This is a genomic window from Persicitalea jodogahamensis (assembly GCF_014651615.1).
Lineage (GTDB): Bacteria > Bacteroidota > Bacteroidia > Cytophagales > Spirosomataceae > Persicitalea > Persicitalea jodogahamensis.
Genome location: NZ_BMXF01000002.1, coordinates 1 through 57,671, shown reverse-complemented (window position 1 = coordinate 57,671; position 57,671 = coordinate 1). Strand labels below are relative to the sequence as shown.

Annotated in this window: 44 protein-coding genes (1 of these 44 running past the window's edge); 26 read left to right on the top strand and 18 right to left on the bottom strand. The window is 51.8% G+C overall.

Annotated elements, in window-relative coordinates:
• A protein-coding gene (locus IE117_RS10365; protein WP_189564358.1) for a hypothetical protein crosses the window boundary here: on the bottom strand, positions 1-116 show its 5' portion. 94 nt of this gene lie to the left of the window's left edge; the window shows 116 of its 210 coding nt (coding positions 1-116); the start codon lies at positions 114-116; the stop codon falls past the left edge of the window.
• Between the two features lie 196 nt (positions 117-312).
• On the opposite strand from IE117_RS10365, the gene IE117_RS10360 reads away from it, so the two are divergent.
• Together IE117_RS10360 and IE117_RS10355 are read left to right on the top strand one after the other, a co-directional pair.
• On the top strand, positions 313-1,677 hold the full coding sequence (locus IE117_RS10360) for a dihydroorotase (protein ID WP_189564357.1): 1,365 nt from the start codon (positions 313-315) through the stop codon (positions 1,675-1,677).
• Between the two features lie 304 nt (positions 1,678-1,981).
• Entirely contained in the window at positions 1,982-2,428 is a 447-nt protein-coding gene (locus IE117_RS10355; protein WP_189564356.1) for a hypothetical protein, read from the top strand.
• A gap of 48 nt (positions 2,429-2,476) precedes the next feature.
• Here the strand turns inward: IE117_RS10355 and IE117_RS10350 are convergent, their stop codons facing one another.
• Positions 2,477-3,061, bottom strand: a complete 585-nt coding sequence (locus IE117_RS10350) for a methyltransferase domain-containing protein (RefSeq protein ID WP_308439282.1) — start codon at positions 3,059-3,061, stop codon at positions 2,477-2,479.
• A 155-nt stretch (positions 3,062-3,216) separates the two neighbouring features.
• Here IE117_RS10350 and IE117_RS10345 point away from each other — a divergent pair, with 155 nt between their 5' ends.
• Both IE117_RS10345 and IE117_RS10340 read left to right on the top strand, forming a co-directional pair.
• Positions 3,217-4,152, top strand: coding sequence for an alpha/beta fold hydrolase (locus tag IE117_RS10345; RefSeq protein ID WP_189564354.1), 936 nt, complete (start codon positions 3,217-3,219; stop codon positions 4,150-4,152).
• A gap of 115 nt (positions 4,153-4,267) precedes the next feature.
• A complete protein-coding gene (locus tag IE117_RS10340) occupies positions 4,268-4,798 on the top strand; it encodes a hypothetical protein (RefSeq protein WP_189564353.1) in 531 nt (176 codons plus the stop codon).
• A 100-nt stretch (positions 4,799-4,898) separates the two neighbouring features.
• On the opposite strand, the gene IE117_RS10335 is transcribed toward IE117_RS10340, so the two are convergent.
• From IE117_RS10335 to IE117_RS10325, 3 genes are all read right to left on the bottom strand, one after another.
• Entirely contained in the window at positions 4,899-6,014 is a 1,116-nt protein-coding gene (locus IE117_RS10335) for an alkene reductase (protein WP_189564352.1), read from the bottom strand.
• A gap of 124 nt (positions 6,015-6,138) precedes the next feature.
• Positions 6,139-8,757 (bottom strand): valine--tRNA ligase, encoded by a 2,619-nt coding sequence (locus IE117_RS10330; protein WP_189564351.1) that lies wholly within the window; start codon positions 8,755-8,757, stop codon positions 6,139-6,141.
• 72 nt (positions 8,758-8,829) lie between these two features.
• Positions 8,830-10,134: a serine hydrolase gene (locus tag IE117_RS10325; RefSeq protein ID WP_189564350.1), complete on the bottom strand. Its 1,305-nt coding sequence runs from the start codon at positions 10,132-10,134 to the stop codon at positions 8,830-8,832.
• Between the two features lie 365 nt (positions 10,135-10,499).
• Here IE117_RS10325 and IE117_RS10320 point away from each other — a divergent pair, with 365 nt between their 5' ends.
• From IE117_RS10320 to IE117_RS10300, 5 genes are all read left to right on the top strand, one after another.
• Positions 10,500-13,817, top strand: a complete 3,318-nt coding sequence (locus IE117_RS10320) for a SusC/RagA family TonB-linked outer membrane protein (protein WP_229580705.1) — start codon at positions 10,500-10,502, stop codon at positions 13,815-13,817.
• A 91-nt stretch (positions 13,818-13,908) separates the two neighbouring features.
• A complete protein-coding gene (locus IE117_RS10315; RefSeq protein WP_189564349.1) occupies positions 13,909-15,366 on the top strand; it encodes a SusD/RagB family nutrient-binding outer membrane lipoprotein in 1,458 nt (485 codons plus the stop codon).
• Positions 15,367-15,415: 49 nt separating this feature from the next.
• The gene (locus IE117_RS10310) at positions 15,416-18,430 is read left to right on the top strand and encodes an amidohydrolase family protein (protein WP_189564348.1); all 3,015 of its coding nucleotides are present in this window, start codon (positions 15,416-15,418) and stop codon (positions 18,428-18,430) included.
• 146 nt (positions 18,431-18,576) lie between these two features.
• Positions 18,577-21,555 (top strand): amidohydrolase family protein, encoded by a 2,979-nt coding sequence (locus IE117_RS10305; RefSeq protein ID WP_189564347.1) that lies wholly within the window; start codon positions 18,577-18,579, stop codon positions 21,553-21,555.
• Positions 21,556-21,775: 220 nt separating this feature from the next.
• Complete coding sequence (locus IE117_RS10300) at positions 21,776-22,321, top strand: RNA polymerase sigma factor (protein WP_189564346.1); 546 nt, start codon at positions 21,776-21,778, stop codon at positions 22,319-22,321.
• A gap of 10 nt (positions 22,322-22,331) precedes the next feature.
• Here the strand turns inward: IE117_RS10300 and IE117_RS10295 are convergent, their stop codons facing one another.
• From IE117_RS10295 to IE117_RS10270, 6 genes are all read right to left on the bottom strand, one after another.
• Positions 22,332-25,775, bottom strand: a complete 3,444-nt coding sequence (locus tag IE117_RS10295; RefSeq protein ID WP_189564345.1) for a PVC-type heme-binding CxxCH protein — start codon at positions 25,773-25,775, stop codon at positions 22,332-22,334.
• A 23-nt stretch (positions 25,776-25,798) separates the two neighbouring features.
• Positions 25,799-27,028, bottom strand: coding sequence for a GDSL-type esterase/lipase family protein (locus IE117_RS10290; protein WP_189564344.1), 1,230 nt, complete (start codon positions 27,026-27,028; stop codon positions 25,799-25,801).
• Positions 27,029-27,424: 396 nt separating this feature from the next.
• Positions 27,425-29,044, bottom strand: a complete 1,620-nt coding sequence (locus tag IE117_RS10285) for a right-handed parallel beta-helix repeat-containing protein (protein ID WP_189564343.1) — start codon at positions 29,042-29,044, stop codon at positions 27,425-27,427.
• 30 nt (positions 29,045-29,074) lie between these two features.
• Complete coding sequence (locus IE117_RS10280) at positions 29,075-29,446, bottom strand: LytR/AlgR family response regulator transcription factor (protein ID WP_189564342.1); 372 nt, start codon at positions 29,444-29,446, stop codon at positions 29,075-29,077.
• 42 nt (positions 29,447-29,488) lie between these two features.
• The gene (locus IE117_RS10275; RefSeq protein ID WP_189564341.1) at positions 29,489-31,162 is read right to left on the bottom strand and encodes a pre-peptidase C-terminal domain-containing protein; all 1,674 of its coding nucleotides are present in this window, start codon (positions 31,160-31,162) and stop codon (positions 29,489-29,491) included.
• Between the two features lie 224 nt (positions 31,163-31,386).
• On the bottom strand, positions 31,387-31,677 hold the full coding sequence (locus tag IE117_RS10270; protein WP_189564340.1) for a hypothetical protein: 291 nt from the start codon (positions 31,675-31,677) through the stop codon (positions 31,387-31,389).
• Between the two features lie 387 nt (positions 31,678-32,064).
• On the opposite strand from IE117_RS10270, the gene IE117_RS10265 reads away from it, so the two are divergent.
• From IE117_RS10265 to IE117_RS10230, 8 genes are all read left to right on the top strand, one after another.
• Positions 32,065-33,144, top strand: a complete 1,080-nt coding sequence (locus tag IE117_RS10265) for a sensor histidine kinase (protein ID WP_189564339.1) — start codon at positions 32,065-32,067, stop codon at positions 33,142-33,144.
• Positions 33,145-33,187: 43 nt separating this feature from the next.
• Positions 33,188-33,928 (top strand): response regulator transcription factor, encoded by a 741-nt coding sequence (locus tag IE117_RS10260; protein WP_189564338.1) that lies wholly within the window; start codon positions 33,188-33,190, stop codon positions 33,926-33,928.
• 154 nt (positions 33,929-34,082) lie between these two features.
• Complete coding sequence (locus IE117_RS10255) at positions 34,083-35,087, top strand: alpha/beta hydrolase (protein WP_189564337.1); 1,005 nt, start codon at positions 34,083-34,085, stop codon at positions 35,085-35,087.
• A 164-nt stretch (positions 35,088-35,251) separates the two neighbouring features.
• Positions 35,252-36,058, top strand: coding sequence for an endonuclease/exonuclease/phosphatase family protein (locus IE117_RS10250; RefSeq protein WP_189564336.1), 807 nt, complete (start codon positions 35,252-35,254; stop codon positions 36,056-36,058).
• A gap of 61 nt (positions 36,059-36,119) precedes the next feature.
• The gene (locus tag IE117_RS10245; RefSeq protein WP_189564335.1) at positions 36,120-36,440 is read left to right on the top strand and encodes a cupin domain-containing protein; all 321 of its coding nucleotides are present in this window, start codon (positions 36,120-36,122) and stop codon (positions 36,438-36,440) included.
• 102 nt (positions 36,441-36,542) lie between these two features.
• Positions 36,543-38,672, top strand: coding sequence for a protein-disulfide reductase DsbD family protein (locus IE117_RS10240; protein WP_189564334.1), 2,130 nt, complete (start codon positions 36,543-36,545; stop codon positions 38,670-38,672).
• Between the two features lie 107 nt (positions 38,673-38,779).
• Complete coding sequence (locus tag IE117_RS10235) at positions 38,780-40,960, top strand: S9 family peptidase (RefSeq protein WP_189564333.1); 2,181 nt, start codon at positions 38,780-38,782, stop codon at positions 40,958-40,960.
• Positions 40,961-41,151: 191 nt separating this feature from the next.
• On the top strand, positions 41,152-41,595 hold the full coding sequence (locus tag IE117_RS10230; protein WP_189564332.1) for a hypothetical protein: 444 nt from the start codon (positions 41,152-41,154) through the stop codon (positions 41,593-41,595).
• Between the two features lie 3 nt (positions 41,596-41,598).
• On the opposite strand, the gene IE117_RS10225 is transcribed toward IE117_RS10230, so the two are convergent.
• Positions 41,599-42,198 (bottom strand): thymidine kinase, encoded by a 600-nt coding sequence (locus tag IE117_RS10225; RefSeq protein ID WP_189564331.1) that lies wholly within the window; start codon positions 42,196-42,198, stop codon positions 41,599-41,601.
• 105 nt (positions 42,199-42,303) lie between these two features.
• On the opposite strand from IE117_RS10225, the gene IE117_RS10220 reads away from it, so the two are divergent.
• From IE117_RS10220 to IE117_RS10210, 3 genes are all read left to right on the top strand, one after another.
• Positions 42,304-43,467 carry a DUF8457 domain-containing protein gene (locus IE117_RS10220; RefSeq protein ID WP_189564330.1) on the top strand — a complete coding sequence of 388 codons (1,164 nt, stop codon included), beginning with the start codon at positions 42,304-42,306 and terminating at the stop codon, positions 43,465-43,467.
• A gap of 7 nt (positions 43,468-43,474) precedes the next feature.
• The gene (locus IE117_RS10215) at positions 43,475-44,332 is read left to right on the top strand and encodes a PorV/PorQ family protein (RefSeq protein WP_189564329.1); all 858 of its coding nucleotides are present in this window, start codon (positions 43,475-43,477) and stop codon (positions 44,330-44,332) included.
• An 81-nt stretch (positions 44,333-44,413) separates the two neighbouring features.
• Positions 44,414-44,923 (top strand): GNAT family N-acetyltransferase, encoded by a 510-nt coding sequence (locus IE117_RS10210; RefSeq protein ID WP_189564328.1) that lies wholly within the window; start codon positions 44,414-44,416, stop codon positions 44,921-44,923.
• Positions 44,924-44,933: 10 nt separating this feature from the next.
• Here IE117_RS10210 and IE117_RS10205 read toward each other — a convergent pair whose 3' ends face one another.
• The 4 genes from IE117_RS10205 to aat form a co-directional block, all read right to left on the bottom strand.
• Entirely contained in the window at positions 44,934-46,016 is a 1,083-nt protein-coding gene (locus IE117_RS10205; protein ID WP_189564327.1) for a M20 family metallo-hydrolase, read from the bottom strand.
• 51 nt (positions 46,017-46,067) lie between these two features.
• Positions 46,068-47,300 carry a glutamate-5-semialdehyde dehydrogenase gene (locus IE117_RS10200; RefSeq protein ID WP_189565326.1) on the bottom strand — a complete coding sequence of 411 codons (1,233 nt, stop codon included), beginning with the start codon at positions 47,298-47,300 and terminating at the stop codon, positions 46,068-46,070.
• A 155-nt stretch (positions 47,301-47,455) separates the two neighbouring features.
• Positions 47,456-48,493 carry a glutamate 5-kinase gene (proB, locus tag IE117_RS10195; RefSeq protein ID WP_189564326.1) on the bottom strand — a complete coding sequence of 346 codons (1,038 nt, stop codon included), beginning with the start codon at positions 48,491-48,493 and terminating at the stop codon, positions 47,456-47,458.
• Between the two features lie 6 nt (positions 48,494-48,499).
• Positions 48,500-49,123: a leucyl/phenylalanyl-tRNA--protein transferase gene (gene aat, locus IE117_RS10190; RefSeq protein WP_189564325.1), complete on the bottom strand. Its 624-nt coding sequence runs from the start codon at positions 49,121-49,123 to the stop codon at positions 48,500-48,502.
• A 497-nt stretch (positions 49,124-49,620) separates the two neighbouring features.
• Here aat and IE117_RS10185 point away from each other — a divergent pair, with 497 nt between their 5' ends.
• The 5 genes from IE117_RS10185 (at position 49,621) to IE117_RS10165 (ending at position 54,896) form a co-directional block, all read left to right on the top strand.
• Positions 49,621-50,319, top strand: a complete 699-nt coding sequence (locus IE117_RS10185) for a GNAT family N-acetyltransferase (RefSeq protein WP_189564324.1) — start codon at positions 49,621-49,623, stop codon at positions 50,317-50,319.
• A 237-nt stretch (positions 50,320-50,556) separates the two neighbouring features.
• A complete protein-coding gene (gene argG / locus IE117_RS10180; protein ID WP_189564323.1) occupies positions 50,557-51,756 on the top strand; it encodes an argininosuccinate synthase in 1,200 nt (399 codons plus the stop codon).
• Positions 51,753-52,739 (top strand): N-acetyl-gamma-glutamyl-phosphate reductase, encoded by a 987-nt coding sequence (gene argC, locus IE117_RS10175; RefSeq protein WP_189564322.1) that lies wholly within the window; start codon positions 51,753-51,755, stop codon positions 52,737-52,739. The genes argG and argC overlap by 4 nt, the downstream gene beginning before the upstream one ends.
• A 37-nt stretch (positions 52,740-52,776) precedes the next feature.
• Positions 52,777-53,928: an aspartate aminotransferase family protein gene (locus IE117_RS10170; RefSeq protein ID WP_189564321.1), complete on the top strand. Its 1,152-nt coding sequence runs from the start codon at positions 52,777-52,779 to the stop codon at positions 53,926-53,928.
• A gap of 2 nt (positions 53,929-53,930) precedes the next feature.
• A complete protein-coding gene (locus tag IE117_RS10165; RefSeq protein WP_189564320.1) occupies positions 53,931-54,896 on the top strand; it encodes a Rossmann-fold NAD(P)-binding domain-containing protein in 966 nt (321 codons plus the stop codon).
• Between the two features lie 82 nt (positions 54,897-54,978).
• On the opposite strand, the gene arsS is transcribed toward IE117_RS10165, so the two are convergent.
• Positions 54,979-56,028, bottom strand: coding sequence for an arsenosugar biosynthesis radical SAM (seleno)protein ArsS (gene arsS, locus IE117_RS10160; RefSeq protein WP_189564319.1), 1,050 nt, complete (start codon positions 56,026-56,028; stop codon positions 54,979-54,981).
• Positions 56,029-56,092: 64 nt separating this feature from the next.
• On the bottom strand, positions 56,093-56,425 hold the full coding sequence (locus tag IE117_RS10155; RefSeq protein ID WP_189564318.1) for an arsenosugar biosynthesis-associated peroxidase-like protein: 333 nt from the start codon (positions 56,423-56,425) through the stop codon (positions 56,093-56,095).
• Positions 56,426-56,544: 119 nt separating this feature from the next.
• Between IE117_RS10155 and IE117_RS10150 the strand changes: the two genes are divergently transcribed.
• Complete coding sequence (locus IE117_RS10150) at positions 56,545-57,537, top strand: 1-acyl-sn-glycerol-3-phosphate acyltransferase (RefSeq protein ID WP_189564317.1); 993 nt, start codon at positions 56,545-56,547, stop codon at positions 57,535-57,537.
• The last annotated feature ends 134 nt before the right edge of the window (positions 57,538-57,671 follow it).

The following is a 57,671-nucleotide window of genomic DNA, read 5'->3' as shown; positions in this document are numbered from 1 at the left end:
GCATTGATCTCAACAGGACCAATATCTACCACTTTTTCTTTTTTGGTATAGTTGAATCCGTTGAAAATCAACATACCAATGCCGATAATAGCGAGGACGATTCCGAGCGCTTTCATACTAAATAGTTAGGTTAAGTGAAACAAAATTTGGTTCCAAAAGTAGTCTTATTTTTAAAATAACTTGATTGTAAAACAATCGAGCCACTTCCTGACACCCTACTAGTAAGCAAAAAAGAAACCAATATCAAAATATGGTTTCAAAAAAATTGGCTAAATCGTACTTTTACACAATCACCTTCACTTATCCGTTTCGATGAACTCAACGCTCCTGCTCAACACTCTTCTCGTTAACGAAGGCACTTGCCTTGAAGCCGATGTGCTGATTGAAAATGGGCGCATTTCCCGCATTGGCAGCGATTTGCAGCATCTATCAGCAGACCGCGTGATTGATGCAGCAGGTCAACATCTGCTGCCTGGCCTGATTGACGACCAAGTACATTTCCGGGAGCCTGGCCTGACGCACAAGGCCACGATCGCCACCGAGGCCCGCGCCGCGGTGGCGGGCGGTACAACGACGTTCATGGAGATGCCCAACACGGTACCTAACGCCCTTACGCAAGAGCTTTTGGAGGACAAATACCAGATCGCGGCGGATACCTCACTAGCCAACTACTCCTTTTACATGGGAGCGTCCAACGATAACTACGACGAAGTGATGCGCACCGATCCACAGCGTGTATGTGGCATCAAGGTGTTCATGGGGTCGTCCACGGGCAATATGTTGGTGGATGCACCGCAGGTTCTGGAAAAACTCTTCGCCGATGCGCCCTGCCTGATCGCCACGCACTGCGAGGATGAGCCTACCGTTCGGCAGCGGATGGAATTCTTCAGAGAGAAATACGGCGACGACGTACCCTACGATATCCACGCCATCGTGCGCAACGAGGACGCGTGTCTCAAATCCTCCGGCTTTGCGGTAGAGCTCGCCACCCGAAAAGGTACCCGGCTGCACATACTTCATATCTCAACGGGTGAAGAAACGGGCCTGTTCGACATCGGCCATCGTGTAAACGGGCAAATTCTCCTGGCTGACGGCACTCCCAAGCTAATTACCGCCGAAGCCTGCGTTCATCACCTCTGGTTCGACGCCGGAGACTATCGGGCCTGGGGAACCAAGATTAAATGCAATCCGGCCATTAAAGCCGAGCCTAACAAGCAACAAATACTGCAGGCCCTGCTCGACGACCGCATCGACGTCGTTGCCACCGACCATGCCCCGCATACCGCCGCCGAAAAAGCGCAACCGTACTGGCAGGCACCTTCGGGTCTGCCGCTCGTGCAGCATTCATTAAACGTGATGCTGGAATTTGTGCCTCAGGGAAAAATTTCGCTGGAAAGGGTAGTGGAAAAAACCAGCCACGCCGTGGCCGACTGCTTTCAGATACAGGAGCGTGGCTATATTCGCGAAGGCTACCATGCCGACCTCGTACTGGTGGATCTGAAACAGATGACCGCAGTCCAACCGGATACTATTTTCTCCAAGTGCGGTTGGTCGCCTTTCGAAAGTACCCGCTTTCATTCGCGCGTTACGCACACTTTTGTTTCCGGCCATTTAGCGTACGAGAAGGGAAGCTTTAACGAAATGGTCAAAGGCCAGCGGTTGACATTTTCACGATAAAGAACGCCGGCCCGGTTTCTGTTGATCGCTATTTTCAGGCAGTTCATCAACGAAAACTCCCAATTCAGGTAAAATTTATTGACACGTGCAACCTTTTCGCTGATCTTACCATCCATACGTTCAACGGACAAGCTCTCACCTTCATTCAATCCTCAGCCAGGACATGATCGGAGCGTTTGAAACTGGAAAATTGAAAAATATTTTAGGAAACAAGGTACTATGTATTGCATAATACCCAATTAATTTCCTATATTTGCCTTATCAATGAAAAACCTCTCCCTTCAACGCTCTAACTGAAATTGCCATGAAAGCTCTTAAACTATTGACCGTATTGTTCTTAGTGAGTTGGCAGGCCAATGCCACCGGATTTTCACATAACATGCTGGTGGCACAGAAAATGCTCAATGCTAAGGAAAAAAGTGCTTGCTGCGTAAACAATCAAGCAAAAAGCTCATCGCTGCAGCTAGTCAAAAAGCCAACTGTAGTAAAGCCAACCACCCACCCGGCGGCCACTGAGTCGGCGGAAGAGGAAGCTACTTTGAAACCTGCAATCGCCGCAGTGTCCATCTCGCAGCATATTGCCCGCTGGGTAGTGCGCATCGTGACGGTTGGCGGTGAAGTGCTGACCGAAACACTCGTGTCGGTATTCTCTTCGGGAGCTAAAAGTGCGCTACCCGCTAACGCCAGTCTGATTTCTTTGACCGACAATGTACTCTCCTACCTCTTGGTACCGCTCAAAGTGTTTCTTTGAAAAGGTACTTTGCGTAATTCAACGCTAACGCCGGTTGTCTTCAAAGGGCTACCGGCGTTTTTTTTGTGCGATCAGGAATGCTTCGCTTCCGGCACGGGGCTGAATGGAATTGTAGCAGGGCTCTAAAACCAATACCTCGAATTCAGTTTCCAGCAGAGCCTGGTACTCTGCCCGGCTGCCGCCGTATGGCGGGCCACCCGGAAAGTCGCGGTCAAACAGGACGCCGACTAATTTTCCCCCTTCCACCAACAACCCGTTCATCTGCCGGACGTACTCAGGACGCAAAACCGGATCGAGGGCACAGAAGAAGGTCTGCTCTACGATCAGGTCATACTGTCCCGCATGCAGGAAGAAATCCTCGTGGATTAGATGCAGACCGTTTTCCGTATAAGATGAAAACTTCACTGATAGCCGTTCGACAAGCACCGCCGAAATATCCACCACTGTGACATCGGTGAATCCCTGCCTCATCAGGTACTCAGCTTCATAGCTATTGCCGCCGCCAGGAATCAAAATTCGTATCGATCTGTCTGTCAGCCCGTCGAAGTACTTTTTCAGGGGCGGCGAGACCGTGCCCAGGTCCCATCCCGTCTCGTGCCGAGTGTAGCGGTTGTCCCAATAATTTGCTTCCATATTCATGTGTATTTCCCAATACGTTTCGATTTGGGGAAATTATTCTCTGCAAACTGCAAAAACAATAGCCCAAAATAGTCAAATCCGCAGTGGTATGGAGTTTGTGATTTTGAAGGTGTAACAAAGACTTTTTCTACCCAATAAACCTAACAATTATGAATTTCATAAAAGCAGGAACCGATGCCAACGGCAACGATATTAAACTTTTTTATCAAGACTTGGGAACGGGCAATCCCGTGGTACTTATTCACGGATGGCCGCTAAGCAGCGCCATGTGGGACTACCAGCTGGCCGAACTCCCCAAACACAACATGCGGGTCATCGCCTATGATCGGCGGGGATTCGGACAATCCTCCAAGCCATTTGATGGCTATGATTATGACACTTTTGCTGACGACCTGAAAGCGGTGCTTGACACACTTGATCTGCAGAATGTCACACTGGTGGGAATGTCGATGGGCGGTGGCGAAGTAGCCCGCTACATGAGCCGCCACGGTGGTGCGCGTGTATCGAAAGTGGCCTTCGTCAGCGCCGTGACGCCTTACATGCTCAAGGCAGAAGACAATCCCGATGGCGTGAGTCACAAGGTATTTGATGACATGAAAGACAATATCAACGAGGATCGCGCTGCCTTCCTGCAGGATTTCAGCAAGCAGTTCTATGGTGTCACGCTCCTGAGCCAGCCCGCTAGTGAGGCACACATGCAGGGCGACTTTACCCGTACCTATCAGGCGTCGCACAAGGCTACGCTCGATTGCGTTGATGCTTTCGCTGCAACCGATTTCCGTCAGGATTTGCCAAAAATCAACGTGCCCACACTCATCATTCACGGAACAGGGGATAAAGTGGTCCCCGTTGAGGCATCGGCCGAACGGACAGTCGAGGCCATTCCTCACGCTGAGTACATTGCTTATGATGGCGCTCCGCACGGCTTGTTCTATACGGCGAAGGATCGGTTGACCAGCGACTTGATATCGTTCGTGCAGCAATCGACAGGCGTGCATCAATCAACAGACGATCTGCCAACTGGCAACCTGCCAGGCAGCACCAGCGCGATAGATGAAGTGACACAGCCAGGCGTCATTATCTAGCAACAAATTAGCTATTAAGAAGACCAGCCTAACGATGCGGCCATTGTGGCTGATTCCGGAAGAATCCAAGACATAGTATTCACTTCATTGACAAACTATTTTAAAATCATCAATCATGAAAAAGCAAATCATTCTGGCTGCACTGCTGGCCGGAGCCACACTGGGTGTGAATGCACAGACGACCACGCCAACCACGACGAACAATCAAACGACGAACAACGGCGCAACGACCACCCAACAGGGCAATAACGCTGCGAATCGTCCTTACGCCAGTCAGACCAACTATAATACGCTGGCAGAATCAAGAGTACCCGAAAACATCAGAAGTACCTTTGGCACCAGCTACGCAGGTGTCACCGAAACCAAGTGGCAGGGCAACGGAAAAGACTATCGGACTTCCTTCAAACGCGATGGCAGGGATATGTCTGTCACTTACGATACGAACGGCATGATGACAGAGACCCGGACTAGCATGAATATGGCAGATCTGCCTATGTCGGTGCAAACCCAGTTGAAAGGCAAGAATGCCAACATGCCTTACGAGGTCAAGATGGGTAACAACACCTACTACTGGACTCAGGTCAGCGGTAAGGACATGTACTACGACAAGAACGGTAAACTCATGGACAAGGCACCCATAAAATAGTGGGTTCGTGATACGCATTTGCCAATGCCATGAAACTTAATCAAGCAAAAAGGCCGGGAAGATGGATCTTCCCGGCCTTTTTGCTTGACTAGTGTTTGGTTCAGGCCTCCTGTGCCTCCTGCGCTTTCACAGGGTAGTCCAGATATCCCTTTTTGCCCGGCGTATAGAAGGTGCTGTCATCCCAGTCTGTCAGCGGAATGTCCTGGGCAAAACGCTCTACCAGGTCGGGGTTTGAAATGTAAGGCTTTCCGAAGGAGACCAAATCAGCGTCACCGCGTTCGATCACGGCGTTTCCTTTTTCCTGATCAAAACCAGCATTGATCATCAAAGTACCATTGTACAAAGGACGGTACCGCTTCGCGATTTCCGTTTCGGCATACGGAATGTCCGACACGTCGTTGAACGGCTCGGACAAATGCAGATACGCCAAATCGTAATCGTTCAGTTTCTTGATCATGTAGTCAAAAGTCGGGATGGATTCCTCGTCCATGGTCATGCCGAATATTCCGTTCAGCGAAGGATTCATCCGCACGCCGATTTTCCCCTCCGGAATCTCCTGCTTTACTGCGTCCAGCACATCGAACAGGAAGCGTGCTCTTTTTTCAATACTACCACCGTACGCATCGGTGCGGTGATTGGAAGTGCCGCTAAAAAACTGATGAAATAAATAGCCATTGGAAGCATGGATCTCCACGCCGTCGAAGCCTGCCTCGACGGCATTTTTGGCAGCTTTGGCAAAATCATGAATCGTCGTCTCGATGTCTTCCAGCGTCATTGCTTTGGGAGTCACCGTGTCCTTAAAACCCTGAGGGGTGAATGCTTTGGATTCAGGATTGACGGCCGATGGAGCCAGGGGAAGCTCGCCATTGTGAAAATCGGGGTGAGAAATACGGCCCACGTGCCACAGCTGAATGAAAATGCGGCCTCCCGCAGCGTGAACTTTCTTGGTAACTTCTTTCCATCCCGTTACTTGCGCCTCGCTGTGGATACCCGGCGTGTTAATGTATCCAACAGCCTGTTCAGAAACCTGTGAGCCTTCCGTGATAATGAGTCCGGCACTCGCCCGTAAAGCATAGTATTCCCCCTGCAGGTCGGCGGTTGGCTTTTTCTCGGGGTTGTCGGCCCGGCTACGGGTCATAGGGGCCATCACTACGCGGTTGGGTAAATCTAAATTTTGGCTCTTATAGGATTTTAAAAGCGGTTGTTCGTTATTCATGATTGGGCAATTTTGGTTTTTAACTAATAAAAAAAGCTCCCGATTCCGGAAGCTTTCCTTTCTATCAAAATCAAAACCATCCTCCTGGAATGATTGTTCCAAAGTTTTGTCATTAGCTGATAATCTACCCCAGCCGCGCCAGTGCCTCCCGGATCGTTACAATTTTCGCCTCCGCGTCAGCCTGTTTTTGGCGTTCTTTCTCTACAATATCACCCTTGGCATTTTGCACGAAGCGTTCATTGGACAATTTTTTAGTCACCGACGCCAGGAAACCTTCGGTGTATTTCAGGTCGGCGAGTAACGTTTCACGCTCCGCCTCTACGTCCACTTCTCCGGCCAGATCGACAAAAAATTCGTCAGAACGCACCAGAAACGACATACCGTCGGCTTGCTCTTCTACAAAGGTGATCTCCGATACATTCGCCAGTTTCTGGATCAAATCTGCCAGCTTTTCATAGCGCTCGCTGGAATCTGTACGAATGGCGAGTGGCAGGGCAGTTTTAGGGCTAAGATTCTTGGTATTACGCAGATTGCGAAGCGCCGTAACCAGTTCGATCAACCGGTCGAAATCTTCCAACAGCGCCGAATTTACTGCACCGGGCTGGGGGTAAGGAGCTAAGCAAATGCTTTCATTTTCGCCGCGCTTGGCCAAGTTCTGCCAGATTTCCTCGGTAATGAATGGCATAAACGGGTGCGTCAGCCGCATGAGTTTATCGAAGAAATCAAGCGTGGCGCGGTAAGTACCTGCATCAATAGGCTGCTGATACTCGGGTTTCACCATTTCAAGGTACTGCGAGCAGAAGTCATTCCAAATAAGTCGATACACTGCCCCCAGTGCATCAGAAATGCGAAATTTGGCAAAATCATCGTGCAGTTCTACAAGCGTCTGATTCAGTTTTGATTCAAACCACGCAATCGCCAGATCGTTATTTGCAGGAATGTCCGCGGACACTTCCCAGCCCTGCGTCAGGCGAAAGGCATTCCAGATTTTATTGCAAAAATTCCGGCCCTGCTCCACCAGCTTTTCGTCGAAGGGCAGGTCGTTTCCGGCGGGTGAGCTGAACAGCATACCCGTCCTGACGCCATCAGCGCCATATTGCTCTATGAGGTCGATGGGGTCAGGCGAATTACCCAGCGACTTCGACATTTTACGGCCTAGCTTATCGCGTACAATCCCCGTCAGATAGACATTCTTGAATGGGTACTGTCCCCGGTACTCGTAACCCGCGATGATCATCCGCGCCACCCAGAAAAACAGAATTTCGGGCGCGGTGACAAGATCGTTGGTGGGGTAGTAGTAGTTTACGTCGGCGTTGTCCGGCTCCTTGATTCCGTTAAAGACCGAAATCGGCCACAGCCAGGACGAAAACCAGGTATCCAGCACATCATCATCCTGCCGCAGATCCTCCTCGGTCAGGGCAAATAGCTGGTGGTCGAGCTGAGCCTTACGCAAGGCTTCACGCTTGGTTTTAGCAACGATAATCGTCCCGTCATTGAGGTAGTAGGCCGGAATCCGGTGGCCCCACCATAGTTGCCGGCTGATGTTCCAGTCGCGAACGTTTTCCATCCAGTGACGGTAGGTATTCTTGAATTTCGATGGAATGAGCTGGATCGTGTCGTCCATTACGTTCTCAAAGGCAGGCTTACTCAGTCGCTCCATCTTCAAAAACCACTGCTCCGAAAGACGCGGCTCAATGACCGCATTGGTCCGCTCCGAATGTCCCACGTTAGACTGGTACTCATCCACTTTCACCAGATTGCCCGAAGCCTCCAGCATTTTTGTAATCTTCTTGCGGGCTACGAAGCGATCTTCGCCGACCAGAATCTGCGCCTTTTCGTTCAAAGTACCATCCTCGGCCAGCAGGTCGATGATGGGCAGATTATGTTTCTTACCCAATTCGTAGTCATTCGTATCGTGGGCGGGCGTCACTTTCAGGCAACCCGTACCGAACTCCATTTCCACGTATTCGTCGGCGATGATCGGAATAGCCCGGTCGATCAGCGGGATAATCGCTTTTTTGCCGATCAGATTTTGGTATCGTACGTCATCAGGATTGACACAGATCGCCACGTCGGCCATGATCGTCTCAGGCCGAGTGGTGGCGATGGTTACGCTGCCGTCGCCATCTTCCAGGTCGTAGCGAATGTACACGAGTTTCTGGTGTACTTCCTTCATCATCACCTCCTCGTCCGACACGGTGGTGCGGGCCTGCGGGTCCCAGTTAACCATGCGGTGGCCACGGTAGATATCACCTTTCTCGTAGAGGTCGATGAACACATCGATCACCGAATCGTACAAATCCGGCTCCATGGTGAAGCGGGTACGGTCCCAGTCGCAGGAGGCCCCTAGTTTGCGCAGTTGCTGCAAGATGATACCACCGTACTTGTGCGTCCACTCCCAACAGTATTCCAAAAACTCGTCCCGGCTCAGGTCACGCTTGTTGATGCCCCGCTCTTTGAGCATCGCCACTACTTTGGCCTCGGTTGCGATGGAGGCATGATCGGTACCAGGTACCCAGCAGGCTTCGCGACCATCCATGCGAGCCTTCCTGACCAGAATATCCTGGATGGTATTGTTGAGCATATGTCCCATATGTAGCACGCCCGTCACGTTGGGCGGTGGGATCACGATCGTGTACGGCTCCTTATCAGGATTAGGCTTTGAATTAAAAAAGCGGTTTTCGATCCAGTACTGGTACCACTTGTCTTCTATCTCCTGCGGCGAGTAGGTTTTGGAAATCATAAAAATCCTAGCTGATTCTGAATGGCCCGGCGGGCGCGTTTTGGGGGGCAAAGATAAGGAAAAGTTGCGCCTCTAATTATCCACATCGCGCACCAACGGGCGGTCGTCGGCCAGCCGCTTCTCATAAGGGATCTTGAATCGGCTCAAATCCGGCGCGTGTTTTCGTTTCCGGGATAGTTCATATTGATAAATCGTCTGCCCCAACTGGTACAAAAAAGGGTGCCCCACCGACTCGTATTCGTAGCGGTTATCGTTCAGGATACCATCTTCGTTGACGTAGATCGTCGCTGAGAGCATGTACTCGACTTTATTCTTGAAGTCCGCCACGTAGGACGCATCGGTCAGAAAACCATAGGCCCAACCTACTTTATTAAATACCCGCACCCCTTCGGGTAGTTGGTGGTGTGTGCTATCCTGGAAAAAGAACTTCGCGTAACTGTCGTAGTATTGGGTAGCGTCGTACTTAGGGTAGTTCGTCTCGCCGGGAAACTGCGATAAATACTGATACACAAAAGCGTAGTCCTCGTCTGTCAGGTCGAAGCGCTGCCGGGCGGGTACCGAAGTAGGGAAAAGCGTCGAGCGAAGCATGGTATGGAAAGCTTCCAGGGGTAGTTTGTTGCGGGTTGAAAAATCGAACGGCTCATTGATGATACTGTCTCGACCCACCATGTACCCTTTTCCCAGTTTATCCACCCGACGAAAGTCGAACGGGTCGGCATTGTAGGTAGCGGGCTGAGCGTAAATGAGCGAGCCATCCTCCCGCACAAAACGAACAGGGTTGGCATGGCGGTTTTCTTCCGCCGACATCCGCACAAAGCGATGCGTAATGCGCGTGTCGGCGTAGCCCATGGCGTGAAGGCGGCGGTTGATTTCCTGCTGCCCAACAAACTCATACATGCGGCTATAAGGATCATTCTCGCTCACCAGAAAAGCTTTTCTGATAAAATGTGCCATCGACGGAAAGCCGTTTTGGGCTGTGGCGTCGTGCCATTCACGGGTTTGTCCACTGAAAGCACTATCAAACTGCATGGGTGTAAACTTGTCCACCCCCGGAACCTTCATGCGATTGAGCTTTTCCAGCGATAACAACACCAGCGGCAGCTTGACGGTAGAGGCAGGATTGAAGTAGAAAGTACTGTCGAGGTTGAAGGCAAAATCCGTAAATGTGGGCTGATTCCGGGCATCGCGGTCAATACGCGTATAAATAATCTGAAGACGGTACTTTTCGGGATGGTGAATCACTTCCTGAAAAACGGGCTGGTCATTTTTGGCGAACAGCCTGGTCAGGAACGCGTCCGTTCTGGGCTGGGCCGAAACCTCCGAAATCAACAAGAAAACCAACAGCAGGATGTTGATGGTACGTGCGCATCTTTTCATTGGGAAGTATTTGGCGGACGACAGGTAAAAACGAAAATAGCGAAAACTATCGACTGCCGTAAAACTTCACGTTGACTACCAGACAAAACCCGGAAAAAATTGCGCTATTCTCTAAATCTTCTCTTTTCTTTAAAAAAATACAATGTCGGCTAAGGGTACTACTCTCAAAACCGACTCCCTTCCTTTGTAAGCCTTCTTCATGGCTGCACTATGATCCCAAAATAATTACTTGCCGCACAAGTAAAAATACTCTTCCACCCGGAAGGCATCGCCGCCACCGACCAAATCGGCGCGGCTGAGCATTTTGTGCAAATTCTGTTTTTAAAATAGATTAACTAAGTGATTATTAACCCAATTGTGTATCTATGAACAAATCTACCAGAATCATTCTGAGCGTAGTGGCGGGACTGATGTGTGTGCCCGACACCGGGCAGGCACAGACGCTGGCGATGGTCGGCTCAAAGGAAAAATCCAACTTCGAGCACAGCCTTCGCCGTCCCAATGCCGAGGTTGTTTTGTCGGGACAAATCACCGATAAGGCCGACGGGCAGGGTATTCCGGGCGCCAACATCTTGCTGAAAGGCACCAATATTGGTACTTCCACCGACAATGATGGGAAGTTCAGCTTGAGGGTACCTACCGCCAGCGGCACGCTGGTCGTTTCCTTTATCGGCTACGTCACGCAGGAAATCGAAATCGGCACCCGTACTTCCTTCGATATTGCCTTAGCGGCCAACACGACCATGCTCAACGAGGTAGTCGTCACGGCATTGGGCATTAAGGAGTCGGCGGACAAGCTTGGTTCGACCAGTTCCAAAGTAGACGGCGAGGCGATAGCCCGCTCGGGTGAAACCAGCCTGATGAACGGCCTGGCAGGACGCGCTTCGGGCGTGCAGATTTCCCGCACGGCGGGCGATCCCGGGGCGGCTTCCTTTATCCAGATTCGGGGTCAGAATACGCTTACCGGGAACTCCCAACCGCTCATCGTGCTGGATGGCGTCCCCATCAGCAACACCACCGAAGGCGGAACAAACGGCGGCGTCGTACCACAATCGCGCCTGAACGACATCAACCCCAACGACATCGCCTCCATGCAAATCCTGAAAGGCGCGTCGGCGGCGGCACTTTGGGGGTCACGCGCGGCCAACGGGGTGATTATCATCACGACCAAGAAAGGAGCCGAGGGAGGCAAGATGAATATCTCATTCAGTTCGTCCTACTCCGTCGATAAGATCAACAGCTTCCATCCGGTGCAAGGCGTGTTCGGGCAGGGATCAAAAGGTGTCTATAATCCCAATGGCACTACGGCCTGGGGCGACAAAATCGCTGACCGCGCGGGCGGCGAAGACGAGGTGGACAAAACGGGGCAGTTTTTCAAAGCCCGCGATGGGTCGGAGTACTACCCGATTGTCAAAAAGAATTCGCGCGAAGTGTATAACGATCCCAACTACGACCTGGTTTTTCGGACGGGCCATTTCTTCGACAATGCCCTTAGTCTGAGTGGTGGGGATGAGAAATCGACGTACTTTTTCAGTCTCGGCGATCTTCGCCAGAAGGGCGTGCAACGCGGCAATAGTGAGTATAACCGAACCACGGTCCGCCTCAACGCCGAACGCAAGCTCAACGAGCGGGTACGGATGTCGGGCGGATTGTCTTACACAAAAAGCTTCTCGGACCGCATTCAGCGCGGCAACAACCTGTCGGGCGGCATGGTGGGGCTACTGCGCAACCCGGCGGACTTCGACATCTCAGACTACATAGGCGACTACTACTCCAGCCCTAACGCTTCGCCGATTCTGGATCGGCAGCGTGGCTACCGCAGCTACCTGGGCGCCCGGGCCAATCCGCCCAATAACAACGCCTTGTGGGCTTTATACCAGGCGAAAAATACGACCGACGTGGATCGCTTCATTAACAACTTCGAGTTGAATGTGAAAGCCGCTTCCTGGCTGGATATAACGGCCCGGGCGGGCATCGACAATTACACCGACCAGCAGGTCAATTACTTTCCCGTCAACGACATCGCCGGGGCTGGCAACGGCTCTTACCGCGAAGCGATAACCAAGGAAACCCAATTGAATGCAGACCTTTTCGCCCGGGCTACCCATGATTTCGGGCAAAATTTCGGGGCGACCGTCATCGTAGGGGCGAATTTCAACGATCGGAAATACTACAACATGGGTACCTCGATTACCAATTTTCTGGTGGCCGATGCGCCACCCAATTTCTCCAACGCCACCACAGCCAACAAAACGCCCATCAACTTCCGTAGCGAAGTACGCACCACCCGCGCCTACGCCACGGCGAGTTTCTCTGCCTACAACGCGTTGTTCCTCAACCTGTCGGGTGCCGCGGAATCGGCTTCTACTTTCGGAGCTTTGTCCGACAAGACCTTTTACTATCCCTCGGCGGATGTGGCCTGGCAGTTTTCGCAGTTGCCGCTTTTCCAAAGTACCAATGGGCTGAGTTTTGGCAAGCTCCGGGCCTCTTTCGGCGTGGTGGGCGTACAGCCGCTCCCCTACCGTTCCAACACCGTCTTTGAGCCGACCCGGTATTCCGCCTCGCCCTGGGGCGATGCTCTGGTAGGGGCAGTGTACGGCGACGGAGCCTACTCCCAAGGAGTTTCGCTGGGTGACCAGTACCTGCGGCCCGAGCGCAAAACGGAATACGAAATCGGTACCGACCTGCGGTTTTTGGGTAACAAGCTGCGCACCAGTCTGACCTATTACCAAAACACGATCAAAGACGTGTTGGTACCCGTGACGCTGGCCCCAAGTACCGGCTTTGCCAACAAGTACACCAACGCCGCAAAACTGGAGAACAAGGGCTTCGAGATGGAGTTGACCTACGACATACTGCGGAAAGGTGACCTGCTCTGGTCGCTACGCGGTAATTTCACCCGCAACCGCAGCAAGGTGCTGGATTTGGCCGGAACGCAGGCCCTGTTCCTGGACGGAGGCATCGAGAATTTCCTGGACCCCCGGGCGGTGGTTGGCCAGCCCGTGGGCGTGTTTTACAGTAGCCGTTTTGCCCGTAATGAAGATGGTTCGAAAGTATTCGACGCCAATGGCTTCCCAATTGCCGACCCCGTAACCGGGGTGATCGGTGACCCTAATCCCGATTGGATCGGGGGTTTTGGTACTAGTCTATCTTACAAAAAATTGTCGCTCGACGTACTTTTCGAAACTTCGCAGGGTGGAGATTTTTACAATGGAACCAAGAGCGTGATGTACAACTTCGGTACCCACGCCGATACGGGCAATGAGGTGACGCTAAACCAGGATTTGAAGAATTATGCGGGTCAAACGATCCCCGCCGGAAGTACCGTTCGGGGCAATATCAATGACTTTGGTGCCGGTCCGGTGCTGCTGGATGAAAGCTGGTACACGACGCTCGGTAGCGGCTTTGGTTCGCTGAAAGAACAGTTTGTGGAGGACGGTAGCTGGACCCGGTTGCGGCAGGTAGCTCTTTCCTATCGTATCGATTCCGAGTGGTTCAAAAACAAAACCAAGCTGCAATTTCTGGATCTGTCAATCACTGGCCGCAATCTGCTGCTTTGGACTAATGTCGTCGGCATCGACCCCGATACTAACCTCTCGGGCGGGCCAACGGGACGCAACATGGACTATTTCAACACGCCCAATACGCGGTCATTTCTCTTTACCGTCAAGATCAACTACTAAGGAAATGATGAATGATGACGGGCTCTTTGCTAGCGCTTCATTCTGAGGAATATCCAAAAAATCAAGTACCCAAACTTTGACAAAACATTTTATGAAAAATAGCAATAAAATAGGAATAGGCCTCGCCGTACTGTTTTCAGCGGGATTAGCGGCCTGCGAATCGATGGTGGACGGGCTGAACACCGACCTCAACAATCCCACCGATGCCTCGGCAACCCTGCTACTGACGGGGGCCGAACTCGGCAATGTGTCCGTGCAGGAAGGGCACGTTGCCCGCGTGGCCGGAATGTGGTCGGGGTACTTCACCGGTACCGACCGGCAGTACAAGGATATTTATAACTATAACGTGACGGGCGCAGCCTTCAATGATGTTTGGCAATTTGTCTACCAGGGCGTAGTAGCCCAAACCAAGTTGGTAGAATCCAAAGCCGCAGCCACCAACAACCGGCTTTTACAGGGCATCGCCAAGGTGGTGAAGGCCAATTCACTCGGCACGGCTACCGCCATGTGGGGCGATATTCCCTACGCTGAAGCCGCCGATATCATCAATTTTCCAAATCCCAAATTCGAACCACAGGCACAGGTCTACGCCAGTCTGCAAAAACTGCTGGATGAAGCCATCGCCGATTTGCAATCGGGTGTGGGTACTTCGCCGGGCGTGGCTGATATTCACTTCAACGGAGATGCTTCCAAGTGGGCGAAAGCCGCATACACGCTGAAAGCGCGGTTTTTCATGGAGACCAAACAGTACGATCTGGCCGCTGCTGCCGCTGAAAAGGGGATATCCACCGAAAGTGGCTCCCTCCTGGTACCGCACGGCAATACGCTCAGTTCCAACGAAAATCTGGTGTACGCCTTCGTCGCGCGTAGTCGCGTGGGCGATTTGAATTCATCGCTGGCCCTGGCCCCCGCATTACTCAATCCAACGAGTGCTACCTACCGGGGCAACGCCAAGACTGATGAAACCGCCCGCTTCAACTACTACTTCCTGACCAAAAGTGGTACTTTGACGATTCCTACGATTCCAAACACAAATTCCAGTACGGCGCTACGTGGTATTTTCGGGCAGTCGGCTCCTTACCCTTTGGTGACCTACTCGGAAAATCTGCTCACTGCCGCCGAGGCCGCTACCCGGACGACAGGCTTCGACGCTGGTCTGGAAAAACTGAATGCTTTCCGCAAATTTATGTCCACGGGCGGCTACCTGGATGCGACGTATAAGGCGTCAGCGTTCACGTTCAAGTACGAACCCTACGTAGCTGCCGATTTCGCGGCGGGCGGACTAGTGAATAAAGACGGGCTTACTACTAGCCAGGCCTTACTCCGTGAGATTTTGCAGGAACGTTACCTGACTTTCTTCGGCCAGGTGCTGGGTTTCAACGACCTGCGTCGTACCCGCAACGAAACCGTAGGCGTCAAGCTCACGCCCAGTACGGGTAGCCAACTACCGGAGCGGCTGCTGTACAGCGAGTCGGAAATCAACTCCAACACCAGCGCTCCAAGCCCGGTACCGGGAATTTTTGAGGTGACGGCAGTGAACAGAAAGTAGGGCGATCCGCCGCGTGGTGGGGTTAAAAATTTAATCAAAATCAAACCAAATGAATCATTCTTTCTCGAGGCTGCACGGGATAAAGGCCGTTATTCTTTCGCTCTTCCTAACCCTCCTCTTCACAAAACCGGCTCTTGCTGCTCCCGCCGACTCGACAAAAGTCGTCCTCACCGAAGGCACCAACATGGCCGTGGCCCTTTCGCCTGATAAAAAAAGCCTTGCTCTCGACCTACAAGGCACGATCTGGACAATTCCTGTGGCCGGAGGGAAAGCCAAACAGCTCACCGACGCCATGGGCGACTGCCGCCAGCCTGACTGGTCGCCCGACGGCGAGCGGGTAGTTTTCCACTCCTACCGCGACGGCAACTACCATATCTGGTCGGTCAGGAAAGACGGTACCGACTTGAAACAGATGACCTTCGGGGCCTTCGACGACCGCGAGCCGCATTGGGCACCGGGCGGGAAAACCATCGTGTTTTCCTCTGACCGCGCGGGCAACTACGATATTTGGGAAATGGAGGTAGCTACCGGGAAACTCACCCAACTCACCACCGACCCCGGCAACGACTACTACCCGGCCTACTCGGCCGATGGGGCTAAAATCGCTTACGTGTCGGAGCGTAACGCCGCACCCGGAATTTATCTATTGGACGCCGCGCGAAAGGAAAGCCTGCTGGTTAACAGCAAGGAGAAACTTTCCTCGCCCTTCTGGCATCCTGATGGCCAATCCATTGCCTTCAACAGTTTCATTCAGGGAGTGAGTCAATTAGAATATGTGAAAGTAGGTGGCGGCGACTGGCAGACGCTCTCTGAAACTACTGAGGATGTGTTTCCCTTCAAGGTGAGCTGGCTCTCGCCGACGGAAATGATTTACATGGCCGACGGAAAAATTAAACGCCGCAAGCTGGGTGAGAAAACGACTACCTCTATCCCATTCAACGCTACGGTGACTGTTTTTCATCCCAACTACCAGCGGAAGGTCTACAATTTTGATAAAGGCCAACCCAAACCCGTCAAAGGATTGCGGGGCATCACGGTTTCGCCCGATGGCAAGCGCATTGCCTTCTCGGCGTTGGGGAACCTCTGGATTTTGGAAAAAGGAAAAGCCAAACCTACGCCGCTGATTCAGGATGGGTTTGTGTACGCCGACCCAGCCTGGTCGCCCGATGGTCGATTATTAGCCTACACCTGCGACCGGCAGGGAACGATGGACCTTTGGCTGCGCGATCTGAAAACGGGTAAAGACCGCCTTTTGGTCGAAGCGTCTGAAGATCTCAACTTTCCGTCCTGGTCACCGGATGGCAAGCATGTCGCCTACTACCAGGGTGACATCCGCAATGCTTGGGGTCGGGGTACATTGAGCATGGTGGATATTGGTGAGGGCGAAGTCGAGAAACTCCACGAATCCATCTTTGTCCCAAGCCAGCCGAGTTGGTCGCCCGACGGCAAGACCATCGCCATTTCCGAATTGCAGGTAGCTTCCTCGCGCTTCCGCGAAGGGATTAACAAGATTTTGCTAATTTCTCTGGATAAAAAGCCCGACCGCTATGTGTCGCCCACGCCGATGCGATCGCTGGGAACGCGTGGTAAAAACGGCCCACTCTGGTCACCCGATGGCAGCCAGATGGCCTACGTGCAGGACGGCTTTCTGTGGACTTTGCCCGTCGATCCCACGGGCGAACCCACCGGTCCGCCCCGCCGCCTCACCAACAGCCTGGCCGACTCGCCCACCTGGACGGGTGACTCCGGGAGCATCGTTTATCTCGCCACGGATTCTTTACGGCAGGTATTTCTTTCGGATGGGCATATCGAGAAAATTCCGCTGGATTTTAGCTGGGAATACAACCAGCCCACCGGCCTGAAAGTAATCCACGCAGGCAAGCTTTTCAACGGGAAAGACAACAGCTACCAAACCAATGTGGATATCGTCATAGAAAACAACCGCATTAAGGAAATCGCCCCCCACAAAGAAGGACGGAAGGGAGAATTGATCGACGCTTCCAGCCAAACGGTAATGCCCGGCTTGTTCGAGATGCACACCCACCAAAGTGAGATGGTAGGCGAGAAACTGGGTCGCCTGTGGCTTTCGTTCGGCATCACTTCCCTGCGCGAAACGGGCTCTGACCCCTACGATGCGCTCGAACGCAAAGAATCCTGGGACAGCGGTACCCTGCCCGGCCCGCGCGGATTTTTTACAGGGTACCTTACCGATGGCGCCCGGATTTACTACGGCCTGGCCAATAGCATCGGCTCGGGTGCTCAGCTTGACCTGGAACTCGACCGCGCCGTGCGGCTCAACTACGACCTGCTGAAAACCTACGTAAGAATGCCCGACTATTTGCAGGAACGCGCCACCAACTATGTCCATAAATACGGTATTCCGGTATCGTCGCACGAGATATATCCGGCCACGCACTACGGTGTGGACGCCGTGGAACATATCGGCGGCACGAGTCGGCGCGGGTATTCGCCCAAGATTACGGTCACGAACAACAGCTACCAGGACGTGATCGCGATCATCACCCAATCGGGCATGAATATCACACCGACGGCTTCGTTGCAGGGTGGCTTTTACACCATGGCCTCCAAAAACCCCAACTCCTACTACGACAATCCGCAGTTCAAGGCCTTTTATACCGAAGATTACATCGACAACATCAAGAAAAGCGCCGTCACCGTCACCAAAATGTTTCCCGGCTACCTTACCAACTTTGGCCGAATTCAGACTACCGTCAAGAAACTCCTGGCCGCCGGAGCGCACGTCACGGCGGGCACCGACAGCCCCTTCATTCCGTATGGTATCAGTCTGCACTCGGAACTCCAATGTTGGGTGGATGGCGGCGTGACACCTTTCGAAGCATTGCGTTCGGCAACCTTATGGTCCGCCGAAGCCGTGGGAGTCAGCAAGGACCTCGGATCGGTGGAGCCGGGCAAAATCGCCGATTTGGTCATCGTGAACGGCGATCCGCTCAAAACCATCCAAGATGCCTGGAACGTGGAGAAGGTGTTAAAAAACGGAAACGTGTTTTCGATCGGGGAATTGCTGAAAAGCCCGAAACTATGATTGAGACAGGGGGTTAATTAAGCTTATCGATTGAAATTACTATTGACATACCCCTAATTTAAGGTTTACCCAAAATCTTAAATTAGGGGTATCTTCGTACAAAGGAATCCTGCCAACGCTATCTACAATATTGATCAAAATATTTCATGCAACTACCAACACTTCGCCTCATAATTCTGGCCCTTTTCTTCCTGCCAAACCATAAGGCCAACGCCCAAACCGCCCAAACCAAAACCATCCCCGTCACCCTCACCGAAGGCACCAACCTCGCTACCGCTCTGTCGCCGGACAAAAGTACCCTCGTCCTCGACCTGCAAGGTACTTTATGGCTACTACCCGTTGAAGGAGGCGAAGCCCGCGCCATTACCGACGCGCTCGGCGACTGCCGACAGCCCGTGTGGTCACCGGACGGGCGGCGCATCGCGTTCCAGTCCTATCGTGACGGAAATTTCCATATCTGGAGCGTCGGCAAAGACGGCAGCGATTTGCGGCAGCTCACCTTCGGTATCTACCACGACCGCGAACCGGACTGGTCACCGGATGGGCAACGGATCGCCTTCTCCTCCGACCGCAGCGGTAATTACGATGTGTGGGAGATGGAACTGGCAACCGGAAAACTCACCCAGCGCACCACCAACCCCGCCAGCGATTATTTCCCGGCCTACGCGCCTGATGGTTCGAAACTCGCTTTCGTGTCGGAACGTAAAGCCGGGTCGGGCCTCTACGCCCTGGACGCTGACGGAAAAGAGCAATTGATTGTCGCGTGTAAGGAGAAACTGTTTTCTCCGGTCTGGCATCCTGATGGCAATCGGCTGGTAGTAAACAGCCAGGCGCCGGGACAGAGTAGCCTGGAATTGGTAAATATTGGTGGAGAAGTCGGGGGTACTTTATCGAAAGCGGACGAAGATGTTTTCCCTTTCAAACTAAGCTGGCTATCGGCCCAGGAATATATCTATACTTCCGATGGACAAATCAAGCGGGGAAAGCTGGGAGAAAAAGGCGTAGATGTTATTCCCTTCCGGGCTACGGTAACGCTGAAACGAGCGATTTATCCATCTAAAATCCGGGATTTCGACGCCAAAACCGAGCGCCCGGTGCAGGGCATCCGCAGCCCGGTCGTATCACCCGATGGCCAGCAAATCGCCTTCACCGCACTAAGCGATCTCTGGATTTGCACCAAAGGACAGCCTAAACCCCAAGCCATAACCAACGACGCTTTCCTGGAAGTCGACCCGGTGTGGTCGCCCGATGGGAAGAAGCTCGCCTATACCAGCGATCGCAACGGCAACATGGATTTGTGGGTGATGGATTTGGTAACTAAAAAAGAAAGTTGCGTGTACCGGGCAACGGAAACGCTGATGTACCCGAGTTGGTCGCCCGATGGCAAACAACTGGCCTTTTTTGAAGCCGATCCCAAAGCGTACAGCCGCAGTAGATTGTCCGTTTTAGATTTCGAATCGGGCCAGGCCGAGCCTTTGTACGGGTCATTGTTCGCCGCTTCACAGCCAAGTTGGTCGCCGGATGGCAAGTACCTCTACATATCCGCGGTGGACTCTTATTCTGACCGTTTCCGGGAAGGCCTAAACAAGATACTGGTCGTTCCGGTGGATAAGTCCCCTTCCCGTTTCCTCTCGCCCGTGGCGGGGCGGACGCTGGGAACACGGGGCAAAAACGGACCGCTCGTCTCGCCCGATGGCACCAAAATCGCTTACGTACTGGACAATTTACTGTGGACCATTGATATTGATCAAAGCGGAAACTTCCTGACCCCGCCGCGTTGCCTGACTACCGAATTGGCCGAGTCCCCCAGTTGGACGGGCGACTCGCAAAGCCTGGTGTATCTGGCCACGGATGAATTAAAACAGGTTTTCCTGACCGACGGCCACACCGAAACAATCGACCTGAATTTCACCTGGAAAATCAAACAACCCACGGGTCAGCTGGTGATTCATGCCGGAAAAATATTCGATGGTCGTTCGGAAAAGTACCTGGAAAATCAGGATATCGTCATCGAAGGCAACCGAATCAAACAGATTGTGCCGCACCAAAACGGTCGCAGCGGTCGCGTCATCGATGCTTCGAAGCAAGTGGTACTTCCCGGCCTTTTTGAGATGCATACCCATCAAAACGCCCAATTGGGTGAACCCTCTGGGCGGCTGTGGCTGTCGTATGGTATCACGTCCATTCGCGAACCCGGAACCGATCCCTACGACGCCCTCGAACGTAAGGAGGCCTGGGCGAGCGGAGCCCGGCTAGGCCCGCGCACCTTCTTTACGGGTGGCCACATGGAAGGGCCGAGGGTCTATTACAACCGCAATACCAGCAATGTGGGCGGAGCGCAGTTGGAACTGGAATTGAACCGCGCGGATAAGTTAGGCTACGACATGATCAAAACGTACGTGGGCCTGCCGGACATCCTGCAAAAGCGCGTCACGGAGTTCGCCCACGCGCACGGTATTCCTGTATCATCCCACGAAATTTATCCAGCGGCGGGCTATGGGGTGGACGCCGTGGAGCACATGGGCGCCACGAGCCGTCGGGGCTATTCACCCAAACTCACCGCCCTTGACCACAGCTATCAGGATGTCATTCAGTTGATTGCCAAGTCGGGCATGTACATTACCCCCACGGCGTCGCTGCATGGCGGGTTATTTTCGCTGATAACTACCGATTCCAGCTTTTTCGACCATTGGCAGTTCAGCGCTTTTTATCCGGAAAAACTCCGGGCCGATTTGAAAGCTACCGCCGTCCGCCGTACCTCCGGGCCGGAAACCTATTCCAACGTAGAAAAAACGCTCGTGGCTTTGATGCGGGCGGGGGCGCGAATGACGCCAGGCACCGACTCGCCTATCACACCGCCGGGGCTGAGCTACCACGCCGAATTGCAGAGCTGGGTAGCTGCCGGGCTTTCGCCCTTCGAAACCTTACGCTCGGCCACGAGTTGGGCCGCCGAAGAGGTAGGCGTCGGAAAGGATGTGGGGACAGTGGAAGCGGGCAAACTGGCCGACCTGGTCATCGTGGACGGTGATCCGTTGCAACACATCCAGGATATGCTCAATGTAAAAACAGTGATCCGGAACGGGGAAGTACTGGATAGAGAAAGCCTTACGAAGCCCAACCGATAGATCCCAAACAGACGTACTTTTGAATGCGCGAAGGCCAGCCGGAAATTTTCGGCTGGCCTTCGTATTTATTGTACAATATCAATGTAGAATTCCACAAATATCTATTAATTAAATTTTTTTGAATTAAAACTTATCAATCTATTATATTAGCAAATCTAAATATCAACTTATTTAATTTTGTAGATATAAATCTACTCAATAAAAAATACGGTTTTCAACTATGTTCTCAGATAAGGATTTATTTAAGCACATTAGTCAGGACGACCCAAACGCTTTTGGAATAATATTCCATCGCTATCGCGGGACATTAGCCAAAGTGCTGGCGCGTTATTCCGATGACTCCGAGCAAGTGAAAGACTGGATGCAGGAGATATACTTGAAGCTTTGGGAAAACCGCCGATCGATGACGATGGAAAAGGTTGAGAACCCCAAAGCGTATTTTATAACCTCAGCCCGGAACCACGTGATCCGGGAATTGAGCAAAAAAAAGCAAATTCATTTCGCCACGGTCGAAGCGAATAAGCTACCGGAGGTGGCTGATCATAACCTGGAAGAAGGAATAAATCACCGGGAACTGTGGCACGCCTACAAAGTAGCATTAGGGAAAATGCCCGCCCGCACCCAGGAAACATTTTTTCTAAACCGCGAAGGAGGCTTAAGCTACGGTGAAGTCGCGAATCGCCTTGGCGTCTCGGTCAAAACGGTCGAATCGCAGGTGGGGCGCGCCCTGTGCATTCTCCGGCAGGAGCTTGTTTGCTACGTTTGAAGCCTTGTAACTACCTCCCCATTCTTAATCGCGTCTGCGCCGCTCCGGCCTTTCCGTCCAGCAGCTGTACCCGCACGGCCCTTTCTTTAAAAAGTTTCCGGTCGATGGCCAGCATGATCGTGTGGACGCCCTTCGGCAGGTTAGCTACCAATCCCTCGTCGGCCCAAAGAACAGGCTTCTGGTCAGCCCAGGCGGTCACGCCAGCGCTGCTGTTAAGCCCCAGCGATACATTGCCCGGCGTTAGAACTTCCACTTCAAATCGTGCCACGCTATAATGCTTCTGCCCCGCTTCAATAACGGGTAGTTCGTCTAACGGAAGTCCCCCGGAAACCTGGCTGTAAACAGGTTGAAAAGTAGTACTGGCCGTAGTTTTTGTAAGCGCTGCCAAACCCTCTCTGCCCATTTTTTTGGCCAAATCCGTTGAACCAGAAGCTGTTTCCCAGCGGCGTACAAAACGCTTGTTGGGAACACGAAAATCGCCCGATTGGCCCAATTTGGAAAGAAAACCTACCAGATTGTCGAACTCTTCTTTTTCCAGGCTGGCCGTCAGTCCGGCGGGCATGAGCGAGCCGGGAATTTTCTCGATGGTTTGAATCTGGCTTTTGGGAATAGAAACTTCCAGGCCTGTCACGTCGCGCATGACGATTTCGGTGTTGCCATTGCTAACCAGATAACCCATTACTTCGCTGCTGTCCTTCCTGGCAAAACGCTGCAGCTCGTATCCTTCCTTGATCGAAGCCGTGGGATACAAAATAGAGCGGACGATCGTCTCGACGGGTGAGCTGGTACCCAAACTACTCAGGTCAGGGCCGATCAGCCCGCCCGCGCCACCAATGGCGTGGCAGGTACCGCAGCTGGATTTCCGGTAAATCGCCTCGCCCGCTTCGGGATCGGAGGAGCGCTTGATTTCCCGGGCCACGGCGATGATTTCCAGGTCGGTGAGTTGCTGCGGCATCCTTTCGGGAGGTAGTTTGCCGCCCGATGCCTCCAAAGCCTGTTTGAGCAGCTTTATATCTTCGTCATTTTGACGATTGGAGGGTAGTTGCGTCTGCACCAGCTGCCGACCGACCAAGGCGCGGTCTTCGGGAATTTTTTTGTTTAAAATCGTCTCCGCCAGCGAAGTCCTGGCCTCTTTGTTTTTCAGGAAAGCCGTGAGAAGCTCTGAAACGTCAGTCTCTTTCGGGAGCGTCCGCAAAAGATCAGCCCCAATGCGAGCCGCTTCGGCGGGATTCAAAGGTACCAGCCGGGCGGCAGCCAAAAGCCGTAAGTCCGCCTTATTCTGACCAGAGGCCAGCTCGGCAAAAATCTTTTCAGCGGCCTGTTTATCCTGCGCGGCCAGAGCGGTGAGGGCCGCTTCCTGCCGGGCTTTGTCGCCATTTTTCGCCAGATCAACCAGACGGTTCTGCATCCCGGAAAGCTGCCAGAAGCCCATGAGCCGGATGGCGCTGGTGGCTACGGCGTCATCGGCATTTTCAACAAGAGTACTCAGCCGGTTCAAATCGCCCGCTGGCTTAACCTGCCGCTGGCGGGCGGCGTCTTCCAGAGCGGCAAGCTGCGCTGCTATCCGTTGATTATTCCTGGCTATAAGCGCAGCATTAAAGACCGTACTCAAATCCGCCGAAGTACCATAGCGGGCCAGAGAACCGAGTACATCCGTATGGTAGGCTTCGGGAATTTGATTTTTTTCATAAAGCTGCACCAGTTGCGCTATGGCATCCCGGTTGCTGACTGATTTCAGGGCATAAACCGTCTTCAAAGGCGCACCGAAAAAGTCCGGTTCCATTTTTAGCCGTTTGGTCCAGAGCGGTTCCAGGTCGCGGGTAGTTTGCCAAAGGGCGAAGTCCAGAAACTCATCCATCGGCTGTTCCAGCGCGGTCAGTGCCGTGCGGGCGGCCTCGGCGGTATTCAGTTTTCGCAGGGCGATCACCGCCTCCAACCGCACCTGCGGGTGAGGGTCTTTGACGGCTTTCTCCAAAACCGCCGGAAGGTTGCTGATTTCATCCGACCAGAGCTGTAAAGCCCGCAACGCCGCCGCCCGCGCGTGCGGATTTTGGGCGTTAGTAAGCTGCAAAAAAAGCGACTCGTTGACCACGTTCAACGTCTGGTGGAGCCAAAGGGCTTCCAACAGCTGGTGTTCGTAGTCGGGACCGTTTTTGTCAAGATTGGCAATCCACTTTTTCAGGGCGGGAAGCACCTCGCCGCCACCCCGCATCTTCAAAGTCTGCTTGGCCTGAAGTCGTGTCCATTCTTCAGGTAGTTTGAGAGCGTCGAGGAGTTCGGCCGTGGCTGCATTGGTCAGGTTCGGCTTTTTGACCAAAGGCCGATCTTTGGCCGTGATGCGCCAGATGCGGCCGTGTTCGTGGTCGCGGCGCGGGTCATAAAAATCCACCTCACCGTGCTGAATAATGGGATTGTACCAGTCGGCGACGTAAATCGCGCCATCCGGTCCGACGTTGATGTCCACTGGCCGGAAAGCCACGTCGTCAGTCCAGAGCAAATCCTCGACCTGCCTCGAAGCGTAGCCGCTCCCTTGTTCCGTGAGTTGAAAACGGTTGATGCGGTTAGCCCGGAAGTCGTTGGTAATCAAACTACCCTGCCAGGATTCGGGCAGGTGTCGCCCCGAAACTACCTCCAGCCCGCTATGTTTGGGTTGACCCGGATTCAGACCCCGGACGATGCGCTCGGCCCCCGGCGCGGTCACGAAGGTAGCACCCGGAAAGGCGTAGTTGATTCCCTCGCCACCGGCTCCGTCGGTCATGAAAGACTGCCCCCAACGGTCAAACTGCAAACCCCAGGGATTGATGAGGCCCCGCGCGTAGACGTCAAGTTCAAGGCTTTCGGTGCGGAGCCGCCACGCGCCGCCGCCTTCCAGCCGCTTGACGCCGGAGGGCGTTTCGACGTGACTGTAAATGTAAATTGCCTGATTAAAATACATCGAACCCTCCGGCCCCCAGCGAAAGGTATGAATGAGGTGGTGGGTATCGGCCACGCCGAAGCCCGTCAGGATGCGGCGCTTTTTATCCGCCTTCCCGTCCCCATCGGTATCCATAAAGTGTAGGATTTCGGTGGAGTTAGCGACGTATACCCCACCGTCGCCCGGTAGAATTCCCGTGGGCGTCATCAGGCCTTCGGCAAAAATGGTGGATTTATCAGCCTTGCCGTCGCCATCGGTATCTTCCAGTACATAAATCTTGTCGTTGGCTTCCTCACCCGTCTTGACGTGCGGATAGGCCGTGCTGCTGATCACCCACAGCCGTCCGTCGGCGTCCCAGTTCATCTGCACGGGATTGATGAGCATCGGCTCGGCCGCAAAGAGCGTTACTTCAAACCCGTCCTGGATTTTGAACGAGGCCAGTTCATCCGCGGGATTGTCGCCGGGGCCAAAGTCAGGGATTGCCGGCATGACCAAGGCCATGAGGAGCAGTACTAAGGGGAGAAGAATAATTTTACGCATTTGTATCGAACTATTTTTCATTGTTATTTCAGGGGAGTAAGCTCGTAGGTTTGTGGCGTCGGCATCCGATGAAGCGAAATTTGCCCTTCCAGCCAGGTGACGATCAGCCCCAGCTCTTTCAGACCTTCGGCGTGGCGTCCCTGTTCGTAGGAACGAAACCCTACTATGTACGTGCGGTTGTGGGGACGATACTGGTGGAAAAATATTTCGTTCTTCTTCCGAATCAGATCGCGCAACTGGTTGGCCTGTGTAAACGACGGCCCCTGGGTAATGTTCACGCCCTTAGCCCATTGGCTAGCCGATGCCACCGCAACCAAAGTACCCTCAGCGGTGAGGGTGTAGTAGCCTTTCTTCAACCCCGCAATGCGGAGTGCCTGGGCTAATTCAACGGTACTTTCTTTTGGGATAGGTAAGGGTAGGTACTTTTCATCCAGCGTGAATTTCAACGTATCCGTCTTTTGTTTGGCCGACCGTATTTTGGCGTTGGGCGAGGAGGTACTTCGTTGGGCATAATCAATCGCAACTACCTCATTTCGGGCCGGCCATCCTAACCCCTTTTCCAACGCCATCGCCAAGTGGTAGTATCCGGCTTCGTTCAGGTGAATGTCATTGTCAGTGATAGCCCCTTTGGATTTAGCTTCCTGCATCGGATTAAAAATATCCACGTATCGCGCGTCGCGCGCCGCCGCCGTACTCGCAATGACCGTGGCGTAGCGTTGCAGATTTGCATTGCGCGGTGCGGCGTCGATGGATGAAAGTACCGGAATGGGCGACAGCAGCACCGCTTTCGCGCTCAGTTCTTCGATTTTGTCCAGTAGTTTATTTAATCCGTCGGTAAAGCGAGACACACCCGCTTCGCCCTCCTGAGCCTCTACCCCGCCGTAAGCCACAAAAACTACCGTCGGCTTAGCTTCCGTGATTTGCTTCATCAGTAGTTCATAAGGCGTAGGCGGATTGGTGAAGTAACTACGGGCATCACCAAAAACATTATCGCCCGACCAGCCAATATTTCGGAACGTGACGTTACGGTCAGGAAAACGGGTGGTCAAAGCCAGTTCGAGATAGCCGTGCAGTACATCGTTTTCAAGCAGGGAATTGCCCAGGAAAACTACCCGGTCACCGTCTTGGAGGATAAGGGGCTGGGCCGTGGTTTTGGAAGTAATTGAGGTGGTAGTTTGGGCTACTGAAAATGTACCCAGCATCATCAGGAAAACCCAAATTCCGTATCGCCAAGCAACCCGTTTTCTGTTCATGTATTTTTTCAGGAATGGAAAGAATACTGACAAAAGACAGGGAGGGACGGAATATTTGGTTTTTGGGGAAATTTAATTGCGGGGAGGGGGGGGGGAGACTACGGCTAAGTGGGATGATAACTTTTAAAATTGAAAATGCTACAGCCAAAGTTTAGTAAAAGCAGAGCTGCTTGGCGCATAGCAGAAGACCTCCATCTAATCAGTTACTTGTCTGACTGTCTTTACCCCCTCTTAAACATGGTTCGTTGTCCGTCTGAGACGAGCAGCGGTTAATACGGCTCAAGAAAGGCTATCACTTACAAAGTCGAAAATAGGCTCATTAGTCCTCTAGATCAACCAACCTAATACGCCAAATGATAAAGGTTCAAGCGTGAGGAATACCACGAATAATAGCGATCAATTGCCAATTTGGATGTGGCTGTTGGCCTCCATAGTGAGGCGTCCTCCAACTTCGTAGGCAACCTGTTTAGCGTGGGCAGTGAAGTTGCCGGGGAGCGCTACGACATGCCTTATGACTACAAGGTCGGTACTGCCCGGCACCTGCCCGCAAAGCCACACGGTGGGATCGTTCCAGTTGCCGGCCTTGATAGTGACGGGCAAGCAGTTGCCAGGCGTTTGAGACCAGGGATTGAAAAGTACTTTGTCAGAAACCCTGTTTCCAGTACCCGATGGATTGAGCGTAGGATGGTTGGGTCCGGTGGGCGTACCCCAGTAACAGTTGCGGGCATCGACGGTGTCGGTTGCGACATTACTAATGTTGTTGATTCCGAAGTCGGTATTTCCGTAGATCCCACAATTGGAAAATGTGGGATGTCCGTGATAAATTTGAATTCCTCCCTTTTTGTTATTGACAAAGTTGGATGTCGTAATTACCGGACTACCGTCACCTTCGTAGTCGTATACGAACCCAAGACCTGTAGAATTGGAGACGTTTAAATTGGAGAAGGAAACAGTAGGAGCTGTAGCGTGGATTCCCGTCTGAATTGAGTTGCGCACAGTCGAATTCTTAAAAGTGCACGCCCCACCGATATAGATGGCGGCATTACCGGGATCAAAATGCGGATTCGGATCGGGAAAGCCCATTTGATCCACAGAGATGTACTCCAGCATCGAGGCCGTATTTCCCGAGTCAATAAAAATTCTCCAACTTGAGCGGAAATTAGAATAACGGGTAGAAAGTCTAGTAGCACCTCTGAAATGGATTGAATCGGTGGCGGTACCCCGTGCAAGTAGTGTGCCGTAAACCCGTAACGAAGCAACTTCATCAGATTGAGACTCAATGCTTACTCCCGGTTCAATGGTTAGGATTATACCTTGGGGAATTTCAATATTCCCAAATATTTCGTAGTAAGCATTGGGGCCACGGGAGGGCCAAGTGGAATTTTTTAAGATTTTACCCATTCGGATAGTGAGCCTAGAAACCTCCGAGATTTCCCCCCAGCCATTCGGCGAAACCGAAACGTCGATGGAGTTGCCCAAAAACCTATTGTTCTGGATGTGAACGTCATTGATGAAATGCGGCAGATTGTAGCCGTCGCCGTCCTCTTGTATAAAGATCCCTGTCACTGTGGAGTTGCTTACGGTCGAGTTTTTGATGGTACACGCAGAGCCAACATATATAGAGGCAAGTTCCGGAGTCGACGAAAACGGTACTGGGAGCCCCATCCGGTCCATCGAGACGTAATCTAACACCGAGGTAGAAAGATAATATAGCAAGATTCCTCCACCAAAGGTGAAATAGGATGTGGATACACCACGGAAGTAAATTGAGTCGGTAGCCGTACCCTGAGCCAGTAATACACCATCTATCTGCAAGCGAGAGGCGTTGGGAAATTCAATGACCACCCCTGGATCTATCTTCAAAGTTTGTCCCGCACGTACGGCTGTATTTCCCGTAAGTACGTATGGACTGTTTGCCTTCGTCCAAGTGCCTGAAACATCGCCGCTGACATTAGTCTGCCCAAAGCTACTGGCGTAGAAGAAGATACAACTGAGTAATAAGAGTAAAGATTTCAAGGTTATTGGCGGTTAAGGTTTGAATGAAAATTATCTTTCGCGTTCAGGGGATAGCAGTTGTTTTTCCAAATGTTTTCCCTTCAAGGACTTCCGCACATGGCTCCGCCGCCGCCGCGCGATGGGTAGCACCAGACCATTGCATAGCACCACCTCTTCCTTATCGAATTCTGTAATAGCCGCTTTATTCACAAGAGCCGAGCGACTCACTCGCAGGAAGTTAGCTTCGCCCAGGCGTTCGTGTAGTATTCGCATCGTAATGGAAAGTGTCAGCATGGGGCGCCGCGCAAAATGTACATGGGTGTAGTTGCGGTCGCCTTCGCAGAACACGATCTCGGTGGGAGGAACGCTGGTGTACGCCCCGATGTGGATGCTTGGTTCCTGGGAAATGGGTGGGTAGTTCATACGGTTGAGGGTTGGAAGTTGGGGTAGAAAATGTCGGAGCGATTAGTTACCGAGTTGGATTTGGCTGTTGGCCTCCATAGTGAGGCTTCCGCCAGCCTCATAGGCAATTTGATTAGCGTGAGCGGCGAAGCTTCCAGATATAACAACCGCATGGCGGATTACCACCAGGTCTGCACCGCCCGGTACCTGGCCACAGAGCCACACCGTGGGATCATCCCAGTTACCGGATTTGACGGTGAAGGGGATGCAGTTGGCTGATACATACAGGGTGTAGAGCTCATTCACGTAATTATTGGTTTGGCTCACTTTTACGTAATACGTGCCTGGTGCCAAAGTCAGGTTATTGATGGAGACAGTCTGATTGGCGCTACCCGTTGCCACACCCACCTGCTGCTGGGAGCCGTTGTAGATTGTAATTCTCGGATTCAGGGAAGTGGGCGGCGTGGGGATAGTGACGTTGAGCGTAGCCTGGAAAGCCAGCGTGAACTTGAAGTAATCCACGTCTTCGCCTTCGTTTAGGGCTGCTTGGATGGGGTGGCCTAAGGGGATGTCCTTGGCATCGGCGAAGGTGTTGTTGCACTCGTAAATGTCTAATTCATTGGCTGTCACCTTTAAATTAAAAAGTGCAACACTCTTGTCACCCCCGGAATATGAATACACGGCTATATAGTAGACACCCGGCTCGCACACCAGTTTGTCCAAGTATACGTTTTTGCCATAGCTCGCGCTTTCGACTGACAACTCCTGATTGGCAGAGTTGTACAATTTCAGCCTGATTGACAGTGTACCGGGTATGTTCTCCGCCGCCAAATTGAGAACGCAGGACTTGGCGATGTTTATCTTGAAGTAGTCTATGTCCCCCTCGTCGTTCAGCGCGAGCTGGATCGGAACCCCGGCCTGAATCGGCTTGGCGTCCGTGAAGGAATTGTTGCATTCGTAGATGTCCGACTCGTCTATGGTCGCCCTGAGGTTGAAGAGTGTGGGGCTTTTGTCGCCACCAGAATAGGAGTACACGGCTATGTAGTAGACGCCCGGTTGGCACACCAGTTGGTCCAAGTACACATTTTGGCCGTAACCCTGACTCTCGACTTCAAGTGACTGATTGGCGGAGTTGTAAACTCTCAGCCTGAGTGACAGGGCGTTTGGGATGTTCTCCGCCGCCAAATTGAGAACGCAGGGCTTGGCGATGTTTATCTTGAAGTAGTCTATGTCGCCTTCGTCATTCAGCGCGATCTGGATCGGAACCCCGGCCTGAATCGGCTTGGCATCCGTGAAGGAGTTGTTGCATTCGTAGATATCCGACTCGTCTATGGTCGCCCTGAGGTTGAAGAGTGTGGGGCTTTTGTCGCCACCGGAATAGGAATAGACGGCTATATAATAAACGCCCGGCTGGCACACCAGTTGATCTATGTACACATTTTCGCCATAGCCCTCACTATCGACTGTTAACTGCTGATTGGCAGAGTTATACATTTTCAATCTGAGTGACAAGGCATTAGGTATGTTCTCCGCCGCCACGTTAATGACACAGGGCTTAGTGATGTTTATCTTGAAGTAGTCTATATCTCCCCCAACGCTAATGGCAGTCTGCATCACAACCCCATCCTGAATCAAATTAGCCTGCACAAAACTGTCATTCGGCTCGGTTTCGATGGTTTGGGCGTAGCTAGTAGTCACCGTGAACAGTAAGAAGAGAAGAAGATAGCCGTTTTTCATAAAGGGAATGTCATCTTGTACACATCTCCTAAAAAACACCAATCCTCTCCACAGAAAAAACCGCCACTTTCCCAACCCCGATAATCCCTTTCCGAAATTCGGCAATGCCTTTCCAAAGGCCACCGGGGTACCTGGGCGGAAGTGGCTTTATCGTTGCTTGATAACTATCTCTTTGAACAAAGTTTATTTTTCCCTACGTTTGGAGGGCAGATTTGATCCACAACTCACTCCTCCTCATGCGCTTGCCTCTCTCCTTGAAATTCCTGCTGGGAATTGGCCTGATCTTCCTGGCCATGGAGCACAGTGCGGCTCAGGAGCCAGACTATCAGCCCCTGCAACCCGATAAGGTCGAATGGGCAGAGCAGGTAGGTCGCCACGCCAAGGTCCGGAAAGACAGCAACCTGCTGGCTGAGTACCACTACCTCTACGGAAAAATTTACGACGCATCCGGCAATTTCCTGATGGCTAAGCGCCACTTTTTGCACTCGCTTCGCATTCAGGAAGCTCGGGGACATACATTTGCAATCGTAAGACTGTATTTCCGTCTCTCCACTGCTGAGAAGCTTCAACTTCATCAAATAGAAGCCTTGCGGTATGCACGGCTTGGGCTACGCATTGCTGAGCGGAGTAAAAGTGATGAATCACTCTACTTAGCTTATGGTCAAATGGTCGCAATATATTCCAATTACGATCATATTCATGGGAATAAAACTCTGCCAATTAGTACTCGAGAAGCCAATTCTGACAGTTTGGTGAAATATCTGAATAAGGTTGAACCGGTTGCCCGTCGACTCGGAAAACCGTCTGAAATTATGGGATTGGATTCAAGATTAGGGGAAGAAATGCTTAGAAGTCGAAATAGGGAAGCTATCACCTATTTCAAAGAAGCATTAGATATTAGTATGCAACTAGCGAAACCGTATGATCAGGTAAATAAACTACTGAATTTGTCTAACGCCTACATCGTTTTTGGCCAGCCAAAAGAAGCCTACGGATTTTTGCAGCGGGCAAAAACAATTTACAATACGCTCTACCAAGACAGCCGGGTTATTGCGTTAGGATTTGAAGATACCTATGCAAATTATTACGAGGCCGTTGGCAATTGGAAGGCGGCCTTGGAGCATACAAAAAAACGACACGAACTGGAAAAACGGGATTACATCGCCGATCACGAGGGAGCCGTCACCCGCCTTGGAATGGAGTTTGAAAGTGAGAAAAAGGAAGCCCTGCTTGAAAGCCAGCGCAAGGAATTAGCCCTAAAAAGCGAGAACATCAAAACGCAGCGGTGGCTGTTGGTTGCAGTGTCAGCACTGCTGCTGCTGGCGGTGAGCGGCGTCGCCGTGTATTACCGACTCTTCCGCCAGAAGGCCCGTATTGGTCGCCAGAACGCAGAGTTGGTGCAGGAGCAGAACCACCGCGTCAAGAACAATCTGCAGGTAGTATCGGGCCTGCTGCAATTGCAGGCCAACCGCCTGAGCGACACGGCAGCCATTGCGGCTTTGGAAGACACGCAGTTGCGACTGAAAGTGATGGCAGCCTTGCAAAAGAAACTCTACGAAAACGATCGGTTGACGCCCATCAAAGCGGCGGATTTCATTCAGGAACTGGTCGATATGGCCCTATTGTCTTTTGGTTGCACTCCTATTGTTCCACACTACGAAATCCCGGAGACGATCGAACTCCCGCTCGACTACGCTCTGCCCGTGGGGTTGATCGTCAACGAACTCACTACCAATGCCTGCAAGTACGCCTTCGCCGACCATCCCGATCCCAGGCTGACGGTCAGGATGTGGCGGCAGGACAATGATCTGCATCTGCAATTGGCTGACAATGGCAGTGGATTTAAACCGCCCTCGCCAACAAATGGGGTCAGACAATCGCTGGGCATGAAGATCATCGATTTGCAGGTAAAGCAACTGAAAGGTAAATCCAGCTTCGATATCACGGAAGGCACCACGTTCCGCATGCATTTCAGGGGTTAGCATCCCATCCATTTTTCTATTTCCTCACCACCCTCTTTTCACCATGGATCCGCTCAAAGTTCTCATCATCGAAGACGACCTGATCGAAGCTGCCGATATGCAGGAAAGTCTGGAAAGCGAAGGCCGCTTCGTCACGACCATCGCCAGCAATACGCAGGAAGTCAAGCGAGCCTTAAAGCAACAGATTCCCGACTTAGCCCTGGTGGACATACGGCTGGAAGGTTCGATGCACAACGGAATTGAAATCGTGGAAGAACTGCTCAGTGTCCATTCGCTCCCCATCGTTTACCTTACTTCCAGTACCGAAAAACCTTATGTGGAAGCAGCGCGGAGAACGCAGCCCGCCGCCTTCATGTTCAAGCCTTTCCGCAGCAATGAACTGGCCATTCAGTTGGAGTTGGCCTACCTCAACCGGGGCATCCAACCCGATTTCCTGGCCTCCGAAAGTTTATTTTTACCAACCGACCAAGGCAGGGGCCACGTTAGGATTATGAAAAAGGAGGTGGTCTATATGTTAGCAGGTGGATCTTACGTAGAGGTATATATTCGAAAAGGAACGAGCATCGTCAAGACTACCTTTTCAATGAATCTGGGCCACCTCGACCAGTATTTCCCATCTTACCAATTCTACCGCATATCGCGCTCGCTGATTGTCAACCTCGATTTCGTCGAGCGGGTGGAGAGAAATTGCCTTTTCATGACTGCTGTATCGAAACCGATTCCTTATCCCGAGTCGAAACATCGCGACTTATTACAGAAATTGGCCGTAGTCAGGACACCTTAGTTATGGGTGCGATGAAGTCTTCGGCGGTTGGCTTTTTAAATGATATCTTCGACTCCGCTCAGACTGACATTGTGCATTGTCAGTCTGAGCGGAGTCGAAGACAGGCCATACAGAGAAAAGCCGTAACTTTCCCCCTCCAAACCTCCAAAAACTCATGAAAAAATTCTTCCTCTGGACGGGTGGCCTCGTTGGTCTGCTGGCTGTGGGCTACCTGGTAGGTCCTGATGTCCCCGACGCCAATCTCGATCCCGCCCTGCCTGCCGTCACCCAAAACCTGACCGAACTCGAAGCCGAGATCACCCGCTCCGAAACGGCCGTCCCCAATCTAAAAAAAGACAATGAGGCCCGTATTGTGTGGGCAGATACTGCTAAACAGAAAACGCCGTACAGCATTGTATATATTCATGGCTTCGGTGCGAGCCAGGCTGAGGGTGACCCCGTTCACCGTGAACTGGCCAAGCGCTATGGAGCCAACCTGTACCTGGCGCGGCTGCACGACGCGGGCATCAACGATCCCGACGCCTTCGACGACCTCACGCCTGAGAATTTTCTGGCTGGGGCCAAACGTGCCCTCGCCATCGGGGAGGCCATCGGCGACAGCGTGATCGTGATGGGTACTTCAGCGGGCGGCTTGCTGACAGTCTACCTGGCTGCCACCCACCCCGAAATCAAGGGCATCGTGCTGTATTCGCCCTGCATGGCCGTGGCTAACCCGGCTATGAAACTGGCTACCCGTCCCTGGGGGCAACAGATTCTGAATACCGCCGTGGGCAAACACCGCGTGAACGATGACACCTCTGAACGCAGCAACTATTGGTTGAAAAGTTATCATTCGAATGGCTTGATGACTTTGCAGCAAACCATCGATGCCGTGGCGCGACCCGAGGTATACGAAAAAGTGACGGTGCCCGCTTTCGTCGGCTACTACTACAAAAACGAGGAGGAGCAAGATCAGGTAGTTTCGGTGGCGGCAATCAAAGACATGTTCCCTCAACTCGGCACACCCGATGCGCTGAAAGTCGAGCGCGCATTTCCCAACAGCGGCGACCACGTGATTGCCTCGCATTTTACGTCGAATGATGTTGCTGGTGTGCAGAAAGCAACGGAAGATTTCTTTGAAAAAATTCTAAAAATGAAGCCCGGGGAAGTAGGCCGATGAACCTTTCTGAGTAGTTCATTTCCCTGGATTACCCTCATGACCGCATCAACCTAATATAGACCACAACTACCCCATCATGATCGGTGGCGGACCATTTAAAGGCAAACGCACCTTGATGATGTTGCAGGCCAATCCGAAAAAGTTGATCATTGAAAATGATTCCAATGAAAAAGTACCTCCGGAAGCTTACCTATGGGTTGAGCCTAATAAGTCTGCTGGGAGACTGTGCAAAGAGCGTCAATCCGTCCGGGAAGGGTACTCTGCGGGTAATGACCTACAACATCCACCACGCCAACCCACCTTCTGAATCAGTAAAGATCGACGTGGAAGCTGTCGCGCGGGTCATCAATCAACAAAAACCGGATCTGGTGGCTTTGCAGGAAGTGGACATCCATACCGAACGCTCCGGAAAAAATCTGGATCAGGCTCGCGAACTGGCCCGACTGACGGGCATGAAGTCGTTTTTTATGAAGGCGCTGGACTATCAAGGCGGCGAATACGGCATTGCGGTGCTTTCGCGGTACCCCATCGTGGATTCAGCGGGGTACTTGCTGCCGCGTGATCCCGCAATAGGAGGTGAAGATCGGGCTGTAGCTTCGGTTACTGTGCAGTTGCCTACTAATAAAAAGATTATCTTCGCAAGCACCCACCTGGATTTGAAAGAAGCCAACCGCCTGTCGCAGGCTAGAGCGCTGATTGAGCATTTTCAGGATTCCAGCCTACCCATGATCCTGAGCGGAGATTTCAACGCCCTGGCGGGTAGTCCCGTAATCGAGCTGTTTGATCAATACTTTATGCGGACCTGTCGCGACGACTGCGCGCCTACGATTCCGGTGAAAAATCCGAACCGCACCATCGACTTCATCATGTACAAGCCCAGGACAGGTTTAAAGGTACTTTCTACGCGGGTCATTGATGAGCAGTATGCCTCGGATCACTTGCCGGTGGTGGCGGAACTGGAAGTTAGGTGAAAACTTTCTGAAAGACTGCCCTACTGCATTCAACTATTGAGAAAAGGATGAGTCAATATTTATGAGAACTACCCTATTGGGAGCGCAAACCTCGCTTCAGTCCTCCCCCACCCAATTTGTGGAGATGCTGCGGCACGGCAGTATGTCGGTGGAGTGGTACGCACCCGAAGTTGTGGATTTGCAACAGCCGCACGAACAGGATGAACTTTATGTAGTAGTGCGTGGTACGGGAATGTTCAGGAACGGCAACACCACTCATCCGTTCGGGCCAGGCGACGTCCTATTCGTGCCGGCAGGCGTGGAGCACCGTTTTTTCGATTTTACGGCCGACTTTGGTACCTGGGTGATTTTTTATGGCACAAAAGGGAGCGAAATTCAATAGCGAATTTTTTCCGGCCTAATTTGTTTCGTAACCGTAGCAAGCATGTCGACTTCGCAAGGAAGCGACGTACTTTTGCGTTAGCTTGAAACAATTCCCTGCCGCATGACTAAAATTACCGCCGCCCTTGGCGCGGCTTTTCTACTCCTCAGCCACCTTACTTCGGCACAAGTCCAGCGCCACGCCACCTGGACACACTCTTTCTCCAAAAAAGAAGTGAAAGTCGGCGAAACGGTCGACCTCGTTTTTAAGGCCACCATCGATCCGGGCTGGTATATGTACTCCAATGATTTCGACGCCGATCTGGGACCGATGCTGACGGAGATTGCGCTGACACCCAATGCCTCGTTCGAGAAAGTAGGCAAGCTAAAACCTATCAAACCAAAGAAAAAATTCGAGGAAGTGTGGCAGGGTGATGTGACCTACTTCGAAGCAAAAGCCGAGTTTCATCAAACGGTGAGGATTTTAAAAGAAAATCCAACGATCAAAGCCGCCGCCACTTACCAGACTTGCTCCAACGTGACGGGTTTGTGCGTATTGGGCAATAACGATTTCACCTTCACAGGTTTAAAAGTGGCTCCGGCAGCAGAGAAAGAGCAGTCAAAAGAGCAAGCGTCAACTACCACCAATCCGGCAGAAACCGCCACTTCGCCGGCTACTGATGAAACCTTTACAGAAGCTGTGCAGGAATCGCTCATTGACTCGACCATCCATTCCGATACTTCGTCCGGTACAGGCGTTGCAGCGGCAAAGCCCGCGCTTTATGCCGGAGAGGAAGCGTCCTCAACGGGTGACGGCTCGCCGGGCGACGCCTCGCCGGGCGACGGCTCGCTTTGGGCATTCGCCGTGGCCGCTTTTCTGGCGGGTTTGGTGGCCTTGCTGACGCCCTGCGTTTTTCCCATCATCCCGATGACGGTCAGTTTTTTTACCAAGCAAAAAAACGGCAAATCAAAGGCGTTGATTTACGGGCTTTCCATTATCCTGATCTATACACTTATTGGCACAATTGTGTCGCGGCTCAACGGTCCGGCTTTTGCCAATTTCGTGAGCACCCACTGGCTACCGAACCTGCTGTTTTTCGCGATCTTCTTTTTGTTCGGGCTATCATTTTTGGGCTTATTCGAGATCGTGCTACCGAGTTCGTTTGTCAATAAGATGGACGAAAAAGCGGACCAGGGTGGAATGCTGGGCGTGTTCTTCATGGCTTTTACGCTGGTGCTTGTATCGTTTTCCTGCACCGGGCCTATCGTAGGTAGTTTGCTGGTAGCCTCAGCGGGTGGCGAAGTCGTGAAGCCCATCGTGGGCATGGTGGCGTTTTCGTCGGCCTTTGCCATTCCGTTCACGCTGTTCGCGCTGTTTCCGCAGTGGCTCAAAAGTCTGCCCAAATCCGGCGGTTGGCTCAATACGGTAAAGGTAGTTTTGGGTTTCCTTGAACTCGCCCTTGCGCTCAAATTCCTCAGCATTGCCGATCAGGTGTATCACTGGCGACTGCTGGACCGGGAAATTTATCTGGCATTCTGGATTGTGATATTCGCCATGCTGGGAGCTTATTTATTGGGCAAAATTCGCACGCCGCACGATTCCCCTACCGAAATTGTGAGCGTGCCGCGAATTCTGCTTTCCATCGTGACCTTCGCCTTCGTGGTATATATGATCCCAGGCATGTGGGGTGCACCGCTGAAAGCCCTGGCGGGTTATCTGCCACCACAATCTACCCACGACTTCGATCTCAGTCGGCAACAGTCGGCAGTCGGCCCCGCGTCCACGCTGACCGAAGTACCCAAGTACGCCGACCTCTTCGACCTGCCGCACGATCTGGAAGGTTTTTTCGACTACGAGCAGGCGCTGGCTTATTCCAAAAAAGTAAATAAGCCCGTTTTCATCGACTTCACGGGCCACGGCTGCGTCAACTGCCGCGAAATGGAAGCCCGTGTGTGGTCCGATCCGGCAGTGCTGCAACGACTACGCGAGGATTACGTGATCGTCGCGCTATACGTGGACGATAAGACCGAACTACCCGAAGACCAATGGTACACCTCGCCCTACGACCAGCGCGTGAAAAAAACCATCGGTGCCCAGAATGCCGATCTGCAAATCAGAAAATACAATAACAACGCCCAGCCGCACTACTGCCTCGTGGACAGCGAGGGCAACTTGCTCGTTGCCCCGATCAACTACGACCTGAACCCCGAACATTTTGCGGCGTTTTTGGATAGCGGCAAAGGAAAGATATAGCGGTTCTCTATCGTCCAAAAAACAATGGGACTAGATTTGGGTATAGTGAATACTATCAAATCATTGCCGCTCACCAAAGTCTGTTACCCAAACCCCATCACCCGAAAATGAAACACCTCTCCGTCCTCCTATACGCCGGACCGCTCTTTTTCATCCTGAGCATAGCCGAAGGACTGGCGCAAACCAAAGAAAAAGTCAAGGCCACCGACCTTACCCGCATCGCGACGGTGGGCACCATCGCTATTTCGCCATCGGGCAAGCAGGCGGTCTATACCCTGAATACCACGGAAGCCGTGCCGGATACGAAGTTTGAGTACGAGTACCGGACACACCTGTATCTGGTCGATCTTGAAAACAAGAAAGAACCACAGGCCCTTACTTATGGTGCCGAGAGCGCCAGTCAACCCGCGTGGTCGCCGGATGGAAGCAAGATTGCTTTCGTCAGGAAAGCCAAGGACAAAAATCAGATTTTCGTGCTACCGCTCAGCGGCGGTGAAGCCTGGCAACTGACCAGGCTCGACTACGGAGCGGGTAGTCCGCGCTGGTCGCCGGACGGGAAAACGATCTTGTTTTCGGCCGGACTTTCGATGTCCGAAATGATGAAAGATTCCATCATCAACCCCAAAAAAGAACTACCCGCCTGGTCGCTGGAAAAGCCGGGTTTCGACGATAACAGCTTTGTAAAGCCAGCCAGAGATATCAAGCCAAACCCGGACGGGTCGCTGGCCGAAATTCGTGCTTTTTTGCAAAAAGATACGGAAGACAAGAAGGCCAAAGTCATCAACCGTCTGAATTTCCAGGCGGAGTCCACCACCCAGCCGGAGCTTTCGTTTGGTCAACTTTACACCATTGAAGCGAAGCAGGACGCCACGCCCAAGCCACTTACCCGCGGCTACTATAACTACGGACAAGCCGAATGGACGCCGGATGGACGCATTGTCCTCGTCACTCAGGGCGACAGCCTGGCGCATCCTGACCGCTCGCTGCGCAGCCGTATCGTACGGCTCAATGCCGATGGCAGCGGCTGGTTTACGCTTCTGACCGACCCAACGCGAACGTTCAGTCAGCCTGGCTTTTCGCCCGATGGCAAGTACCTGGCCTTCGTAACCTCGCTGGCGCCCATTCGTCCCGCCCTGCTGGATCAGGGTCACGTGGGCGTGGTAAATATGGAAGATTTGAAGAAGCCGATTATTTCCGACTTCGACCGTTCCGCGGGAAACTTGACTTGGGCGAAAGATAGTAAAGCCCTCTACTTCTCAGCGTCGGCCAACGGCGGCGCTCCCGCTTACCGCATGCCGATGTCCACGGGCAAGGTAGAACGACTGACGGATTTTTTGTTCGGGATTACAGATTTTGCGGTTTCGGGCAAGGAGGTACTTTACGCCAAAACGGAAGTCGCTAATCCGTCGGAATTGTACCGTGCCGATTTGTCTTTCAAAAAGGAAGAGCAGATCAGCCATCACAATACTGATTGGGTGAAAACCCGCGCCCTCAGCTACCCCGAGAAACGGACGCTCACTAACTCCGAGGGCCAGACCATCGACTACTGGATCATGAAACCGACTTTCATGCAATCGGGCAAAAAGTACCCCCTGCTGCTGGAAATGCACGGTGGGCCAACGGCGATGTGGGGGCCGGGCGAGCCGTCGATGTGGCACGAATTCCAGTTTTTCTGTTCGCAGGGATACGGAATCGTGTACGCCAATCCGCGCGGCTCGGGTGGTTATGGGGTAGATTTCATGAAAGCCAACTACCGTGACTGGGGCACTGGCCCCGCTGAGGACGTGCTGGCTGCCGCTACCGAAGCAGCCAAAGAAGCCTGGGTAGATACGTCGCGCCAGGTCATCACGGGAGGCTCCTACGCGGGTTACCTCACAGCCTGGATCGTGGGTCATGATAACCGTTTCAAAGCGGCCTTCGCTCAGCGTGGTGTGTATGAACTAACTACCTTCATTGGCGAGGGCAACGCCTGGCGGCTGGTGCCGGGGTACTTTGGAGGCTACCCCTGGGAAGAAGAAGCGGCGGCGTCCATGCGGGCAAATTCTCCCCAGACGTTTGTAAAAAATATCAACACGCCCCTGCTCATCAAACACGGCGAAAACGACCTGCGCACGGGCGTCATCCAGAGCGAACTACTTTACAAGAGCCTGAAAATACTGGGTAAAGACGTAGAATACGTCCGAATGCCCGGCGCAACCCACGAACTCAGCCGGAGCGGCAACACCCGCCAGCGTATCGACCGCATTCTCAGAATTTACGAGTTTTTTGAGCGGTATGTGGGAAATTGATTGTGAATGAGTCATTGGTTGGATGAGTAAGCATTTTTGCACGATTCCACCCTACTCCACTATCCCGGGTTCAGTTATTTTTTGGGATGCTGGCTTAATTTTTTTACGAAAGGCAGATTCCCAAACGATATGACGCAACGCTAACCGCCCTCTATTCACTAATTCAAAACTCACTCATTCAAAATTGACAAATGGAAAAGCAAAAAATAGTAGCAGCTTGTAAGAAAAATCTTAACGACAAACTTGACACTGCGCAAGACGATATGCGGCGGCTGCGTGAGGCGGCGGGCCGAAATGCGGATGACAACCAGGCTGAAACCTACGAATCGAACCAACAGGAAATGCTCAATGAAATGCGGGATATGCAGGATCACTTCGATTTTCTGGAAGAATCTGCTGCCTTGTTCAACCGCGTCGATTTCAGCTCGGATTACGATCAGGTTAAGTCTGGCGCCCTCGTTGTGACCGACAAGCTGACATTCCTGGTGGGCATCAGCGGTGATTTCGATTACGACGGCAAGACTATCAAAGGCATTTCCACCTCAGCCCCGATTTACGATGCCATGAAAGATAAAAAAGCGGGTGATGAAGTTAAAGTCAACGGCAATACGTTCAAAATAAAGGAAGTGGCCTGATAGTTAGGGAATAGCGCTTACTTTTTCTCCTAAATTAAAACACCGCCGGCAACGAGCTTCGTACACGTCTTTCTCACCCAGCACGACGCGCTCCTGCGCGGCTGTGGTGCGAAAAGAGTGAGAGGCTACCTCACCACAAACTACGCAGATGGCATGCACTTTGGTGACGTACTCGGCGATGCTCATCAGCTGAGGCATACAGCCGAAGGGCTGCCCTTTGAAATCCATGTCTAGTCCAGCCACGATCACGCGCTTGCCGTGGTCGGCCAGACTGTTGCATACGTCCACAATGGCGGAATCGAAAAACTGAGTCTCATCCAACCCTACTACCTCGCAGTTTCCTGCCAGCAACAATATCTCAGTGGCCGTTTCAACCGGCGTGGAGCGAATGGAATTCTCGTTGTGTGAAACAATGTCGGCCAGGTGGTAGCGTTTATCGAGGGCAGGCTTAAAGATTTCCACCTTTTGCCGCGCGATTTTTGCGCGGTTGAGCCGCCGAATCAGTTCCTCGGTTTTGCCCGAAAACATGGAGCCGCAGATGACTTCAATCCAGCCCGTACGCGGGTTTAGGGGGCCATTTTTGCGTGAAGGTTCGACAAACATAATCTGGTGGATAAGGGGCGATTAGGCGAAAGCCCCGTTTTCATTACATTTGCAAAGCAAACACATTTTTCTGTATTCAGCCCCCGCCCCATTCCCAAATCAGCTATGCCCGGCTCACTTAACTCCTCTGCTCTCAATCAATACGCCGTCGAATTTACCACCAAAATACTCGACGAAATCTATGGTCAAAAAACGGTAGTCAATGGTCAGAATTTACTGACACTCACGCCTGTCCGACAAGTCAACCTGGGCGTAGTAAGCCTGATTTTTGATAAGTGGAAGGCGGAGGCTCAGGCGTTTCGCAGCCCTTATTTTGATTTTGAACAGGAAGAGGTCAAAAATGCATTGCAGGAGTTTATGAACACCGTTTCCCGGCATATTGCCGTGCAGCGAGACGATCTGCAACCCTTGCTGCTGTCAGCTACAAAAGATGCCCTGCTATTGCTGCTGGCGCCCGGCGATTATTTCGGGGATAGACTGCGGAACATGCCCGGTTTCACTTTCAATACCGAAAGTGCGCAGCACATGACTAAGTACACCCACATACATGCGGGCGTAGCCAAAGGCCTGGCGCTGCGTTTGGCCGATAGCGGATCTGACTTCGTGTACGCCAATCAGGCGCTGAACTGGCTGGCTGAAACTATGGATAGCGGCGCATCGCTCGATCATTACACAACCTACATTGAGCAGTTCTCATCGGTCAAGCCTCTTGACGTGAGCGCGATTTCTCCAAATTTAATTGTGAATAACTCTCCTGTCGAGGCTCCGGCGGCAGAGCCCCAAAAGCAGGATAACCAATCATTTTTCGATACAGCGTTGGTGGAGGTCGAAACAGAGAACGAAGAAGCGCGGCCCCTGAAACCGGAAGCCGTCCCGGCTATAGATATCTCTCGCGAAAGTTCCATGGCTGCGTCGGCAACTACCTCGGGCGATTCCAATGGTGCGTACAGCCGAACCAACTCGCTCAACAACCGCTTCAAGGTCGACATGCCTGCTCCTTCATCGGAAAGTACCTACGGTAATGTTTCGCCGAAAGTGGACAGCATCATGGGTAGTATTGCGCTGGGGCAGCGGTTCATGTTTGTCAATCAGCTTTTTGACCGAAATAGCGATGCCTTCGATCAGGCTATCCACGAGCTTGACCGCGCCTCAACCCTGGACGAAGCCCAGAATATTGTAAAACATAAGCTGGCCACAAAATATTCGTGGGACGAAAATAGCCCGGCGGCCAGCGACCTCATGGCTATCATCAAGCGCAAATTCAACTAATCCGGCCATGCGGTACCGGAGAGTGTTTTTTCTGATTCTATTTTCCGGGGTCAATGGCACGTTGGTACTGGCCCAAAGCTCTGACGCTTTTCCTGTCGGAGCACGTTCCTGGGGCATGGCCAATGCCGTAGTAGCGCAGTCGGACCGCTACGCATTGGTGAACAACATTGCCGGCATTGCTACCGAAAGCGAAGCTTCCGTTTTTTCATCCTACCATTCTTACTACGGTTTCGAGGGCGTCAATACCCTTGCCTTTGGCGCGGTGATGCCACTGCGCGAGGAGTTGGCCGCCGGGTTTTCAGTACAACGGTTTGGGGATAAAATCTACAACGAACTATCCTTTGGCCTGGGACTGGCGCACCGTATCAACCGTATTAGTCTGGGCCTTAAAGCCAGTTACCGGCAAATCGCCGTGAATGCTTCTTCCCTATCGTTGAGTAAAAAAGCGCTGGTTGTAGAAATGGGCGGTATTGCACAATTGAGTTCGACGGTGTTTCTGGGAGCGCACATTTATAACCTGGCGCAGGGTAGTTTTTCTGGCGAGGGCTCGGAGAACCTACCCACGGTCATCAAAACGGGTTTGACTTACATTCCAACCAAATCTTTACGACTCAGCACGGAGCTTGTCAAGAACACCGACTTCCCGGCTTCAATCCGGGCCGGACTGGAATACGGGGTAATTCCCCGATTATCGTTCCGCACCGGAATCGCCAGCCAACCCTACAGCAATCACTTCGGCCTGGGTTTTGCCGGTAACAGCTTGGCTGTCGATTACGCGGCCAGCAGCCATCCTCAACTTGGCTGGTCCCATCATGTTTCCTTGGCTTACGTTTGGAAGAAAAATGAAGAGGAAGAAAAGGAGTAGTCGGGCTAAAACGAGCAACATCTGGATTGTACACTTGTGAAACTGTAGCGTCATTTGCTCTGAAATCAACTGCCTCCCCCAATGAAAATCACAAACAGCACCAAAGCCGATATCCCCGAAATCTTCCGACTCTACGCAGAAGCAGCGGCTCATCAAGCCAAAGTCGGTGCGACCGTCGTGTGGCCTACCTTTGAAAGGCAGCTTGTGGCGACCGAAATTTCCGAAAAGCGGCAGTGGAAAATGATGATCGAAGAGGAAATAGCCTGCGTATGGGCCATTACTTTTGAAGATGAGCAGATCTGGGAAGAGCGCAACGCCGACCCTGCCATCTACATCCACCGAATCGCCACCAATCCTGATTTTCGGGGCCAGAATTTTGTCACAAGAATCGTCGACTGGGCCAAAGTGTACGCCCAAAGCCGGGGCAAAGAATATGTGCGGCTAGACACGATCGGAGAGAACCTACCCCTTATTCAACACTACACCAAAGCGGGTTTTAACTTTCTGGGAATGTTTCAGATGAAAAACACCGACGGCCTGCCCGCCCATTATGAAAGTGGAGAGGTGGCACTTTTCGAGATAAAACTGTAATGGCCAAATGCTAAACTACCTCCTCAAGCATCTTGACATACTGTGCGATTCCCGCTTCGATTTCGTGTAGGTAAATAAATTCATCAGCGGTGTGTGACCGGCCTGAATCTCCCGGGCCCATTTTGAGCGAGGGGCACTCCAGCAACGCCTGGTCGGACGTAGTAGGTGAGCCGTAGGTGTTGCGCCCCAACCGGAGCCCGGCCTGCACGATGGCATGTTCGTTGGGAATACTCGATGGCCGCAGTCGCACTGAGCGGGCATCCACTTCTGACTGGATATTGGCCTGAATTTCCTCGACCACTTCTTCCAGAGTATACTGCTCCGTTACCCGCACATCAACGGTGAAGGTGCAGGTGTCCGGCACGACATTGTGCTGAGTTCCGGCATTAATCATCGTTACCGACATTTTAACTGGCCCAAGCGTGGGCGAAACTTTCGGAAAACGATACCCCGTGATCCACTCGATGTCTTTAATGGCTTTATAGAGGGCATTCTCGCCTTCATCGCGGGCGGCGTGGCCGGATTTTCCTCTGGCGGTGCAATCCAGCACCAGCAAACCTTTTTCTGCTACGGCCAGGTGCATTTCGGTAGGTTCGCCCACGATCGCGAATTCGATCGGTGGCAAATCAGGCACCACTATTTCCAGGCCCTCCTTTCCCGAAATCTCTTCTTCCGCGCTGGCCACCAGAGCGATGTTATAGGCCATATCTTTGCGCTCGTAGAAATAACAGAACGTGGCAATCAACGACACCAGACAGCCACCTGCGTCGTTGCTGCCCAGGCCGTAAAGTTTACCATCACGCTCCAGCGGTTCGAAGGGATTGAGTGTCCAGGACTTATTAGGCTTGACTGTGTCGTGGTGAGAGTTGAGAAGCAGTGTGGGCTTAGTGGCGTCGAAATGCTGATTCAACGCCCAAATATTGTTTTTTTTGCGGTGAAAGGGGATTGCTTTTTTTTGTAAAAATTCTTCGAGGTGCCTGGCGGTGTCATCCTCTTCACGGCTGAAAGAAGGCGTAGAAATTAGCGTTTTGAGGAGTTCGGTTGCCTGGTGGGTTAGGGTAGTTAAATTATCTTTTTCAAAGATGGGGGTCATAAAAAGAGCGTATCGTGGGCAATGCTTTTACCCAAAGATACGAAAAAGCCCCTATGTCCGTACCTGTCCGTTGCCACGCACGACCCATTTTTCAGTCACAAGTTTTTCCAGAGCAAATGGTCCGCGGGCGTGGAGTTTTTGGGTGGAGATACCGATTTCGGCTCCCAAAGCGAATACACCGCCGTCGGTAAATCGCGTGGAAGCATTGGCGTATACCGCCGCCGCATCCACTTCGTTCAGGAAAGATTCTACTGCATCAGCATCCTCCGAAACGATAGCCTCGGAGTGTCGCGACGAGTACTCCTGGATGTGCGCCAGGGCTTCGGATAACCCCTTCACAACTTTGACCGAGCATTTGTAGTCCAAAAATTCGCGGCCAAAATCTTCCGCCTGCGCTTTTTGCAGGAAGGGGTACCCTGCAGCCTGCAGAATCGGGTAGGAAATTTCATCCGCAAAAATCTCGACCTCGTAAGCAGCGAGTCCTTCTACTAATTTAGGTAAAAACTCTTCTGCCACCGCCCGATCTACCAAGACAGTATCTAACGAATTACAAACCGAAGGCCTTGACACCTTGGCATTAACCACGATGGCCCGCGCTTTTTCCAGATCTGCCGATTTTTCTATGTAGGTGTGGCAGACGCCAGCCCCGGTTTCGATGGTTGGTACCAGCGAATTTTTCCTGACAAAATGAATTAACGCCTCCGAGCCGCGCGGAATAATGATATCTACATAGCGCGTGGCGGTCAGCATCTCGTGGGTATATCTGCGATCGGTCGGGAGCAGCGTTACGGCAGCAGCCGGAACATTGAATTTTTCGAGCGTTTCGTGGATAAGTTTGACCAGGCAATTATTTGAATAAGAAGCTTCCTTACCCCCTTTGAGAACACACGCATTCCCCGAGCGTAAACAGAGCGCCGCCACGTCAAGCGTCACGTTTGGCCTCGACTCATAAATAACGCCCACCACTCCCAGTGGCACCGAGATTTTCTGCAATTGCAAGTCCTGCTCCAGAGTCCGCTCAAGCAACACTTCACCGCTGGGATCGGGCAGATTCGCCACGTCGCGCAAGCTTTGGGCAAGCCCTTCGATCCGTTTTCCGTTCAGCAGCAAGCGATCCTTTTTCGGGTCAGCATCATCCATGCGATCCAGGTCCTTTTGGTTTTCAGCCAGGATGACATCCTGCTGCGCCAGAACCCGATCCGCCAGGTCGTGCAGTAAAGCAGCCTTAGTAGCATCGCTTAAATTCCGTACTGCTGCCGCAGATTGGCGGGTCGCCAGAAACATATTTTGGTTGTCCAAACCCTCTTCATTGACTATTTCTAAATCTTGCTCAATCATTTGATTCATATTCTTTTTGAAAAGCTTCCTTCCGGGAGCTAAAGTACCCGGCAATTGAAGCGATATTTTCTATGTGCATTTCGGTATCCCGGCTTTCCCACTTACAACAAAACTATATCACTGGCATTCGCCACTTCGAAATTCAGGGTTTTCAGGTTATCCACAATCGCCAGAGAAGTGGCCCGCGCCCGCGCTACCGCTACCATTTCCTGCTCGGAATTAAAAATTTCGACCAATTCGCCGGCTTCGAATTCGCCCTCTACTGCCAGAATCCCTACGGCCAGCAAACTGTGCCGACTCTGCAAAGCGCGTACCGCGCCATCGTCTATACGCAGACGCCCTGCTACCAGGCCGCCGCTACCGAGCCAACGATTGCGAGCCGAAAGCGTACTCCTCTGTGGATGGAACACCGTTCCGGTTTCTAGTTGCAACGCCCGCAAAAGGCCGTCTGGTTCGTTCAGGCCAAAAATTACCACCCGAATCCCCATACGGGTAGCGAGCTTCGTAAAGGTCAACTTAGAAGCCATGCCACCCAGGCCCAGGGAAGATTTATCCGTTCTGACCCAGCGAAAGACCTCGTTTACTTCCGACACCTGACGCAAGATTTGGCCCGAGTCGTCCATCAAACCACCTACCGAAGTACACAGCATGAGTGTCTGAGCCCCGAACCCAGTGGCAATTAGGGTGGCCAGCTCGTCGTTGTCCGAAAACTTCAACTCGCGGTCGCTGACCACGTCGTTCTCGTTTACAATGGGAATTATATTGCTGGCCCAAAGCTCTTCAAAGGTACTTTTTAATTGCAAAAACTGGTGGCGATTGGCGAAGTGCTGACGTTCGCAAAGACTTTGTGCAATAGAAATCTGGTGGGGCTGAAAGTGGGAAGCATACAATCCGATCAGTAAGGGATTGCCTACGGCGGCTGCGGCCTTACGCTGCGTCAGGGTACCTTTGTACGACTGTATCTGGCCCTTACCTGCCCCTACTGCACCCGAAGAAACGATAATAATATGGTAGCGACGGTGCAACACGGCTACCTGACGCGCAATTTCCGCAAGTATGCCCTCATCCGGCTCGCCCGTAGGGAGGGTGATGGAAGCAGTACCGAATTTTACAACAAGGATGGGTTTATTGGTGGGCATAATCTATTACGCCACGCGCTGAAAAACGGGTTCCAACGCTTGCTCAGTGAAGCGGGTCTTTAGCGAGATGGCCTGGCGCAATCGACCGATATATTCCAGCTTGGGAATTTCGACAGCACCGAAGCGGCGCACGTTGTCATTCATAAATTGCGTGTCGAGCAGACGGAAGTTTCGCTCCCGTAGTACCTCGATAAGCGCGTGAAAAGCGACTTTGGAAGCATTGCTCACCGTATGAAACATGGACTCGCCAAAAAACGCCGCACCGATTGATACGCCATACAGGCCACCTACCAACTGCCCTTTCTGGTAAGCCTCTACACTATGCGCCATACCAAGATCGTGCAAATCGGTGTAGGCCTTAATAATATCCTCCGAAATCCAGGTGCCGTCCTCCTGCGTTCGTGGAGCAGCGCATTGCCGCATAACGCCCTCAAAATCGCAGTTGATGCGAATCTCAAATTTCCTTTTATTGAGCGTTGGGCGCAGGGATTTGGCCGGGCGATAGCTATCGATAGGGATAATGGCCCGCGGGTCGGGAGAGTACCAGTATAGAGTGCCGTCGGCGTCTGCCATCGGAAAAATTCCGTTGATGTAGCCGTATATGAGATCGTCGGCGGTAAGTTGGTTCATGGGTGCGGTATATTCGTATACAGGATTTCAAATGTAGGATATTATTTAAATATACGAAGTCTTTAAAGATAAAAAATTGACTAGCAATAGGTTGTGTTCAATTAATACTCCCTACCTGTAAAACAAAATGGGCATTTTCTGGCACCTGGTTCCTAGTTCTGTTTATAAAAATTTAAACACGCCGGGAGAACGCAAAAAATATATTTGCGGTTTAATTAGCATGAGTGCATATTTTTATTCAGTTTTGCACCGTTTTATTAATCAGAATTAGCCGCCCGGCGATTTTGAAAAAACCTTTGAACTGTAAAGTGATCCTTACTTTCTTTCATACGACACCCTTCCGATTTAGGTCCACCCGGACCAACTAATCTCTTTTTGCCTACGTGGCAAATATTTTTCTGCCCCCTTTTTCCTGCTTATTTTTAATCAAATTCACTACAAATCTGTTGTGAGTTTTCCCAAGCTTTGCGCGGAAGGAGTCAACTCAGCCCTTAAACATGAAAAATAAAGAAATTCAAGATAGTCACTTTATTGTCGAAGTAGCCACCGAAGACCACCTCCATCACGCCGAAACTATCTGCGCTGAGATGGAGGAAAGCGCCAAACAACGCGGCACGGGCATCGCCAAGCGGTCTGTTGTTTATCTTATGGAGAAGATGGTCGAGGGAAAAGCCATCATCGCCACCACAAAAGACGGCGATTGGGTGGGCTTCTGCTATATAGAAACCTGGGAGCACGGCAAGTTTGTGGCCAACTCGGGTTTGATTGTGTCGCCCGATTATCGGAAGAGCGGCATGGCCAAAGCCATCAAATCCAAGGCGTTCGAGTTGTCGCGCAAGAAGTACCCCAACGCCAAAATTATCGGTATCACGACTAGTCTGGCGGTGATGAAAATAAACTCCGACCTGGGCTACGAACCCGTTACATTCAGCGAGTTGACAACCGATGAAGCATTTTGGAAAGGATGCGCAAGCTGCGTCAATTATGATATCCTGACCCGTACGGGAAGAAAGAACTGCCTTTGCACGGGCATGATGTACAACCACGAGGAAGCAGAAAAAAAGGATGAAGAAGAGAACTGGAACTTCCTGAAAGAATCAAAACTATACGAGCGCTGGATGCGGATCAAGCAACGCATCATGTTGCGAAGGTCCGACAATACTAAGAAGCAAAATCCCGAAGCGACGCTTGTTTAGCCATTAGGTTTTAAGGCACCAGCTATTTGTCTTTTGATAGCCCCGCTCGGATTTCTGTCAGGAACCGAAGCGGGGCTATCTTCATAAAAGGGCACGGAAGCCGCAGATGTAGTAAGTTTGCGCAGATTTATTGCCGTTGGCGGAATGAAGCTTGCAGAGCTCAGAACAAAAATTAGCGTGCAACCATCAATCAGCGCGGCGGCAGAATGTTTCAATGATTAAACAATTCACTAGATAATGCCTAAGGTAGTATTAGCGTTCAGCGGTGGGCTGGACACCTCGTTTTGTGTAAAATATTTGGCCGAAGATCAGGGCTACGACGTATATTCCGTGCTGGTGGATACAGGCGGTTTTTCTGACGAAGAGCTGAAAACCATCGAAGCCAATGCCTACGCTCTGGGAGTAAAGCAGCATACGACAGTCGACCGGACTAAGGAATATTACAGCGACTGCATCAGGTACCTCGTCTTTGGAAATATCCTCAAAAACAACACCTATCCGCTATCGGTGAGCGCCGAGCGCATTTTTCAGGCAGTAGCGGTAGCGGAGTATGCCCGGGAAATCGGCGCGTCGGCCATTGCCCACGGCAGCACCGGGGCAGGCAACGATCAGGTGCGTTTCGACATGGCATTCCGGATCATTATGCCTGAGGCCGAGATTATCACGCCCATTCGCGACCTGAAACTTTCGCGCGAAGCGGAGATTGAGTACCTGACTAAAAAAGGTGTGCAACGCGATTGGAAGAAAGCCGAATACAGCATCAACAAAGGTTTGTGGGGTACATCGGTCGGTGGCAAGGAAACACTCACCTCAAACCAGTACCTGCCCGAAAGCGCCTGGCCGACGCAGGTTACCAAAACCGAGCCCGAAACCATCACGCTGGAATTTGAAAAAGGCGAACTGGTTGGCTTAAACGGCCAACGTGCCGAAACATCCGTACAAGCGATTCAGCAACTGGCCGAAATGGCCCAACCCTTCGGCATTGGCCGCGATATACACGTCGGCGACACCATCATCGGCATCAAAGGCCGCGTGGGCTTTGAGGCCGCCGCACCGCTGATTATCATCAAAGCGCACCACACCCTGGAAAAGCATGTACTGACCGAGCAGCAACTTTACTGGAAGGAGCAGCTTGCCAATTGGTACGGCAGTCTGCTGCACAAAGGGCAATTCGTGGAGCCCGTAATGCGCAATATCGAAACCTTCATGACCGACACTCAAAACCACGTGACGGGAAAAGTACAGGTACATCTGGCACCCTATCGCTTTCACGTCGAAGGCATCGAGTCGAACTTTGATCTAATGTCGCCCGTATTCGGTAGCTACGGCGAAATGAACAATGCCTGGACTGGCGACGATGTGCGTGGCTTCTCGAAAGTGGCTTCGAACCAGTCAATGATTTATCAGAAAATCAGTGAATTGTCCCAAAAGAAATGATTGAAAAAATAAAAGCAGGAATTGTAGGAGCAGCGGGATATACGGGGGGAGAATTGATCCGTATTCTGCTGAATCATCCCAACGCTGAAATCGCTTTCGCTCACAGCAAAAGTCAGGCGGGCAAGTCCGTGCACGCCACGCATACTGATTTGCTGGGCGACACCGACCTGGTATTCACGGGAGAAGACTTTTCGACTTTATTATCGAATGATTCTTTGCAGGTAGTTTTTCTCTGCTCGGGTCACGGCGAATCCAGGAAATTTCTGGAAGCGAACAAAGTACCTGATTCGGTAAAAATCATTGATCTCAGCACCGACTTCCGTGATGAGTCGGAGGGTTTCGTCTATGGCTTGCCCGAGTTGCAGAAAAATAAAATAAAAGAAGCGACTAAGATTGCCAATCCGGGCTGTTTTGCCACGAGTATCGAACTGGCCCTGCTGCCTTTGGCACAGGAAGCATTAATTAAAAACGATGTTCACGTCAGCGCGGTGACGGGTAGCACGGGGGCGGGACAATCGCTGAGCGCGACGACGCATTTCTCATGGCGAAACAATAATGCATCGATCTACAAAGCCTTCACGCACCAGCATTTGACCGAAATAAAAATGAGCGTTGCGAAGCTGCAAAACGGTTTTGGCGAAGCCATTAATTTCATTCCTTACCGGGGTGATTTTACCCGAGGAATCATGGCCAATGTGTACACCCAATTCGATGGTACTTTGCAAGAAGCGATTGAGTTGTACCGTGACTTTTACCAGTCCCACCCGTTTACGCACGTCAGCAGTCCGGCTATTGATTTGAAGCAGGTTGTGAATACCAATAAATGCTTTGTCCACTTGGAGAAGCATGAGGGACAACTGCTGATTACCAGCATTATCGACAATCTAACAAAAGGGGCTTCGGGTCAGGCAGTGCAGAATATGAATTTGATTTTTGGCTTTCCAGAAGACGCAGGCTTGCGGTTGAAAGCGGTAGCCTTTTAGCACACAATATTGTCCATTTTCACTTATCCATTTAAAAATGTCCAATCTTTTCGACGTCTACCCCATTTACGACATAGAGCCCGTTAAGGCACAGGGTAGCTACTTGTGGGATCAAAATGGCATCAAATACACCGATCTGTACGGCGGCCACGCCGTGATTTCGGTGGGTCATTGCCACCCTTATTATGTGGAGATGCTCACAAAGCAGATGAACGCCATCAGCTTCTACTCCAACTCAGTAAGGATTAGTCTGCAGGAAGAATTGGCGGAAAAGTTGGGCAAATTATCCGGCTATCCCGATTATAAGCTTTTCCTCTGCAACTCGGGCGCGGAAGCGAATGAGAACGCTCTGAAACTGGCGTCATTTCATACCGGCCGAACCAAGGTAGTTGCTTTCAAAAAAGGTTTTCACGGACGTACCGCCGGAGCCGTCGCCGCAACGGACAATCCCTCGATCGTGGCGCCGGTTAACTACAACCGACACGTGACGTTCCTACCTTATAATGATGTGGATGCTGCGGAAAACGGTATCGACGACGAAGCCTGTGCCGTGATTGTGGAAGGCATTCAGGGGGTGGGCGGCATTCATGTGGCCACCGACGAGTTTTTGCAGACCCTGCGTCGCAAGTGTAACGAAACCGGGGCAGTATTGATCCTCGACAGCGTGCAGTGCGGCTACGGGCGTACAGGAAAGTTTTTCTCCCATCAGTTCAGCGGTATCCATCCCGACCTGATGACAATGGCTAAAGGCATGGGCAATGGTTTTCCAATCGGTGGCGTGCTGATTTCCCCTAAGTTTAAAGCCAGCTACGGTTTATTGGGAACTACCTTTGGCGGCAATCACCTGGCATGCGCGGCGGGCGTAGCGGTGCTGGACATCATGAAAAATGAAAATCTGATCGATAACGCCGCCAAGATGGGTGAGTACCTGATGGAAGGCATCCGGCGCATCGGCGGCTACAAGGAGCTACGCGGACGCGGCCTGATGATCGGCATAGAATACGATTTCCCAGTCAAAGAGCTGCGTAATAAACTACTCTTCGACCATAAACTTTTTACGGGCGTTGCCGGCGCTAATACACTGCGACTACTTCCGTCGCTGGCGCTCGGCAAAACAGAGGCTGACGCCTTTTTAAAAGCACTGGAAACCGAAATATCCTCCATCCACGAAACTACCCTCAACAATTAGGAATGAATCACTTTATTTCCCCTGCCGACGTCACCGACCTTAACCAACTCGTTACCAGCGGTATCGTTACCAAGCGTAATCCTTTTGCTGATCAGGAATTAGGAAAGAATAAGACCATAGGTTTGCTATTCTTCAATTCCAGCCTGCGGACACGGCTGAGCACCCAGAAAGCCGCCCAGAATTTGGGCATGAATGTTATCATCCTGAACGTCAGTCAGGATAGCTGGGGGCTTGAAATGGAAGAAGGAGAGCCCGGAAATCCCATTATTATGAACGGGGCCAAGGCCGAACACGTGAAGGAAGCGGCGGCGGTCATCGGGCAATACTGCGACGTCATCGGTGTGCGGTCTTTTGCCAAATTGCAAGATCGCGACAAGGATTATTCCGAGCTTGTTTTTGAGCAATTCAGAAAATATGCCGGTGTCCCCATCGTCAACCTTGAATCGGCTACGCGCCATCCGTTGCAATCACTGGCCGATTGTATCACTATTGAAGAATTTAAAGTAAAAGCCCGTCCCAAAGTCGTACTTACGTGGCTGCCTCATTTCAAGGCACTGCCGCAGGCGGTTGCCAACTCTTTCTGCGAATGGATGGGCGGCATGGATGTCGAACTTGTGGTAACGCACCCGGTGGGGTATGATCTGGCTCCCGAATTTCTTGGTAGTGCCGAAGTGATCTACGACCAGGAAAAAGCTCTGGAAGGTGCTGATTTTGTCTATGGGAAAAACTGGTCGTCTTACACCAATTATGGACAAGTACTGGTAAATGATCCGGCGTGGATGATGACAGAGGAAAAAATGGACCGCACCGACAACGGTAAATTCATGCACTGCTTACCCGTTCGTCGTAACGTGAAGGTAACCGACGGAGTGCTGGATGGCCCGCGATCGCTAGTTATCGAGCAAGCCGCCAACCGCGAATGGGCTGCCCAGGCAGTTTTGAAAGAAATCCTGCTGGGAATTCAATAGCAATGAAATTGGATTATCAATAAAAAGCCCCTGAGGATGAATCCTTGGGGGCTTTTTTGCATTCCTGAACTATTAGTTATCGTCAGGCCGTAGTTCCTCCGCAACTTGATCCGGATCCGGCAGTACAGCCATAGCAATGCTGGTTCAACACGATCTCACGTTCGGCCAAAGCCTTGGCATTGAAATCCCTGATATGTTGATGGGCAGGTGTTGCCACGGGCAATTCCAACATCTGATTGAAGTCGCAATCAAACAGGTAGCCATCCCAGCCCACTGATATAGTATTGCGGCACATTACGCCTTCGGCGGCGATGGGGTTGAAAGAATTGACCAATTTTTCCATGTATCCCTCGAAATTGCCTGACGAAATCAGATAATCCAGATAGCGGCTAATGGGAATATTGGTAATAGCGTACAGGTCATTGAACTCAATCTCGAACTCATCGCGCAGCACCCGCTTAAACTGACGTTTGAGCGTCTCCTGACTGGCAGGCATAAATGCCCCCGCAGGATTGTACACCAGATTGAGCACTAGTCCTGTACCCTCCATACCGTAGCCTACAGCATTCAGCATTTTCAAGGCCCGCACCGAATCCTTGAACACACCTGTTCCGCGCTGCCGGTCTGTTTTATCTGCGTTATAAAAGGGGAGGGAGCTTACCACTTCCACTCCATGATCCCTGTAGAACTCGGGCAGATCGTGGTACTTGGGATTGGCGACAATGATCGTAAGATTGCAGCGCACCATGACGTGCCGCCCAAGGGCATGACACTGCTCCACAAACCAGCGAAAATTGGGATTCATTTCGGGCGCACCACCCGTAAGGTCAACCGTTGGGATATCCGACTCAGCCAGCGCCCGAAGGCACTGCTCCATTGTCTCACGAGTCATGATTTCCTTTCGGTCAGGTCCGGCGTCCACGTGACAATGCTTACAAACCTGGTTACACATCTTACCCAGGTTAAGCTGTAATATTTCGAGAGTGGTGGGCTTCAGCGGAAAAAGACCTGCATCACGCATCTTTCTTTGAAAAAAAGGGAGTCCCAGCTTTTGGCCGACGCCTTCTTCGAGAATTTCAATTTGTGTTTCAGTATCGGAAAGCTGGTGGTGCAGGGCGTGTAGGCTCTTCATTCAGTATGGTAATTAAATTTCTTCGGGGTTAAATCAATAAGGCAACGGAATTTCAAGTCCGTTGTTACATAGACAGTTCCTTTACTTTATTCATCATCTGTACGCCGTGAACGAGTGACGCACCGCCACGAATGGCAGCAGCCACGTGCACAGCTTCCATCATCTCCGCTTCCGTGCAGCCCTTTTCGAGCGTGTCCACCGTGTAGGCATCGATGCAATACGGACACTGTACGGTATGCGATACAGCCAGCGCGATCAATGATTTCTCACGGGCAGTCAGCGCACCTTCGGCAAATACCTCGCCATAGTAATCAAAGAATTTGTCGGCCAATGGCTTTTGGAATTCACCGATTTTACCAAATTTTTTTAGATCCTCGGGATCATAGTAGGTCTTCATAGTGAGGAATTGGGAAGTTATAAAAGAGTCGCTAAATAAAACAGGCCTTGATTTTGTTTAAACATACGTTAAAAAACAGTAGTTTGGTTGCTTTGTTCAGTCTTTAACCCTTCTTCAGTTTGTTTTTTTACTTTTCCCGTACGCTGGTCCGCCTTGGCCTGCCGCTCTATCTCCGAAAGCTGTGTGTCACTAACGCCTCTGCTGTCCCCACTGATGCTCCTGTATTACTGGCTTCCAATCATTCGGGTTCCTTCTTTGATGCCGTCGTTATTGGCTCGGTATTGCGCCAGCCCATTCATACGCTCACGCGCGGCGATGTTTTCCGAAACCCCAAAGCGGCATATTGGCTGCGCGCCATTAAACTTATTCCGGTATTCAGGGGCTCCGAGGGAAGAGATAATTTGAAAAAAATCGACACGACGCTTGATGAGTGCTTTTCAGTAATGAAAAACAACGGAGCCGTCATTATTTTTTCAGAGGGGATTTGTGTCAACGAGTGGAACCTGCGCCCTTTGGGAAAGGGTACCGCACGGATGGCGCATCAGGCCTGGTACGGTCCAGATACAGCTTTACATCAATTGACGGTCATTCCTACTGGGTTGACCTACGAGCATTTCCGTGGAGCAAATAAGCGTGTAGTTCTACGTTTCGGCGATGCAATTCATCCCCAAGATATCAAAACTTCTCCTGATGAATATGAAAAATGGCTTCGGGAATTCAACGGTCTGCTTACCGAGAGAATGCGCCGGACCATTCTGGAGATTCCGGCAGAAGCTATTGGCCCAGAAACAGACCAGCAACTAAACGCGTACTTTGCGAGTTGCCCCCGTCCATCGGGCAATCCTGCTTTAGATTTTCTGGGCAAATTGGGTCGGGGAATTCACCGTCCACTTTACAGAGCCTACGTACGTTTCGTTGCCGGAAAGACGAAGAAAACCGTTTTTTATGATTCTGTACTTTTTGGCCTACTCATGTACAGCTATCCCGTTCTGGTGAGTCTGCTGGCAATTCTGATCGGTAGTTTTACAAGCTGGACAGTTGGCCTCGTCATTTTTGCCAGCTTGCCATTACTAGCTTTATGTGGCAACAGATACCGGAAAGACCCCCTGTAATTATACCAACCCTTTTAAAAGAAGGCTATCTGTAAACGCAAGCGGGCCGCGCTGCTGATGCAGCGCGGCCCGGTCCTGGGTTGTATGAAAAAGTGGCGGCTACCTACTCTGCCGGCTTTGAGACCGGTACCATC

Bases quoted from the DNA above. Each gene is read 5' to 3' on its own strand.
- IE117_RS10225 (WP_189564331.1), bottom strand. From the start codon at position 42,198: ATGTTTGTCGAACCTTCACGCAAAAATGGCCCCCTAAACCCGCGTACG.
- IE117_RS10235 (WP_189564333.1), top strand. From the start codon at position 38,780: ATGAAACACCTCTCCGTCCTCCTATACGCCGGACCGCTCTTTTTCATC.
- IE117_RS10210 (WP_189564328.1), top strand. From the start codon at position 44,414: ATGAAAATCACAAACAGCACCAAAGCCGATATCCCCGAAATCTTCCGA.
- IE117_RS10230 (WP_189564332.1), top strand. From the start codon at position 41,152: ATGGAAAAGCAAAAAATAGTAGCAGCTTGTAAGAAAAATCTTAACGAC.
- IE117_RS10335 (WP_189564352.1), bottom strand. From the start codon at position 6,014: ATGAATAACGAACAACCGCTTTTAAAATCCTATAAGAGCCAAAATTTA.
- IE117_RS10265 (WP_189564339.1), top strand. From the start codon at position 32,065: ATGCAACTAGCGAAACCGTATGATCAGGTAAATAAACTACTGAATTTG.
- IE117_RS10245 (WP_189564335.1), top strand. From the start codon at position 36,120: ATGAGAACTACCCTATTGGGAGCGCAAACCTCGCTTCAGTCCTCCCCC.
- IE117_RS10165 (WP_189564320.1), top strand. From the start codon at position 53,931: ATGAATCACTTTATTTCCCCTGCCGACGTCACCGACCTTAACCAACTC.
- IE117_RS10155 (WP_189564318.1), bottom strand. From the start codon at position 56,425: ATGAAGACCTACTATGATCCCGAGGATCTAAAAAAATTTGGTAAAATC.
- IE117_RS10260 (WP_189564338.1), top strand. From the start codon at position 33,188: ATGGATCCGCTCAAAGTTCTCATCATCGAAGACGACCTGATCGAAGCT.
- argC (WP_189564322.1), top strand. From the start codon at position 51,753: ATGATTGAAAAAATAAAAGCAGGAATTGTAGGAGCAGCGGGATATACG.
- IE117_RS10185 (WP_189564324.1), top strand. From the start codon at position 49,621: ATGAAAAATAAAGAAATTCAAGATAGTCACTTTATTGTCGAAGTAGCC.
- arsS (WP_189564319.1), bottom strand. From the start codon at position 56,028: ATGAAGAGCCTACACGCCCTGCACCACCAGCTTTCCGATACTGAAACA.
- IE117_RS10345 (WP_189564354.1), top strand. From the start codon at position 3,217: ATGAATTTCATAAAAGCAGGAACCGATGCCAACGGCAACGATATTAAA.
- IE117_RS10330 (WP_189564351.1), bottom strand. From the start codon at position 8,757: ATGATTTCCAAAACCTACTCGCCGCAGGAGATAGAAGACAAGTGGTAC.
- IE117_RS10315 (WP_189564349.1), top strand. From the start codon at position 13,909: ATGAAAAATAGCAATAAAATAGGAATAGGCCTCGCCGTACTGTTTTCA.
- IE117_RS10205 (WP_189564327.1), bottom strand. From the start codon at position 46,016: ATGACCCCCATCTTTGAAAAAGATAATTTAACTACCCTAACCCACCAG.
- IE117_RS10300 (WP_189564346.1), top strand. From the start codon at position 21,776: ATGTTCTCAGATAAGGATTTATTTAAGCACATTAGTCAGGACGACCCA.
- IE117_RS10350 (WP_308439282.1), bottom strand. From the start codon at position 3,061: ATGGAAGCAAATTATTGGGACAACCGCTACACTCGGCACGAGACGGGA.
- IE117_RS10360 (WP_189564357.1), top strand. From the start codon at position 313: ATGAACTCAACGCTCCTGCTCAACACTCTTCTCGTTAACGAAGGCACT.
- IE117_RS10215 (WP_189564329.1), top strand. From the start codon at position 43,475: ATGCGGTACCGGAGAGTGTTTTTTCTGATTCTATTTTCCGGGGTCAAT.
- IE117_RS10340 (WP_189564353.1), top strand. From the start codon at position 4,268: ATGAAAAAGCAAATCATTCTGGCTGCACTGCTGGCCGGAGCCACACTG.
- IE117_RS10250 (WP_189564336.1), top strand. From the start codon at position 35,252: ATGAAAAAGTACCTCCGGAAGCTTACCTATGGGTTGAGCCTAATAAGT.
- argG (WP_189564323.1), top strand. From the start codon at position 50,557: ATGCCTAAGGTAGTATTAGCGTTCAGCGGTGGGCTGGACACCTCGTTT.
- IE117_RS10255 (WP_189564337.1), top strand. From the start codon at position 34,083: ATGAAAAAATTCTTCCTCTGGACGGGTGGCCTCGTTGGTCTGCTGGCT.
- IE117_RS10200 (WP_189565326.1), bottom strand. From the start codon at position 47,300: ATGTTTCTGGCGACCCGCCAATCTGCGGCAGCAGTACGGAATTTAAGC.
- IE117_RS10280 (WP_189564342.1), bottom strand. From the start codon at position 29,446: ATGAACTACCCACCCATTTCCCAGGAACCAAGCATCCACATCGGGGCG.
- IE117_RS10320 (WP_229580705.1), top strand. From the start codon at position 10,500: ATGAACAAATCTACCAGAATCATTCTGAGCGTAGTGGCGGGACTGATG.
- aat (WP_189564325.1), bottom strand. From the start codon at position 49,123: ATGAACCAACTTACCGCCGACGATCTCATATACGGCTACATCAACGGA.
- IE117_RS10220 (WP_189564330.1), top strand. From the start codon at position 42,304: ATGCCCGGCTCACTTAACTCCTCTGCTCTCAATCAATACGCCGTCGAA.
- IE117_RS10355 (WP_189564356.1), top strand. From the start codon at position 1,982: ATGAAAGCTCTTAAACTATTGACCGTATTGTTCTTAGTGAGTTGGCAG.
- IE117_RS10270 (WP_189564340.1), bottom strand. From the start codon at position 31,677: ATGTCCCCGAGCTTCCTGAATGCGAAGCGAGTGCAAAAAGTGGCGCTT.
- IE117_RS10305 (WP_189564347.1), top strand. From the start codon at position 18,577: ATGCAACTACCAACACTTCGCCTCATAATTCTGGCCCTTTTCTTCCTG.
- IE117_RS10295 (WP_189564345.1), bottom strand. From the start codon at position 25,775: ATGCGTAAAATTATTCTTCTCCCCTTAGTACTGCTCCTCATGGCCTTG.
- IE117_RS10170 (WP_189564321.1), top strand. From the start codon at position 52,777: ATGTCCAATCTTTTCGACGTCTACCCCATTTACGACATAGAGCCCGTT.
- IE117_RS10275 (WP_189564341.1), bottom strand. From the start codon at position 31,162: ATGAAAAACGGCTATCTTCTTCTCTTCTTACTGTTCACGGTGACTACT.
- IE117_RS10240 (WP_189564334.1), top strand. From the start codon at position 36,543: ATGACTAAAATTACCGCCGCCCTTGGCGCGGCTTTTCTACTCCTCAGC.
- IE117_RS10310 (WP_189564348.1), top strand. From the start codon at position 15,416: ATGAATCATTCTTTCTCGAGGCTGCACGGGATAAAGGCCGTTATTCTT.
- IE117_RS10325 (WP_189564350.1), bottom strand. From the start codon at position 10,134: ATGAAAAGATGCGCACGTACCATCAACATCCTGCTGTTGGTTTTCTTG.
- IE117_RS10290 (WP_189564344.1), bottom strand. From the start codon at position 27,028: ATGAACAGAAAACGGGTTGCTTGGCGATACGGAATTTGGGTTTTCCTG.
- proB (WP_189564326.1), bottom strand. From the start codon at position 48,493: ATGCCCACCAATAAACCCATCCTTGTTGTAAAATTCGGTACTGCTTCC.